General features: G+C 34.3%; 40 protein-coding genes (1 of these 40 running past the window's edge). 15 read left to right on the top strand and 25 right to left on the bottom strand.

Annotated features, from left to right (window positions below; all coding sequences use genetic code 11):
- From MY04_RS20510 to MY04_RS20465, 10 genes are all read right to left on the bottom strand, one after another.
- A protein-coding gene (locus MY04_RS20510) for an NPCBM/NEW2 domain-containing protein (protein WP_066213621.1) crosses the window boundary here: on the bottom strand, positions 1-356 show its start. Its footprint begins 3,055 nt before the window's first position; only the first 356 of its 3,411 coding nucleotides appear in the window; it begins with the start codon at positions 354-356; its stop codon lies off the left edge, out of view.
- Between the two features lie 79 nt (positions 357-435).
- The gene (locus MY04_RS20505) at positions 436-3,630 is read right to left on the bottom strand and encodes a glycoside hydrolase family 2 TIM barrel-domain containing protein (RefSeq protein ID WP_066213618.1); all 3,195 of its coding nucleotides are present in this window, start codon (positions 3,628-3,630) and stop codon (positions 436-438) included.
- Positions 3,631-3,925: 295 nt separating this feature from the next.
- A complete protein-coding gene (locus MY04_RS20500) occupies positions 3,926-4,828 on the bottom strand; it encodes a DUF1735 domain-containing protein (protein WP_158297811.1) in 903 nt (300 codons plus the stop codon).
- Positions 4,829-4,839: 11 nt separating this feature from the next.
- On the bottom strand, positions 4,840-6,537 hold the full coding sequence (locus MY04_RS20495) for a RagB/SusD family nutrient uptake outer membrane protein (RefSeq protein WP_066213612.1): 1,698 nt from the start codon (positions 6,535-6,537) through the stop codon (positions 4,840-4,842).
- Between the two features lie 14 nt (positions 6,538-6,551).
- Positions 6,552-9,395 carry a SusC/RagA family TonB-linked outer membrane protein gene (locus tag MY04_RS20490; protein WP_066213609.1) on the bottom strand — a complete coding sequence of 948 codons (2,844 nt, stop codon included), beginning with the start codon at positions 9,393-9,395 and terminating at the stop codon, positions 6,552-6,554.
- Positions 9,396-9,401: 6 nt separating this feature from the next.
- On the bottom strand, positions 9,402-11,132 hold the full coding sequence (locus tag MY04_RS20485; protein ID WP_158297810.1) for a RagB/SusD family nutrient uptake outer membrane protein: 1,731 nt from the start codon (positions 11,130-11,132) through the stop codon (positions 9,402-9,404).
- 9 nt (positions 11,133-11,141) lie between these two features.
- Entirely contained in the window at positions 11,142-14,246 is a 3,105-nt protein-coding gene (locus MY04_RS20480; protein WP_084006031.1) for a SusC/RagA family TonB-linked outer membrane protein, read from the bottom strand.
- Positions 14,247-14,536: 290 nt separating this feature from the next.
- Positions 14,537-15,964, bottom strand: coding sequence for a sulfatase (locus tag MY04_RS20475; RefSeq protein WP_158297809.1), 1,428 nt, complete (start codon positions 15,962-15,964; stop codon positions 14,537-14,539).
- Positions 15,965-15,968: 4 nt separating this feature from the next.
- Positions 15,969-17,456 (bottom strand): arylsulfatase, encoded by a 1,488-nt coding sequence (locus MY04_RS20470; RefSeq protein ID WP_066213599.1) that lies wholly within the window; start codon positions 17,454-17,456, stop codon positions 15,969-15,971.
- Positions 17,457-17,569: 113 nt separating this feature from the next.
- Complete coding sequence (locus tag MY04_RS20465; RefSeq protein ID WP_084006030.1) at positions 17,570-21,643, bottom strand: hybrid sensor histidine kinase/response regulator transcription factor; 4,074 nt, start codon at positions 21,641-21,643, stop codon at positions 17,570-17,572.
- 289 nt (positions 21,644-21,932) lie between these two features.
- On the opposite strand from MY04_RS20465, the gene MY04_RS20460 reads away from it, so the two are divergent.
- Both MY04_RS20460 and MY04_RS20455 read left to right on the top strand, forming a co-directional pair.
- Positions 21,933-23,843, top strand: coding sequence for a sulfatase family protein (locus MY04_RS20460; RefSeq protein WP_066213591.1), 1,911 nt, complete (start codon positions 21,933-21,935; stop codon positions 23,841-23,843).
- Between the two features lie 170 nt (positions 23,844-24,013).
- Positions 24,014-25,438, top strand: a complete 1,425-nt coding sequence (locus tag MY04_RS20455; RefSeq protein ID WP_158297808.1) for a T9SS type A sorting domain-containing protein — start codon at positions 24,014-24,016, stop codon at positions 25,436-25,438.
- 67 nt (positions 25,439-25,505) lie between these two features.
- Here the strand turns inward: MY04_RS20455 and MY04_RS20450 are convergent, their stop codons facing one another.
- Positions 25,506-26,528 carry a UvrB/UvrC motif-containing protein gene (locus MY04_RS20450; RefSeq protein WP_066213586.1) on the bottom strand — a complete coding sequence of 341 codons (1,023 nt, stop codon included), beginning with the start codon at positions 26,526-26,528 and terminating at the stop codon, positions 25,506-25,508.
- 204 nt (positions 26,529-26,732) lie between these two features.
- Entirely contained in the window at positions 26,733-27,521 is a 789-nt protein-coding gene (locus MY04_RS20445) for a hypothetical protein (protein WP_158297807.1), read from the bottom strand.
- A 111-nt stretch (positions 27,522-27,632) separates the two neighbouring features.
- On the opposite strand from MY04_RS20445, the gene MY04_RS20440 reads away from it, so the two are divergent.
- Both MY04_RS20440 and MY04_RS28265 read left to right on the top strand, forming a co-directional pair.
- The gene (locus MY04_RS20440) at positions 27,633-28,337 is read left to right on the top strand and encodes a CatA-like O-acetyltransferase (protein ID WP_066213574.1); all 705 of its coding nucleotides are present in this window, start codon (positions 27,633-27,635) and stop codon (positions 28,335-28,337) included.
- A 211-nt stretch (positions 28,338-28,548) separates the two neighbouring features.
- Positions 28,549-28,683, top strand: a complete 135-nt coding sequence (locus MY04_RS28265; RefSeq protein ID WP_257794099.1) for a hypothetical protein — start codon at positions 28,549-28,551, stop codon at positions 28,681-28,683.
- Between the two features lie 77 nt (positions 28,684-28,760).
- Here the strand turns inward: MY04_RS28265 and kbl are convergent, their stop codons facing one another.
- Entirely contained in the window at positions 28,761-29,951 is a 1,191-nt protein-coding gene (gene kbl, locus MY04_RS20435; RefSeq protein WP_066213571.1) for a glycine C-acetyltransferase, read from the bottom strand.
- A gap of 36 nt (positions 29,952-29,987) precedes the next feature.
- Positions 29,988-31,010, bottom strand: a complete 1,023-nt coding sequence (gene tdh, locus MY04_RS20430) for an L-threonine 3-dehydrogenase (RefSeq protein ID WP_066213570.1) — start codon at positions 31,008-31,010, stop codon at positions 29,988-29,990.
- Positions 31,011-31,320: 310 nt separating this feature from the next.
- Between tdh and MY04_RS20425 the strand changes: the two genes are divergently transcribed.
- The gene (locus tag MY04_RS20425; protein WP_066213568.1) at positions 31,321-31,770 is read left to right on the top strand and encodes a hypothetical protein; all 450 of its coding nucleotides are present in this window, start codon (positions 31,321-31,323) and stop codon (positions 31,768-31,770) included.
- A 325-nt stretch (positions 31,771-32,095) separates the two neighbouring features.
- On the top strand, positions 32,096-34,063 hold the full coding sequence (locus MY04_RS20420; RefSeq protein WP_066213566.1) for a T9SS type A sorting domain-containing protein: 1,968 nt from the start codon (positions 32,096-32,098) through the stop codon (positions 34,061-34,063).
- Between the two features lie 87 nt (positions 34,064-34,150).
- On the opposite strand, the gene MY04_RS20415 is transcribed toward MY04_RS20420, so the two are convergent.
- The 5 genes from MY04_RS20415 to MY04_RS20395 form a co-directional block, all read right to left on the bottom strand.
- The gene (locus MY04_RS20415) at positions 34,151-34,549 is read right to left on the bottom strand and encodes a YchJ family protein (RefSeq protein WP_066213564.1); all 399 of its coding nucleotides are present in this window, start codon (positions 34,547-34,549) and stop codon (positions 34,151-34,153) included.
- A gap of 1 nt (position 34,550) precedes the next feature.
- The gene (locus tag MY04_RS20410) at positions 34,551-35,741 is read right to left on the bottom strand and encodes a multidrug effflux MFS transporter (protein ID WP_066213561.1); all 1,191 of its coding nucleotides are present in this window, start codon (positions 35,739-35,741) and stop codon (positions 34,551-34,553) included.
- Between the two features lie 153 nt (positions 35,742-35,894).
- Complete coding sequence (locus tag MY04_RS20405) at positions 35,895-36,077, bottom strand: hypothetical protein (protein WP_066213559.1); 183 nt, start codon at positions 36,075-36,077, stop codon at positions 35,895-35,897.
- A gap of 106 nt (positions 36,078-36,183) precedes the next feature.
- Complete coding sequence (locus MY04_RS20400) at positions 36,184-36,690, bottom strand: GNAT family N-acetyltransferase (protein WP_066213556.1); 507 nt, start codon at positions 36,688-36,690, stop codon at positions 36,184-36,186.
- A 104-nt stretch (positions 36,691-36,794) separates the two neighbouring features.
- Positions 36,795-37,955 carry a glycoside hydrolase family 53 protein gene (locus tag MY04_RS20395; protein WP_066213553.1) on the bottom strand — a complete coding sequence of 387 codons (1,161 nt, stop codon included), beginning with the start codon at positions 37,953-37,955 and terminating at the stop codon, positions 36,795-36,797.
- Between the two features lie 218 nt (positions 37,956-38,173).
- Between MY04_RS20395 and MY04_RS20390 the strand changes: the two genes are divergently transcribed.
- Positions 38,174-39,400 (top strand): pyridoxal phosphate-dependent decarboxylase family protein, encoded by a 1,227-nt coding sequence (locus tag MY04_RS20390; protein ID WP_066213550.1) that lies wholly within the window; start codon positions 38,174-38,176, stop codon positions 39,398-39,400.
- A 539-nt stretch (positions 39,401-39,939) separates the two neighbouring features.
- Positions 39,940-41,292 (top strand): hypothetical protein, encoded by a 1,353-nt coding sequence (locus MY04_RS20385; protein ID WP_066213547.1) that lies wholly within the window; start codon positions 39,940-39,942, stop codon positions 41,290-41,292.
- A 278-nt stretch (positions 41,293-41,570) separates the two neighbouring features.
- Here the strand turns inward: MY04_RS20385 and MY04_RS20380 are convergent, their stop codons facing one another.
- A complete protein-coding gene (locus MY04_RS20380; RefSeq protein ID WP_066213545.1) occupies positions 41,571-42,863 on the bottom strand; it encodes an L-cysteine desulfidase family protein in 1,293 nt (430 codons plus the stop codon).
- A gap of 62 nt (positions 42,864-42,925) precedes the next feature.
- Positions 42,926-43,513 (bottom strand): YtfJ family protein, encoded by a 588-nt coding sequence (locus MY04_RS20375; RefSeq protein WP_066213543.1) that lies wholly within the window; start codon positions 43,511-43,513, stop codon positions 42,926-42,928.
- 422 nt (positions 43,514-43,935) lie between these two features.
- Here MY04_RS20375 and MY04_RS20370 point away from each other — a divergent pair, with 422 nt between their 5' ends.
- Complete coding sequence (locus MY04_RS20370) at positions 43,936-44,415, top strand: DUF4493 domain-containing protein (protein WP_066213540.1); 480 nt, start codon at positions 43,936-43,938, stop codon at positions 44,413-44,415.
- Between the two features lie 175 nt (positions 44,416-44,590).
- Here MY04_RS20370 and MY04_RS20365 read toward each other — a convergent pair whose 3' ends face one another.
- Together MY04_RS20365 and MY04_RS20360 are read right to left on the bottom strand one after the other, a co-directional pair.
- Positions 44,591-45,586 carry a DNA-directed RNA polymerase subunit alpha gene (locus MY04_RS20365; protein ID WP_066213537.1) on the bottom strand — a complete coding sequence of 332 codons (996 nt, stop codon included), beginning with the start codon at positions 45,584-45,586 and terminating at the stop codon, positions 44,591-44,593.
- Positions 45,587-46,130: 544 nt separating this feature from the next.
- Positions 46,131-47,291 carry a replication initiation protein gene (locus MY04_RS20360; RefSeq protein WP_066213534.1) on the bottom strand — a complete coding sequence of 387 codons (1,161 nt, stop codon included), beginning with the start codon at positions 47,289-47,291 and terminating at the stop codon, positions 46,131-46,133.
- A gap of 1,403 nt (positions 47,292-48,694) precedes the next feature.
- On the opposite strand from MY04_RS20360, the gene MY04_RS20355 reads away from it, so the two are divergent.
- Together MY04_RS20355 and MY04_RS20350 are read left to right on the top strand one after the other, a co-directional pair.
- A complete protein-coding gene (locus tag MY04_RS20355) occupies positions 48,695-49,525 on the top strand; it encodes a helix-turn-helix domain-containing protein (RefSeq protein ID WP_066213531.1) in 831 nt (276 codons plus the stop codon).
- 12 nt (positions 49,526-49,537) lie between these two features.
- Positions 49,538-50,917 (top strand): ParB N-terminal domain-containing protein, encoded by a 1,380-nt coding sequence (locus MY04_RS20350; RefSeq protein ID WP_066213528.1) that lies wholly within the window; start codon positions 49,538-49,540, stop codon positions 50,915-50,917.
- A 114-nt stretch (positions 50,918-51,031) separates the two neighbouring features.
- Here MY04_RS20350 and MY04_RS20345 read toward each other — a convergent pair whose 3' ends face one another.
- Positions 51,032-51,250, bottom strand: a complete 219-nt coding sequence (locus MY04_RS20345; protein WP_066213525.1) for a hypothetical protein — start codon at positions 51,248-51,250, stop codon at positions 51,032-51,034.
- A gap of 513 nt (positions 51,251-51,763) precedes the next feature.
- Here MY04_RS20345 and MY04_RS20340 point away from each other — a divergent pair.
- From MY04_RS20340 to MY04_RS20325, 4 genes are all read left to right on the top strand, one after another.
- On the top strand, positions 51,764-52,048 hold the full coding sequence (locus tag MY04_RS20340) for a hypothetical protein (RefSeq protein WP_066213521.1): 285 nt from the start codon (positions 51,764-51,766) through the stop codon (positions 52,046-52,048).
- A gap of 17 nt (positions 52,049-52,065) precedes the next feature.
- Positions 52,066-53,748: a glycoside hydrolase family 3 protein gene (locus MY04_RS20335; protein ID WP_066213519.1), complete on the top strand. Its 1,683-nt coding sequence runs from the start codon at positions 52,066-52,068 to the stop codon at positions 53,746-53,748.
- Positions 53,749-53,970: 222 nt separating this feature from the next.
- The gene (locus MY04_RS20330; protein WP_158297806.1) at positions 53,971-54,309 is read left to right on the top strand and encodes a hypothetical protein; all 339 of its coding nucleotides are present in this window, start codon (positions 53,971-53,973) and stop codon (positions 54,307-54,309) included.
- Between the two features lie 490 nt (positions 54,310-54,799).
- Positions 54,800-57,025 (top strand): glycoside hydrolase family 3 C-terminal domain-containing protein, encoded by a 2,226-nt coding sequence (locus tag MY04_RS20325; protein ID WP_084006029.1) that lies wholly within the window; start codon positions 54,800-54,802, stop codon positions 57,023-57,025.
- A gap of 85 nt (positions 57,026-57,110) precedes the next feature.
- On the opposite strand, the gene MY04_RS20320 is transcribed toward MY04_RS20325, so the two are convergent.
- Positions 57,111-57,575, bottom strand: a complete 465-nt coding sequence (locus MY04_RS20320) for a hypothetical protein (protein WP_066213513.1) — start codon at positions 57,573-57,575, stop codon at positions 57,111-57,113.
- Positions 57,576-57,671 lie beyond the last annotated feature (96 nt).

Genomic DNA, 57,671 nt, shown 5'->3' with positions numbered 1-57,671 from the left:
GAAATCCAACATTTATTACTGGCATCAAAAAAATCCATTTTAAAAGTATAACTACCACTATTACTAGATTTTATTTTGAAAGAGATTTCAAATTCGCTTTGCGTAAAATTACCGAAATTAATGTTCGCTTTTGCATGCCCTACTGTAGGAGGAGTCTCCATATGAAGCATACCATCTTTAAAGTAGATATCGCCACCGTTCACATTGCCAGAAGTATTCAAACTAATGTATGATGGAAGATTCTCCATATCGGTATCTTCTTCAAAATTGTCATCAATAAGCGTATTACATTCCTGCGCTTGAAGACCGACGATGCTAAACAGAAATAACAGAAGATAAATAGTAATGTTTTTCATTTGTCGATGTTTATTTTTTAATTCATTTCATTTTGTAGCGGCATGTTTTTGATACACACCGCTACCAATATTTCATCTATTACAATTGAGATTTCTCCTCTTTTGATTTTGGAGAGATAAAAAATTGGAATTGGTAAGGTTGAGATGCTACTCTGTATTGTTCCGAAGGCATTCCCACTTCGTTCCAAGAGTTGTTACCACCCACTCCCATTTGTTTATGATCTATGTTCACTGTTAAATTATCAGTGGTTTTTAATTCGTTGGTATGTTGTGCCTCCTCGATGTTTTTGTCTGTGTAAGGATACACACTAAACTCAAACGGCTGATTACTTGAGAATTGCACACCCTCTTTCTTCGGATTTGTTAAACTAAAGTTTCTAACTTCAGTACGGTTAGCATACGCTTGAGGCATGGCATAACTTAAAGCAAACTCATTCAATGGAAGAGCATAAATACCCATCATTGCTCCAACATTTCTGTCGTTATAGTTTTCTTCAGGACCTTTACCATACCACTCAATATTTGATAAAGTGTTAGGTACTTCCATTTGTAAACCTACTTTCATCATGTCCACAAGCGGAGCATGAGGCACATAAGAAGCAGCTACTTTTACAGTACCATCTTTCTTTAAAGTATAAGCTGTCGTCCAAGAAGCTTTTTTCTCTGGCAATTCATATTCTAAACGAATGTCTAATTCACCATCAATTTCATTTACTGATTTTGATACCAATTTCAGACCTGCATTCGCCTTTTTCCAATATTTTTTTGTCTTATTTACTCCAGATGCTCTTAAATCATTATCTGTTGTAGGTCTCCAAAAGTTTGGCGTTGGCATTTTTGTTATTAATGCTTTATTCTGATAGTTGATCTTCTCGATCGACTGACCATCTGCACTCATTACTACTTCGAAGTCGTTGTAAGCAACTTTGTTGTTTTCTTTTTTCCACTCCCCACTATTTGATGCAAACGAAGGAGTAAACAATCCACCCTGAGGTAGTAAATACTGGTCTTGTGCAACCAAATGACCTTTTGATGCATACGCTCTATCTTCTTTCAAAGCTGCTTTGATTGTAATGAAATACTCATTGGCAACATCAAATTGTTGCTTTTTAACTGGTAGTTGCACCTTTTCATTTTGTCCTGCTTTGATTTCTGGACAAGTAAACGCCCCTTGTTCAATCACTTTTCCATTTTCAATAATTTCAAAACTGAAATCATAAATAGAAGTCGACTCAAAGAAATGACGATTCTCTACTTTCACTTTAAAGTTTTTGAAATCGGTTACTTCAAAATGTAAAGGTTGGAAGGCATGCTTAATCTCGTACATTGCTGCTTTCGGTTGTCCGTCTGATGTAATTACACCGTTTAGACAGAAGTTATTGGCATGAATATCTTCACCAAAATCGCCGCCGTAAGCAAAGAACTTCTCACCGTTTTTATCGGTCACTTCAATACCTTGATCTCTCCAATCCCAAATGTAACCTCCTACTAGACGGTCTACTCTGCGGATTAACGTCCAGTAATCTTCGAAATTACCTGTACTGTTACCCATAGCGTGTGCGTATTCTGTTAGAATTACAGGACGGCCTGAAGGATCTTTTTCGGCTACTTCTTCCAAGCTTTCTAACAACGGATAGAATCTACCTAACATGTCTAGGTAAGCAGGGTCTGTACCGTTAGAGGTAATCTTGTTCGCCGCTAATTTCTCTTTGAACTCTTTAGAAGTAAAGTTTAAATATTCTGGATGTGTCGGATCGCCTTGACCACCTTCGTAGTGAATTAAACGAGTTGGATCGAAATCTTTTGTCCAGCTTGCCATAGCCGCGTGGTTAAAACCTGTACCCGACTCATTACCCAACGACCAGAAAATAATCGATGGATGGTTTTTATCTCTTTCTACCATACGCACCATACGATCTAAAAACTGACCAGACCATATACTGTTGTTAGTTAAATCACCTGTAATACCATGAGTTTCTAAATTAGCCTCATCCATTACATATATACCGTATTCATCGCATAGTTCGTAGAATCTTGGATCGTTAGGATAATGTGATGTTCTTACCGAGTTGAAATTGAACTTTTTAAGTAATTCGATTTCATGTCTCATGTCCGCTTCAGAAACCACTTTACCAGTTAGGTGATGATGATCGTGACGGTTTACACCATAAATCAAAATCTCTTTACCGTTTACTAAGAACTGTCCTTTGTCGTTTGACTCAATCGTTCTAAAACCAACTTTTGATGTTCGTACCTCAACAACTTTTCCAAGTGGATCAAGTAATTCGATGTACAATTGATATAAATTTGGTTGCTCGGCTGACCATTTCTTTACATTTTCAATTTTGCTTTGAATGTGTGCAAAAGGTAAATCATCACGTTGTGGACGCTTTTTGATGACTCTTTTTACAGACACTTCCGATTGAGCTACTTCAGTATCACCATCTTTTAACGTCGTTCTGATTGTATAATTCTTCCAAACTTCGCGTGCATAGTGGTTGTTCACTTCGAAGTGTACTTGTAAATCACCATTGGTGTATTGATCCGTTAAACCCGCACGGATATGAAAATCGTTGATTCGTAATTTATTTTCTTTGATCAACTTTACTTCTCTATGAATACCCGACAAGCGCCAGTGGTCTTGATCTTCTAGGTAAGCACCATCAGAATATCTGTATACTTTTAAGGCTACAGTATTCTTTCCTTTCTTTACATATGGAGTAATATCAAATTCTGAGGGCAAACGGTCGTCTTGACTATAGCCTAACATTTTTCCGTTGATGTACACTTCAAAAGCAGAAGTTACACCACCAAAGTAAAGTACAATATCGTGTTCAGTCCAGTCTTTAGCTAAGTTGAATTCTTTTTGATACAATCCTACTTCCTGCTTGTTATGAGGAATAAAAGGAGGATTGTCTACTCCCCAAGGGTATTTTGTGTTGGTGTAAATTCTTCTACCATAATCTAACATTTCCCAGTTGGATGGCACTTGAATCTTATCCCAACTTTTTACATTTTCTTTAGCTAAGTTGATTTCTCCTTTGTAGTTGCCCACGTATTTAAAAGACCACTCTCCGTTTAAAGAGATAATGTTCTTTTGAAGGTCTTGGTTTGCTTCTTGAATACTATTATAAGGAATAGAGGTGGCTCTACCCTGCATTTTATTTAACTGATAAATGGTAGGGTCTTCCCATTTAAGATGTTGTGCAGATAAGTTAGAAGTCAGTATCACACAAAACAATATCAGTAAGTTTTTAATTGTCTTATTTTTCATCGCTTAGAATTAAATTCTTCCATCATACTTTTGACATTACAATTTTAAGAGTAATTGGAAAAAATAAGAGTTGACAAAATATGATTAAGGGGGGGATTATTTCGTAAATAGCTGTTTTTATGCTTAAAAAGGGCTTTTCCTTACGATTTTTATCCGATGAATAAATGATTTTTGAGATCAATAATGATAGCTAAAGGCTTGAGGTTGGTCTTCAAAATAATAACATAGCAAAAGAGACTGTCTTAATAATAACCTATTGATAAGACAGCCTCCATTGTATTTTAATTAGAAGGAATTAATCCCAAAGCTCTAACGATAACTCTTTGTTTCTAAAAGTAAGCGTATCTGTTACGATATGAGTTAGGTTATCTGCTGTATACTTATACTTTAAATATACTTTTAGATCATCACTCACATAACGAGAAGAGATGTTCTCTACATTCTGAATTTCAGAATCTGATGTGCTCTTTAAGTCAATTGCACCATCTTCGAAGTTCATGTCCATTTCTAATCTCGAAGTATTCTTGATTCCAGACAAACCATTACTGATTACTTTAGTTGCTCCTACTGTAGATAAATTCCAGGTAGAGTTGTTGATCAAATCTTCTGTGCTGTTTACAATTACTTCTTCCAAGTCTCCGCTAGCATTAAATGCAGAATCTACACCATGATGATACCAAATCGCATCCAATGTATGAATGTATTTGATTACCGGAATCATATAATCCATTGGAGCGATACCTTTCAATTCATCTCCTGTTAGCACCGAATCGGTTGTTGCAGAGATAATTCTTACAGGCAAGGCATAGTGTCTTGTCAAAGAGTTGGGATCCGAAAGGAAGTTCACAGAATCCATTACTACATCAATCAAACCTTGGAATTCACCTTCCTGAATCCACATTTCGTTATCATTACTCAATGTATAATATTCAGACGGAAGTAACTCAAAAGGAGTATCTCTTAACAGGGTAGTATCGATTTCGAATTTTACTACTTCTGTTTTTGTATTCTCTCTCTTTCCTCCTAGTACTACACCCATTTTAAACTGTAATCCTTCGCCAGCAATTACAGTTCTTACTGGTTTTTGATAAGGAAAATAAGTAGTTGAGTAATCGTAATCTGTTAAATAATCGTTGTAGTTATCGCAACCTGTTAGGAACAGCGTTGCGATAAATAATAAGTTTAGTAATTTCTTCATAATAATTTCATTTACCATCCTATGTTCTGAATAATAGCATCACCTTTTAGGACTTCACGGTATGGTATTGGACCATAGATCATGTAGTCTTGGTAATTTCTATCTTCGACATGGACCTTTTGATAGGAAGTTGTTTGTGTGTCTTGATTTACATTTATCTCTATTCCATTTACTGGTGAATTTAATTCATTCAAATCGTAATTCCAGCGACAAACATCATAAAAACGGTGATTTTCGAAAGCCAATTCTATACGTCTCTCATTATGAATAAATTCTCTGAAACCATCACGGCCAGTAATTGTATTTAAGTAAGCATCAGAATCAATTTTTGCTCTAGAACGAATCACTTGGATCGCTTCTTTTGCTGTCAATCTTCCAAAAGGAGGCACGGTGTTAGGACCAACCAATTCGTTTGCCGCCTCCGCATAGTTTAGATAAGCTTCCACTTTTCTAAATAATGCGGTGTAATGTCTACCTGTAGTTGTTGTACCTGGAGTAATACTCACATTAGGGTTAACAAACTTCTTTAGGTAATACCCTGTTCTTGTAGCGTACTCATTTACATCAGTATGGTCTTCACCTCCTACATATGTATTGATTGTTCCTTCTTTATAATTCATCCCATTATGGATGACTGTAGCATAGAATCTCGTTTCTCTTCCTTCATAAGGATTTTCCGGATCATAACCAGAATCTGGATGATCGATTGGAAAACCATTTGCCATTGGGAAAGCATCGATTAACTCCTGTGAAGGGTTAGTGAATCCTTGACCGTTTAACGATGGAGGGAAGTTTTTCTTTTCGATATCATTGTTGTTCGAGTATCTACGCATGATCGGTTCACCTACTCTATCGTCAAAATAAATATCGTCGCTCCAAGAAGGTAAACCACCCATAATATCAATCAACTTTTGGCTTTCGTAGACTGCTCTACCCCAAGCTTCATCTGTAGTGATATCATCATTTTTATCATCAAATGCTGGACTTGCCGCATACAATGTCACTACCGAACGAAGTGCCTGAGCTGCCATTTTTGATGCTCTACCTACATTCGATTCACCAAAATCAACATTATCACCTGTATATTCAAGTGGTAACAATTCGATGGCTACATCTGTATCAGCTAAAATTTGAGCGACAACTTCCTCGTAAGTATTTCTTGGCAATGTTTCGTTGATGGATACTTCATTTGTAATAATTGGAATCCCCAATACCTGACCATTTTCTGCCAAACCACCGTGCCTTCTCAAGACGTTAAAGTGATAATATGCTCTTAGGAAATGTGCTTCTCCTTTTAGTCTTCTTTTATAATTCTCGTTTCTAAGAGAGTCTGCGATGAAATAATCTACATCAAATCCTTTCATTAGAAAGTCGTTCATGTTTCTGATGATTTCATAAGAACCTGACCAATCACCAATCGGATTCGACGATGGGTTCCAACCTCCGGCTGCCATTCTTCTTACTGTCGAATTGATTTGTCTTGTTACGCCATTATCCGTAGCACAATCCAAGATATCGTTTCCGTAAGTGGTGTAGAAGTTGGGCAATCCTTGATATCCCGAAAGTAAAACCCCTTCTGCCGTTACTGGATGCGACCAAATTTCGTCTTCTGTTCTATTATTGTCTCTCTCTAATTCTAGAAAGTTGCTACAAGCTGATGTCGATAATCCAATCACCAAGCTTAATACTATGTATTTAAGATTCTTCATATCAATTACATCATTTAGAATTTAAAATGAGCACCTAAAGTGACACTTCTCATAATTGGGAAATTGGTAACGCCAGTGTTTGGTCGTTCAGGATCAAGGTTTTTGTTTTTGATGGATGTAAACTCAAACAAGTTGTTCCCTCTAAGCGTGAATGTTGACTCAATCCCTGCCATTTTCTTCACGATTTTCTTCGGCATTGTATAGCTTAACTCAACACTTTTGATTCTGAAGAAATTGCCTTTCTCCAACCAGAAGTCAGAATTTTGGAAGTTGTTTGTCGATTGACCTGTCGTTAACGCTGGATAAGTCGCCTCGTTTGCTGTAGCTTCTGTCCATGCCCCTCTAGCAATTTCAGAGTAGTTCATCAACCCATCAAATTGATAATACATACTAGAATTGTTTAAGTAATGACCTGCCAAACCTGTACCGTGAACAAATAAGTTGAAGTTTTTATAACCGATGTTTAACTGAATACCGAAAGTCATTGTTGGATCTGTCGTTCCTAAGAATTCCTTATCGTCTTCATCAATTACTCCGTCGTTATTTAGATCTCTATATTTTATATCTCCCGGACGCAAAGGACCAAATGTTTGGTGAGTAGAAGATTCCACATCCTGAGCATTTTGGAAGAAACCTAAGTTTCTATATCCGTAAATATTACCAATAGGCATCCCTTTTTGACTCAAGTAGTTTTCATCGTATTTAAATTCCAATACATCGTCCCATTTTGTTTGCTGGTACATAAAATTACCCGATACTCCAAGGTGCCAATGTCCTAATTGCTTCATGTAAGAAACCATCACTTCCAATCCGTTACTTAAAGTAGAATTGTAGTTCATCATCATTTGGTTGCCCCCCATATAATCTGGGTAGAAATCGTTCATGTATACCGGCATATCTTTACGAGCATTTCTAAATACATTGGCTTCCATGTAGATGTTTCTGAACAATGCCAACTCAGTACCTAAGTTTAACTCAACCGACTTTTCGTACTCCAAATCTTCGTTTCCGTAGGCTTGAGGTACCCAAACAGGATATCTGTTATTGTTTGTTGGACCGAAACGAGCATCACCACTCTCTCCGTAACGAAGTATTTCGCTATAGTAATTCAAAGAGTTGTTGTGTGCCAATACACCTGCAGAACCTTTTAATTTTAAGTAAGTCAACACATCATTATTTTTTAAAAAGTTCTCTTTGGAAACGATCCATCCAAGACCGCCTGCGTACGTCCACATCGATTGATTGTGGTTCTGCAGTGTATTTGAGGCTACGATCACCGAAGATCCTTCTACAACATACTTGTTATTCAACATGTAGTTGGCTGTTAAACCAGAGTGCAAGTGTTTGTGTACTTGGAAACTCTGACTATCCGAAGTAGATTGTACATAACCTACACCCGTTACCAATAGCTGATGAATTTCGTTGAATGTTCTATCGTAGTTTATCGAACCGTAAAAAGCGTTGCTGTAATAATCACTAGATGCTTTTCTCACTTGGTCGTCTGATTTTAAACCAGAGTTTACCAATTGGTACTTGTAATCATCACCTTGAGGCATTACTACTGCGTAGCTATTATAACCTTCATTCTTACCATATCTAAACATAGAGTTGTAGTCCATAGAAGCGTATACATCTGCAGACAAACCCTTTACATAATCGTCGAAATCGAACTCAAATCCCATACGAGTTTGAATGTTCTTATCGTTCTGAATATCGTAACCTCCATAATTTAATTCACCATAAATGTTTTTTGGATGATTTAAACTACCCCCTAAAATGGTGTTTTCACGGTTTGTACCTTCTTGGATGAAGATAGGATATTCGTTCGCTCTAGTAGCGGATAAATCTGTATAAAAATCAGCCGTTGATATGGCTGGCTTATTTCTAAATTCCGCTCTACCTGCCACGTCAGTTTTTAATGTAGCCCACTTCGATAATTCGATGTCTACATTGGCTCTCATATTAAAACGCTCATAAGTAGTTTGGTAACCTAATGCTTCCAAACCGCCATCACCTGTATACCCTAAGTGTGCAAAGAACTTTGTCTTTTGTGTACCACCTTGGAAGTTCAAGTAACCTTTTTGATACGTTGCCGATTCCTTCAAAGCAAAAGATCTATAATCGTTATTTGGATGAAGCAACGGATCTGAACCATTTCTATAAGCACTGATTTGTTGATCACTATAGTAAGTCGGTAAACCATCGTTTAATCGTGCCTGATTATAATATTGTGCATATTCGTCGGCCCCTAAAAATTCTGGAGTACTTGTTGGTGTTTTCATACCAAACTCAAAACCACCAGAAATATGTAAACCTGTTGATGCGTTACCTCTTTTTGTCGTAATTAAAACCACACCATTTGCCGCTCTTGAACCATACAAAATCTTAGCCGTTGCATCTCTTAATACAACTACCTGATCAATTTCTTCGGGGTTCAAATCTTGCCAAGGTCTATCGATTCCATCCACTAAAAATAGAGGAGAATTGGAATCGTTTCTATCTTTACCTCTAACATATATAGATGCTCCACCTCCGCCAGGAGTGTTCGCATTTGTTATTACCTGCAAACCTAAGATTCTACCTTGCAAGGTATTCGATAAGTTCATTTCGTTAGCAGTTGATAAATCATCTCCATGAATGCCATTTGCCACTCCAACAAACCTATCTTTTGATACCTTTCTAAAAGTATTATCAATTTCGCCGGTTACACCTGAATTGATTGTTTTCTTAAATCGTTCAGTAGCATTCGACGTTTCCCTAACAGGAATTTCGATCTCGTCCTGTGCATTCACATTCCCCACCATGAAGGTAAATAAGGAAGCCAATGCTATAGTATATATTTTTTTATTGTACTTCATAATTTATTACCATCCTGGATTTTGAGTGAAATTTTCATTTTTACTTACTTCCTCCAATGGGATAGGATACCAATAGTTTCTCTCTGCGAAGTTCCTTGCATTAGGAATCTCAGGATACTCGTAGGTAGCATCATCTCCGTTTTTGGTAATGACTACTTTACGCACTGTTCTGTAATCTTGAACAGCCGTTTTCCATCTTCTAGAATCGAACCAACGGTGTCCTTCGAAACAAAGTTCTACCGCTCTCTCGTTTCTAATTCTATCTCTAAAAGCTTCTTTGCTTGATGTATATTTTGCATTTACATCTGGCATTCCCACTCTATTTCTAATGATGTTGATGGCTTGCACTGCTGAAATACCTGTTTCGGGAGCAGCTGCAGTAGGACCATAGACCTCATTGGCTGCTTCTGCAAAATCCAAGTACACTTGTGCATATCTGATATAAACCCATGGCATGAAATGCATACCGTATCTGTTTTCCCAACGGTTACTTCCTTCAGGCCAGTATTTCTTTACGAAATAGCCGGTCAACGATCTTTGGTTGATTGGTAATTTATCTTCTCTACCACCAGTATATGTTTCGATATACAATTGTGTATCTCCATTCATTCCCCAAGGGGCACCATCATAAAGTATATTGTTGTAGAAACGTGGGTCTCTATTCTCGTAAGGCTTACTTGGATCATAACCAGAATCTGGATCTGAAATCGGCAAACCACTAATCATTTCATAACGATCCACAGTATTTTGCGTAGGACCTGTTGTGGCATTACCTCCACCATAGGATTGTGGAATAAAGTGGTTTTTCAAGTCTTGTGCACTACGAACACCTGTGTGTCTCCAGAAAATGTATTCTGAATTGGCAGGTTCGAATTCACTGTAAAAAATGTCTCTGTAATTATCTCCATTCAATAATGCAATTCCATATTCTCCAGCATTTCTAAACAAATCACCTTGTGTTTTCATGGCTGCTTTCAACAACTCATGATTGTAAGTGGCACTATTGCCAGAATGCTGTTGCATTAAAGGAGAGGCCATGTACAATTGAATCATTTCCTTCAATCCCAAAGCACTTCCTTTTGTCACACGACCCAATTGATTCAATTCCCATCTTGTTGGTAATAGTTCAAAAGCCATATCCAAATCGTTCAAGCAATCTTCTGCACTTTCTACAAAGTTTCTTCTAGGAAGATTAAAATCGGTATCAGGAGTAAAAGATGCACTCATTTCCGGCATACCACCCCAACGAATTAGGATTTGGAAATAGTGCCATGCTCTCATAAAGTAAGCTTGTCCTAATAACTCATCGATCTGTTGTTGAGTAGCATCCTCCAACATTTCGATTCTTTCGATACTAATGTTTGCCGCACGAATAGCTTGGAAACCGTTCGCAATTACAGGGGAACGAGAACCAATACCATGACTACTCATTTCCCAACCGATCTCATGTTGTTGTGCATTTCCTGGCTTCGAATAGAAACCACCTGCATTCATATCGTTCTGAACGGTCCAGTTCGAATTGTTTTCTGTTTCATCACTAAAACTACCCGAATCAAAACGACGTCTCCAATCGAAGTAATCGTCCAAGTAAGCGTATAACTGATCGTTAAATGCTCTGTATGATTCGTAGTTTGTAAATACTTCAGATTCTGTTACTCCTTGATCTGGTGAACGATCTAAAAACCTTTCACATGAAAAAAGACCAAGTCCTAATAGTAATATGATTAATTTTTTCATTTTCATTTCTTATAATCCAAATCGTAAACCAAGGTTAAATCTTCTTACAAGTGGATAGGCAGCATTTGAATTTGCTGGATCTAGTCTACTATCAAAACTTGTAAATGTAAACAGGTTGTTCCCCGAAGCATACACATAAATGTTTCTGTAGAAGTCCGATTTCTTGCCTTTGATGTTGTAACCCATCTCCAAGTTTTTCAATCTCCAATACGAAGCATTTTGCCATCTATATTCTGTAGAATTGTTGTTGTGCTGCATGTTTTGGAAGTGTAATGTTGGATTGGCATTCGCATCTCTTGTGTATGGATTCCAAGTGTTTGTGTGTACTTCGTCCAATACATAGAATCCTTTTGCAAATCCCCACATCATATCGTCAGAAATGTTGGCATAGTTACCGTTCACACCATAGAATAAGGCAGACACTGTAAAGCCTTTATAATTTAATGATAGGTTCAGACCATACGTTTTCGTTGGAACATCCAATCCTTTTAAGGCCGTTTGATCGTTAATATCTACACTACCATCACCATTGAAATCAATGTATTTGATATCGCCAGGAATAGGGTTACCACCTAAATTAGTATTTGGAGAGTTGTAGATATCGTCCCAATCTTTATATAAACCATCAGTTACATATCCTTTTTTCCATCCGATAGGCTTTCCAGCATCTTTCTGAGAATCTGGTAATAAGTGTGGATCATCTCTGTTGATGATTCTACTTTCGTTCACCGAGAAGTTAGGTGCAATACCAATTTGTAAATGCTCTCCGATATTAAAGTCATAACTTAATGTTACTTCAAAACCTCTTGATTTTACCTCACCAATGTTGGCATATGGATTCTCTGGGAAACCTGACCATGCTGGAATATTTCTTCTTTCCATCAAGATATCGTAGCGGTACTCGTCGAAAAGATCCAAAGTGAATCTCCAGTTTTTGAATACTGTAGCTTCGAAACCTAAGTTTTGTTTCACTGCTTTTTCCCAAGTCGCACTTTCGTTAGGTATTCTTCCTTCAAAGTAGTGCGGTGCCCAGTTGGTAGGGTCCTGACCTAATCGCCAGTTAATATTGCCATCTTGGTAATACTGTCCAAAATATAAGTGACGCGTATTGTTATTGATGTGTGATCTACCTACTGTACCATATGAATATCTTACTTTAGCACTATTCAGCCAATCGGCATTTCTAAAGATGTTTTCCTCAGATATCACCCAACCCAATGCAAACGATGGAAAAACACCAAATCTTTGTCCTGGAGCAAAGTTATCCGAGCCGTTTACACCAACATTTACTTCAGCAAGATATTTCATTTTGTAATCGTAAGTAACTCTACCTGCCCAGTTTTCTTCATAGAATGGGAAAGAAACTTCTGGTGAATTTATTCTTCTTGAGAAGAGTAATAAACCTGTTACCGAGTGGTCACCAAATGTTCTATTATATCTTGTAGAGAATTCGTATAGCATTGTTTTTCTGAACCATCCATAATCCCAGTTATTTATTGTTACCGGCTGTTCTACGAAGTTTGCGTCTGGGTAACGTACTCTATTTTCTGATTCTGGAGTAGGATAATGGAACATTACACGGTCTTTGCTAATTGTTTTATTAAACTGCGTGTAAGTATCAAATGCTACTTTGGCTCTGAAAGTTAGTCCTTTAGTAATGAAGTCTAGTTTCTGATCCAATTGTAAGTTGGTAAACAATTCAGATCTTCTTGTTTGTCCACTTCCTGATTCATTTAAAATGGACATCGGGTTATCACCACCATTAGGATCAATACCACCATACGATCCATCTTCGAATCTTACAGGGTATAAGTAAGACGGCGTTCTGTAGATCTTTTTAAAGAATTCTTCTTTTTGATAATTACTTGTTCTTACCTCTGCCGGACTTGAATATCTTTTCTGATTACCAGAGATACCAAAATCGACACTTGTTGTTTTCGTAACGTTGAATTTTAAATTGGTTCTGAAGTTCAAACGGTCATTAGAGAAACTTGGATCGTAATCTTGTTGAGGATTCGACTTCAAAATATCTGTCTCTTTCAAATAACCCACTGATGTGAAATACTTAATTTTTTTCGTTCCACCTGAGATGTTAAAGTTAGTTTTTGATTGATAGCCAGTACCTACTACCTCATCCCACCAATCTACTTCTGGATACTTTTCCATGTCTCTATTCGGATTCTCCCAGTTTCTGATATAGCTTTCTGGAATCATTTGGTCCCATAAACCATCATTGGCTAATGCTTGATTGGCTAATCTGAAAGTGGAAGGCATATCCAAACGAGAAGAAGTATTCATAGGTGTTTTCATACCTACTTCTTGTGAGATATTAATTCTTGTTTTTTCCTCCGAACCTTGTTTTGATGTCACCAAGATAACGCCGTTGGCACCTTTTACACCAAATACAGCTGTAGCAGAGGCATCTTTCAGCACTGAGATCGACTCTACTTCGTTGGGGTCAATATCATTAAAACTTCTTTCTACTCCATCTACCAATACCAATGGAGAGTTATCGTTCCAAGAAGAACGACCTCTAATTAAGATTTGTGCTTCGTTTTGACCCGGCTCTCCACTCGATTCAATAACAGTCATACCTGCTACTCTACCTGTTAAAGCACTGGTCATGTTAGTTGCACCACCCGATTCTAAAAGTTCTTTTGTTGGAGTAGTTTCTATGGCACCTACAATACTTTGTTTCTTTTGTACACCATAACCTACTACCACTACCTCGTCTAATAATTCTTCATCAAGGTTCATTTTTACATCCAAGACCGTTTGTATACCAACAACCTCTTCGTGATTTAAATAACCTATGAATGAGTAAACCAAAACATCTTTTGGTTGAACAGAAAGTTTGTAAGATCCATCAAAACTTGTAATTGTTCCTTTAGTAGTTCCTTTAATAAGGATAGACACACCTGGCAATGGCTCTCCCATTTCATCGGTGACTACTCCAGAAACGATCATGTTGTCTTGAAGGTCTGTTGAAGGACTTTCATAAGCATTAGCATTTGCTAAAGTTGATAAACTAAACAATAGCGAAAATGTCAGATAAAAAATACTTAATTTACCAATGCTATGAGTTACCCTAAAATGAGTAAACTTCTTTTGCATAATTAAAAAAATATTAAAGTGTTCTTATTGAGAATAGAACCTATTCTATTTCATTTCATTACAAAACAACATCTTTAAAGGGAGTTAGAGCCCCTAATTTTTCATTAAAAAAGGGGGAAAAACTAATAAAAATCTGCGTTTAGACGTATTTATGGACAGTTTTAAAAAAATTAGTAGTCTTTATTTACTTATTTAAAAAATATCAAAAAAAGGATATTCTTGTAACGTAAATTTACAAAAATATCCTTTAATAATCGTCTCTCTTAATCTCAAAAATCTCAGTGGAGATGTTAATTAGAATGTTTCTTTTTATGATCTCCTCTTTTATAGACCGGTCGATAGTTTTCCGGTGTTTTTTTCATGGCTAAAGGAGCATTGGTTTTCTTCATCCATTTCTTTAAATCCTTTAGCATTTCATCTCTTTTTTTAATCTCTACCAACGATAGATCTTTCGATTCTGAAGGGTCTTCCTTAAGGTTATAAAGTTCTACCATATGGTTGGAATCCATATTTTTCTCACCACCATCAAGGACATATTCCTCATGGAAGAATAATAATTTCCAGTCACCATTGATTGCCACAGTGGTCGGTCGGTTTCTGAAATATTGATCTCTCGCCCCTCTTGCATTTTTACCATCTAGGTAAATAGGATAGTGATAATAAATCGTAGATCGCGATAAACTTTCCTTTTTCTGAGTCAGAAGAGGCACAAAACTTTCTCCATCCAACACTTTATCTTTCGCTTTTTTTATCCCTGCCAACTCTAAGAAAGTAGGGTAAAAATCAATATTGATAATTGGTGCTGTTGAAGTTGCTGGAGAAATGCCTAAAGGCCACCTAACGACTAAAGGAACACGAATACCACCTTCATACAACATTCCTTTTGCTCCTCTTAGTGGAGTTTGCTTTACACGACCAATCGCTCCGTTATCAGAAGTGAAAATGACAATGGTGTTATCATCAATTCCCAAATCCTTTAACTTCTTCATAATAATCCCCATACTTTCGTCTGTATGTTTTACCATGGCAGCGTATTGAGCATTTTTATGAATTTCGCCTTTTGGTTTCCCTTCAAAATAATCGATCATCGGCTGACGAGCTTCCCACTTTGTATGTACGGTGTGATGCGACAAGAATAAGAAGAAAGGTTGATCTTTTTGATCTTCCAAAAACTGACAAGCCTTTTCGGTTAAACTGTAGATATCCTTTGGATCGTCAGTTTCTTTAAAATTGATCTCACTTGCATCCGTTTCTCCATCCACATCAAATCCTTGTTCTGATGCAGTACCTTGAATATGCCATTTACCAAAAATACCCGTTTTATAACCTCCGTCTCTCAGAGCTTCAGCTAAAGTATAATTCTCTAAAGGCAATCCCTGATCAGGTACAGGTTCCAAACGCATTTGCTCTTCAGGCCCTCTTTTCGAATTCCAAACCGCCACTTTACCATGTCTTGGAGAATATTGACCGGACATTAAACTTGCTCTTGAGGGAGCACAATTTGGTCCAGCTGAATAAGCATTATGAAAGACAAATCCTTCTGATGCCATTTGATCCAAGTTAGGGGTTTCGTGATAATCTGATCCCATAAAAGCAGGATCCTTCCAGCCCATATCGTCTACAAAAAATAGAACGATATTAGGCTTTTTATCTTGAGAATAACTATTTGATATCATCAATAAAGAGATACAAATAGTCATTAAGCTTTTTAATTTCATGCAATTACATGTTTTCTCCATGGAATGGGAAAGTTGCAGAAGTAGTTCTAGCAGTATTGAAGATCTCCTGTGCTTTCTTCACTAATTCAGGTTTCTGCTTTGCTAAGTTTTTACTTTCTGAAGGATCGTTAGAAAGATCGTAAATTTCGATTTTCTTTCCTTTCTTCAAGTTATATTGCACCGCTTTCCAGTTTCCCATTCTTACTGCTCTTCTTCCACCTTTTTCATGGAATTCCCAATACAAGTAATCGTGTTTCACTTGATTATCTTTTTCACCGACTAAAGTAGGTAAGAAAGAAATACCATCGATATCATTTTTGTTAGGTAGCTCAACATCTAAAATATCAGCTACTGTCGGTAAAACATCCCAGAATGCTGATGGGTGATCAGATACTTGATTTTTGGCAATAGTGTTAGGCCAAGAAACAATCATTGGTACACGGATACCACCTTCGTATAAATCACGTTTCACGCCTTTAAAAGGACCAAACGATTGGAAGTAATAAGGATCGGCTCCACCTTCTTTATGTGGACCGTTATCAGAACTGAAAATCACAATCGTATTATCATCCAAACCATGTTCTTTTAGTTTCGCCATTACATCACCCACAGAATTATCTAAGTAGTGCATCATGGTAGCAAATGCTGCTCTTGGATATTCCTGATCGCCATAAGCTCCTTTGTAGAAACGATCTTCGTGAGATAAATTAGGATCGTGATTGGCCTTATTTACATACGGTTTTCCTTGAGGATATTTCTCTTTATACATTTGGAAAAGAGAATCTTGAGGGACTACCATTTCTGCATGCGGAATTGTGTAAGGCAAGTATAAGAAGAACGGCTTATCTTTATTTTGATCTATGAACGACAACGCTTGCTCGTGAATCATATCATGAGTATACGTCATGTGACCATCTGTATTTTTTGGAAGAGGCACTTTAGTACCATTGTGTCTTAAATACAATGGGTAATAAGTATGTGCCAATCGTTGACAGTTATACCCATAAAACTCATCAAAACCTTGAGCATTTGGAGCACCTTCGGATTGAGGGTAACCTAATCCCCATTTACCAAACATACCTGTTACATAACCTTCTTTCTTCAACATTTTAGGTAAGCTGTAAGTATCAGCAGGAATGGGTACCTGACCTTCCGGCAATACTTCTTTATTACCACGAATAGGTGTATGCCCTGTATGCATACCTGTTAAAAGCGTTGATCTCGAAGGAGCACAAACACTGCTACCTGCATAGTGATCTGTAAAACGAATACCACTTTCTGCAAGGGCATCAATATTTGGAGTGGTAAACTTCTCCTGACCATAACAACTAAAATCACCCCATCCTGCATCGTCTGCTAGTATGTAAATAATATTAGGCTGTTTGATGTTTTTGTTTGCTGTTTTTTTGTGTGGAGTCGCACATGAACTAATCCCATAAAGTGCTAATATATATAAGGCTACTTTTATAAGACGATGTTGTAATACATTCATTTGATACTAATCATTTATTCTTTAATCGATAACCAAATTTAAAGGAGTCGTTTCTATTACTTAGGGGTGATATTCATCAAAAACGACCTAAATTTTAATTATTGAGGAGGGTACTAATTAGTAATCTCCTCTTGTTCAGTAATTTTACTCATTTGTTTGATGTACTCTGAGGCCGACATTCCATAGTGGTCTTTAAAGCATTTTCTAAAATACTTCACATCGTTGAAACCAATCTCATAGGCAATCTCAAAGATCTTTAAGTTAGACGATAACAGTAATTCTCCTGCCTTACGCATACGCACATCTTTAATAAACTCTACCAAAGATTTACCCGTTACATCTTTCATTTTCTTGTATAAAGCCGATTGAGACATGGCCATTTCATCTACTAAAAGCTGTACATTCAGGTTAGGATCAGATAGATTCTTCTCTACGATTTCGATGGTTTTTTCTAAGAAATCGTCCTCCATCTCTTTGGAATATTTGCTCAATGGTTTTTGCAATTGCATCACTCCTTGATACATCTGCATCACATGTTCCTTATTCTTCAAGACGTTAATGACTTTCTGCTTAAGAATACTAGGTTTGAAAGGCTTGGTAATGTAATCGTCTGCTCCAGTTTCCAAACCTTCCAATTGATGTATCAACGATGTTTTAGCGGTCAATAAATAGATTGGAACATGCCACAATTGTTCGTTGGTCTTTATATGATGACACAATTCTGTGCCATTCATCTCCGGCATCATCACATCGCTAACGACCAAAGAAATGTTCTTATCTGTATGTAAAATATCCAACGCTTCTTTACCATTTTCCGCTTTCTTGATCTTACATGTATCTTTCAAAAGATTGGCCAAGTACTGAAGAATCTCTTCGTTATCCTCTACAAGAAGTACCGTCTGATTTTCGAAAGTTACCCCATCTACTTCTTCAATATCCACATCATTCTGCACATAATAACTTTGCGGCATCACTTCTTTACTCTCTACATCTTTTAAAGGTAAATCGATGATGAAACTTGTTCCTTTTCCTTTTTCACTTTCTACATGAATATCACCTTCATGGGCTTCAATCACACTCTTGGCAATTGACAGCCCCAACCCAGTGCCTTTGATGTTGATAGAGTTGGCATTTTTTGTCTGATAAAAGCGATCGAAAATCTTATCCAAAGCATTTTCGTCAATACCCAGTCCGTTATCAATTACTTTTAAGATTAACTTTTTATTGGCTTCGTCGACTAAAACATTTAGGGTAATTGTCCCTTTGGTTTCTGTAAACTTGAAGGCATTGGAAAGTAAGTTATAAATAACAGACTCTATCTTTTCTGCATCATAATGTACTTTTATTGGGTTTTCCGGTACCTGCAGTTTGAAATCAATTCCTTTATCCTTGGCTTTCAGTTTAAACGAATTGAAGATGTTTTCTATAAAGTGGATGAACTCGAAAGTAGTGTTATTCAACTCCAATGTTTTATCAAACTTTCTGAAATCCATTAACTCGTTGACCAAACGCAATAGCTTATTGGTTTGCTGGTAACTCAACGATATTTTTTCCCTTACATCAGGCGATATTGATTTGTTTTGCACCACCTCATCCAAAGGACCTTGCATTAAAGTTAATGGTGTTCTAAGATCGTGGCCTACATTGGTAAAGAACTCTAATTTCTGTTCAATCAACTCCTCATCTTTCTCTCTTTGATTCTGAGCAAATACCAATTGTGTTTTTAATTTATGCTGTTGAATGTAATTATAGTTTATCAAAAGAATAACGAGTACTACTATACAAACAAAAGAAGCTATCGAGTACCATCTCTGCCACCAAGGTTTTTCGATTTTAAACGAAATTGTTTTTATATCGGACCAGGGGCCATTATGCAATTTACCTCTTACCTTAAAGGTATATCGGCCGCTTGAAAGATTGGAGTAGTAAGCCGAGTTGTTTGCATTAGAAGTCATCGTTTCAATCCAATCCTCGTCGTACCCTTCCAATAAATATTGATATTCTATCTTATTGACTTCGCTAGGACTGTTGCCGATAAATGATATGGAGATGTCTTTTTCATTAGGGTAAAGCAAATAGCTTTTCTTTTCTCTTAACTGACTATCCAAAAGAACTCTTCCGTTATATTCCTCATCAAAAACTAACTTTTGATGATTGATCTCCAAACCACTGATGTCCAATCGAATTTTTTGTGTTTCTTTTTTCCAGTTATTGATATCAATTAGTGTCAAGCCATCCACTCCTCCAAAGAACATTACACCATGATTGTCTTTAAAATCGGTATTTACTTTAAAGCCATTTTCAGCATGAATACCATCAGATTTACCATATCTAGTAAATGTTTTACTTTCTTTATCGAAACTTGTAATTGTAGTTCCTGCTATCCAAATATTGCCATTTGTATTATCTACTAATAGACCTTCGATATCATCTTCAAACAACCCGTTCGAGTGATTGTAACGTTGGAAAATACCTCGTTCTTCATCAATTAAACAGTTAAGTCCTCCACCAATAGTCCCTGCCCAAATTTGGTTATCCTTATCTCTTACGATAGAAAAAACAAAATTACTACTTAAGGTATTTTCATCACCAATAGAGTGCATGTATTGTTTTGAACTAACTAACTCATCTTTCTGAAGCTGTAATTTTATTAAGCCTTTATTTCTTGTTCCAACCCATAATAAATCTTTATCTGCCTCATAAAACATAGAGTTAATGATAGATAGTGAAATGTTTTTTACACGATCTATATGCTTTACTTTTTTTGTATGAATATTATAGCAGTAAATACCACCGTCGTTGGTTGCTATCCAGATATTATCATATTTATCTGTAGTTACTTTTCGAATATGAAAACGTTTGGGGTGTTCTAATTCTTTTGGAAACTTTATTTGATGAAAACTAATATTTTCTACTTTATCAAAAGGTTGGTTTGAAATGTATAAACCATACCCCGCTGTTCCTAGAATTACATATTTAGATTCTGATACTGTTATGGTGTTGACTGAACATTGTAAATCACTCTTTAACTTGGCATGTTTTACATCCTTTTTAAAATCCTTAGTCACAAAATGAACTCCATTACTAGATCCTAAAATGTAATAATCATCAATTTCTGACATACTTTTTGAGTAGGTGAAATCGAAATTATTATAGTTGGTGATATCAATATGTTTAAAATTCGATTCCTTTAAATCTACATAACGTACCCCAATAGAGTTACAACCTATCCACACTGTATTTGATTTATCTTCGAATAAACTAACCACATTGGAACTTAGATTATTATCCTCTAAATAATAAAATTGAAGGTTCTCTTCTTTATTCATGGTCAAAATCCCTTCTGTTGTACCTATCCAAATTGAATTATCGGATGCTTTAAGTAGGCTGTTTATTCTTCTAACAGGGAATTGAGGTTGAATCTTTTTGATTGTTTGCTTATACAATGACACTTTGAATAATCCATTATATGCACCAATAAGATAGTTTCCTCCATTTAATTTTAAGATGGATCTTACTCCTTTTAGTTTACTTTCCGATCCCTTAAACTTTTTGAAGTTGGCATTATTTCTCTTCTTAAAAAATAAGCCGTTACGTTTACCAATCCAGATTGTACCTTGATCGTCGGAATGAATAGATCGAACAAAATTTTCTGTTTGAGAAGGTAAATTGAAAGGAATCTCTTGTATGTTCTTAATATTACCGTCTTTCTTTATTGGTAGTTTATAAACTTTACTGTTCGTAGCTACAGCATACAAGCAATTGCCCTCCTTGTTCATTGTCATAAATTTTAAAGACAAATTTTGGATATCAAAAAGCTCACTTCCGTCTTTATTATTGACTAACTGATGATACTGTACTTTATGTGTTAGTGGATGAAAGGAAGATATTCCTGATTCTTCAGATAATAACCATAAGTAGCCAAATTTATCTTTTTTCATTTCCACCAAACGGTTTGATTTTAACCCCTTGGATTTATCAAAAACTTCAATTTTTTCGCCATCAAAATAGTTTAGACCTTTTAAGGTGGCGATCCAAATATATCCATAATCGTCTTGACAGATTGCTCGAACATCAGAATGTGATAACCCTTTTTCCACGGTGATTTTTTGTAAATCCAATGGAACAGAAGCGTAGATGTTTAGTGACAATAAACAGACAATGTAAAAAAGTATAATTCTTATCATTTCAATTTAAGCTGCTAGTTAAGGTGATGATCAAAAAGTTATTTAGTTCTAATATGTGGACATTCAATCGTTAATATGATCATCAAAAAATAGAGTCATTTTCTCTACCGATAAAATTACAACTAATCGATAAATATCCTATACAAACATAGTGTTTGATACTATTAATAAAGGTGAAAAATTCATATTCAATAGGCTAAAAATTGATATTTACGCCTCCTATAAGAGTATTTAGGCCATTTTTGAAGATTTAGGTGTGAAATTCGTGATGAACTAAAAAAAGAAAGAAATGAAACGATTATACTTCCTCATCACCTTATTTATAAGCGTTCAGCTACAGGCTCAACAGAAGGATCAACCGAATATTTTGTGGATTACTTTTGAAGATACCTCTCCACATTTAATCTATGATAACCCTTCTTCAAACACGCCCAATATGGATCGCTTAGAACAAGAAGGAGTGCGTTTCAATGCCATGTTTTCGACAGCCACAATTTGTTCGCCTTCGAGATCGGCAATTATCACCGGACTGCATGCAACATCGATTGGAACAGGAAACCATAGAAGTAGTATTCCTTTTCCAGATCAAATTAAAGGCTTTCCTTATTATTTAAAGCAACAGGGCTACCACACGTCTAACAATGTTAAAACCGACTATAATGTCTTTGACCAAAAGAAGTTTATTAACGAATGTTGGACGGAGTCGAGCAAAACAGCCCATTGGAGAAACCGCAAGGACGGTCAGGCTTTCTTTTCAGTCTTTAATTTAAATGAGTCGCATGCCTCAAGAACTTTTGTTTGGAAAGAAGAGAAATATAAAAGAGAGATTTTATCCCATCTTCCAGAAAAGTTAAGAACCAAGGAAGAAACTTTAATCCTACCTCCATTTTATAGAGATAGTCCAGAAATGAGACATCATATGGCGAGGATATATAATTGTATTAATTATACAGATTATAGAATTGGTCAGATTCTATCTCAGTTAAAAGAAGATGGATTGGAAGAAGAAACTATCATTTTTGTTTTTGCAGATCATGGGGAAGCCATGCCTAGAGGAAAAGGAAATGGTATTAACCTTGGTCATAGAGTGCCGATGTATGTGTATGTACCAGAAAAGTACAAACATCTGTCGGGTTTAACGATGGGTAATAAAACAGATAGAGTAGGCAGTTTCGAAGACTTAGCAGCAACGATCTTAACTTTGGCGGACATCAAAAAGCCGGCTTATTTTGAGGGTACCAACCTTTTGGCTGAGAACTATAGTAAAACACATTTTTACGGTCATAAAGACGGTGCAGACGATGCGAGAGACATCACTAGAGAGGTTTCTGATGGTCGTTTTATGTACTCAAGAGTGTACAATACATCACTTCCTGAAATGCAATTTAAGCACTATACAGGGATTGCTGATATTTACACAACGATGAAAACGGATTTGAAGAATGATCTTTTGAACGACGATCAAAAGAATATCTTTATTAAAAATCGTGATAAGGAAATGTTATTTGATTTGGAAAACGATCCATGGGAATTAAATAACTTGGCGAACGATCCTAAGTATGCTAAGCACCTGAAGAAGTTTAGAAAAATCTGTCAGGAAGAAATCTTAAAGACGAGAGATTTACAATTCATTCCGTATGGTGAAATGATGCGTATGTCGGAGGAAACAGGATTGGCTCCCTATGACTTCAAGTCAGACGAATCGGTATATCCTCTTAAATCAATGATGTCGATGATTAACCTTTCTGGAGAAGGAAGTAAAGCAATTAGTAAACAAATGAAAGGGTTAAAATCGGAACATGGATTGGTACGTTATTGGGCGGCATATGGACTGAGAAACCAAAATTACTTAACGGCCAATGAATATCAGATAATCGAAGACGTGTTGGAAGTGGAGAAAGAAACCTATGTACAAATTGAGTTAGCCACTATTTTATGTATCCATAATCCGAAACATTCCTCTTTCAGTTTACTTCAAAAATATGCTACCGGAAGTAATTATTTCGATCAGTGGCATGCCCTAAGAAATGTATTTGATTATTTACCAAATCAAGGTGATTTCCAAGATTTATATCAAACGGTCTTAGATAATTTACCTAATAAAAAGAAGGTGAAGAAACTACATAAGAATATCTACTTTGATGTCTTTGAGACGGCGAAAAGTGGTATTTATGTTTATCAATTTAATAGCATCGAGTAATAAAAATAATAATATATAGATTAGAATCGATAAAACACGAACTCTTTGGGTTGGTGTTTTTTTTGTAATTAATCCAACAACATTTTACACCTTATCAATAATTTGATGAGGTATGAAACTTAAACATTGAGAAGTATTGTAATTGTTATGAGACAGAATATACCCAAACTATGAATTCGATATACACTAATTACTATTGCTGCTTATTTTTGATACTACTATCTACTTTTTCTTTTCAAGTTAATGCTCAAACTGTATCACTTAACCCGAAGGATCTTTCTGAAGCTCCTAATTCTACCATCGATAACGATACGCTAACTATTTCCTCTAATCTTATTGTATCAGATCATTATGTTACTTCTCAAAGAGTGACATATGTATCGGGCCGAGTACGAATAAAGAAAAATAGCTCACTCACTATTAACAGTGGAGATACTTTGGTCATCTCTGGAAGCTTAACTCTTAAAAATAAGGCTACTTTAATTAATAACGGAAATATTGTTGTAAAGAAAAACTTGAAATTGGGTCTCAAAGAAAACCATGAAGATATCGCTTTTTCTAACAATGATGGTGCAAGTATTACCATTGGTCAGAACATGTGGGGACCTATGCCTAGAAAATCTAGCTTTGGAGGAACTATAGCTGTAAATGAGGAAGTGAGAGTGAATTTTGATGGGAATTTATTTCCCCCCAATCGTAAAATTTATTATGGGTCTCAAAATACCAACCGATTCTCTGATGACACCCCAAATGAAAGTGAAATGACTATTTCCAACTATTTTGATACAGATACACATCATCAGATACACGAAAATCAGAATGTAAATAATAGATCAGAAGAGTATATCAATGCAATAAAGAATGATAATCAAAAAAAGCGTTACCTCCCTTTGGTTGGAGGTGTTCCCAATGATGAAGCTGCAGGTATGCTCGTTCGTTTCTTGGTAGATGTAGACCTAGAAGATACTGATTTACCTGTAGAGCTTACCTATTTTAATGTTGTTTCTAAAAATGGTGAAGTAATGACCTATTGGGAAACCGCCTCTGAAATAAATAATAGTCATTTTATGTTAGAACGATCCACAGACGGTCGAAACTACAAGGTACTTTATGATAAAATCCATGGAGCAGGAAATTCTAATGTTTCCATCAACTATGAAGCTGAAGACAAAGATCCTCTCGAAGGAAAAATATATTATCGACTTACTCAAGTCGATTTTGATGGCAAACAAGAATCTTGGGTAGAGGTGATCTATCATGGAGAAAAAGTACAGGGAGAAGTATTAAACATCTATCCTAACCCAGCCCAATTCCAATTGAATGTAGCCATGCATTTATTGGACGACGAAAAACCTACATTCGAATTCATCAATCCTTCAACTGGACATCAAGTACCCTTGCCGGAAATGAGTTTGACCAATTCCAAAGCTTCTTTTGATATTTCAGATTTTAATGCCGGTACGTATGTAATGGTCGTTAAATTAAATGGAAGGGTAAGTCATCGTAGTCAGGTTGTGATTTTAGGAACGGGTAACCGCTCGAAGGAAGAAGACAAGGAACTGAAAAAGAAAGAGAAAAAACAGAAGAAGAAATAACAAAAAAGCAGTATCAATAACTACTCATTATTATCGATACTGCTTTTTTATTTGAAACCTTATTAGATTACTCCAACGCTACCTCATCTCCAAACTTCTCTTTCCATGTTTTTTGAAGCTCCCCTGCCTTAATATAATCTTTTGCGTTCACCGCTTCAGAAATTTGTTTTAGGATACCAATTTCTTCTTTTAACAGTGCCGCTTTACTGTAATCTTCAGCAGAAACTGCTTTGTCCATTTCAGCTTTTAACAACTGTATTCTTTCGTTTTCTGATACCGTTCCATTATCTGTACCACCTGCAACAACAGCATCTGTAGCCGATTGTTGGGCTGGAAGGTATTTTGCAATTTTATTTTGATAGGTCGATGGCAATTGAATTGAAGTGGCATCAATTGGATATTTTTCACCATCTATGACCAAATTGGTAGGCTTAATCAACATCAAATGATTGATTCCGTAGCAGTGGAATACCTGACTTTTCATAGGAAGATTATCGTGTGCCTGTGATTCTTGTGTAACCACTTGATCAGGATAATACATCTCATATTCAAAAGAAATATTTGATGCCGTAGTCAGCTTACTTGCTACTACTTCGAAATCTACTCCGTCATACAATTTTACATCTCCTAGTTTAGTGGTAGTAATTGTAATCGGATTTTTTTGGTTAATTGAATCGATTAGAATAAAGCCATCTTGCAGGGCTTTTGTTATTTCTGTTGTTCTAGAAAACTTATGAATCTTAATTTGTGAAAGGTCAAAATCAGTAAATGATGTCAAACCGTTGGTATTGATCACCAATTGTTTCATCGTTTCTCCTTTCGCTATAACAAGGTCATACACTTCTTCTCCCACTCTTTTCTCCCCTCCAAAGTTAGCGTGAATTGTTAGCACACCAGTAATGTATATGTCTTGATCAGAATTATTGTTGATGTTAAAGAAGTGGTAGCTTCTATTAATTTCATCGGCATATCTTTCCCAAGTAAATTCGAATTCTACATCTTCTTTAGAAGAGTTTTCTTGAGCAAATAATGAAGTGGAAATGGTTAAAAATAATAGAAGTACAATGCGAGAAGTAAGGGAGTTGTTCATATTATCGAGTTAGATTGTTTTTGTAGATTATAGCTACAAGATATCAAAATTTCTTTAACTAAGATGAATAACGGCAGTTCTATTTTTTTGTTAAGAAAAAATAAATTGAAATTATACGATTTACCAAAATAATTTGATTTTCCTTCATTTCAATAATATGGTAACACTTCCTGAGCGTTGAATATTTATGTTAATACAATTAGATTAATCATTCAATCGGAAATCGATGTGATAATGGTCCTCATGCATTCTATTTACGGCATCAGGTAGTTTGGTGGCAAACGGTATACCTCTAGCCAAAACTTTCTTTCCAGAAGGTGTCGCAAACAGTTTTTTCTTTAATTCAATCATCAAAATGACTTTAGAAATACGAATACCATTTTTCTTGCAAGCATCATCTAAAGCCAAAATATGTTGTGCCATCGTTTCAAAATCAATCTCTACTTCTGGATCGAGGTAATTACTGACTGATTTACCTATTTGTGGATGGATAAAATCGGTATATGGATATTTCTTTTGAAGTTTACCTTCGGTATCAAACTCTAAAACATAATGGAACAGTCCCCAATTGTCGAGATCTTTATATACTTTTCCATTTTTGATTTTAGGTGACATAAAATCAATACTTGTTCCGTTTCTATGTGTTTTATGAAACCAAACCGGCCCTCCATTTTTATCACTACATTCCATGATGGTGAAATGCTTTTCGGGTTGAGACTTTTCCAAGGCTGCATAACTATCCACTACCGCATGATATACCTTGTGGTGCACATATCCGTTTTCCATCAAAAAGTAACTGATATAGCTAAAATAATTGAAGTTTTTTCCTGAATAGGGAATCAGCCAACCGTTCTCTAAACTGCCGTTGGCACGTGTTCCACGGGAAACACTTTGCCCTTTATTTTTGGTAAAGACCTGATTTACACTCATCACTCCAACGATGACAATGGGTGATATTATCAAAAAAACTAAAAATTTGTATCTCTTTTTCAATCTGCTTTATGTTTGTTTGCTTAGTTAAAGAACAAATATATGAAAATCGATTATTAGTTATTTAAGTATTCCTATACCTTTGTTTTCTCATACTAACCTGAATAATTCACAATGGAAATTCAAGAGCTATTAGATAGATTTGGAGGGAAAAAAATTGATAAAGCATCGTTGAGTTCATACGAACAATGGTCGGTTGATTTCTTCCATCAAAAAGATATTGTAAGAGAACCTAACTTACAAATGACCCTGCAATTGGATATTACAGAAGGGTATACATATTACCAAGACCAACTTAAAGAAAAGGATGGAGCATCGTTTACAGCCTATCTGATGTGGTGTTTGGTAAAAACAATGGATAAGCATCCTTATTTTAGGTATAGAAAGTTGGGTAACGAGTGGTACATCTTTGATAACCTACCTACATTTAGCCCAATAGCCGTAGGTGGCGACAAACGTTTTTCTGAAATAATGGTAGAAGATCCTATAAACTCTACAATAGAAGAATACTTTGTAAATTATCGTAGAGGTGTAGATAAAGCATTTAGCACGGATGGAGATTTTGAGCCACTTCCTCCTTTGGTATGGGCGTCTGCTCACTTTATTGGGAACTTACCAAACCTACAATTCACAAGTTTCCAGTTACATCAGTCGGCCTTAGATTCTGCTAGACCTTACTTCTATTTTGGAAAGCGTTATCAAAAACATACTCAAATGTTGATACCAATTTCCATCACTTTTGATCATTCCAACCTAGATCCTTTTGTATTATCTGCCTTTATGGAAGATTTTGATAAAGCGATGATCAATCAGTTATAAATTCTTCTAATTCAACTATAATGAAGTAAATAGATAATTGGTAACAGTGTTAAGTTATCTTAGTTTTTAGAGACAATACATATAAAAGTTTAAATAAAGACCATTTTGGAAGTTATTGACACTTTATAGGTAACCCGTTATTTTTTCTCGCCGTTTGGTAAATTAATAGCAATTAAATCTAAAACTATAAACTACATCAATAACATTATCTATGAAATTACTATTTACGTTGCTTGCTCCAATGATCGCAATATTTGGATTTGTAAAAGCGAATAAGGAAGATGAAGAAGTACCATTAGATTACTTCGCACAGTCATTATTAGAAGACGATAATTTTAAATCATAAAATAAAAAAAGCGTTAGTATCGAGAAGATGCTAACGCTTTTTCATATTATAAATTACATCGAGTAGTTTAAAGTGTGTTATTTGATAACGCCTAGCTCTTTTCCTACTTCAGTAAATGCTTTCACTGCTTTTTCTAAATGTGCTCTTGTATGTGCAGCAGACAACTGAACTCTAATTCTAGCTTGTTCTTTAGGAACTACAGGGAAATAGAATCCAATAACGTAGATGCCTTTCTCTAAAAGCTTCTCAGCAAAACGTTGAGACAATTCAGCATCGTACAACATCACTGCACATATAGCCGACTCAGTAGGTTTGATATCGAAACCTGCTGATAACATTTCTTTTTTAAAGAAAGCGGTATTCTCATGCAATTTAGTCGATAACTCATCCGTAGAATCCATCATATCGAACATTTCGATACCTGCTGCTGCAATTGATGGAGGAATAGAGTTAGAGAACAAGTAAGGACGCGAACGTTGACGAAGCATATCAATTACTTCTTTTTTACCTGTAGTAAAACCACCGATAGCACCACCGAAAGCTTTACCCAAAGTACCTGTAATAATATCTACTTTTCCACGAATATCGAAGTGTTCCGTCACACCTCTACCTGTTTTACCTACTACACCTGCTGAGTGACACTCATCTACCATAACTAGAGCATCGTATTTGTCAGCTAGTGCAACGATCTCGTCCATTGGAGCCACGTGACCGTCCATAGAGAATACACCGTCTGTAACGATAATTCTGTAACGTTGTTCTTGGGCTGCTTGCAATTGCTTCTCAAGATCCGCCATATCTGCAGTGGCATAACGGTATCTCTTTGCTTTACATAGACGAACACCGTCGATAATAGAAGCGTGGTTTAATGTATCTGAAATGATAGCGTCTTCAGCAGTTAAAAGCGGTTCGAAAACACCTCCGTTAGCATCGAAACATGCTGCATAAAGGATCGTATCTTCTGCACCGAAGAAGTCCGCAATCTTTTGTTCTAATTTTTTATGAAGGTCAGTTGCTCCACAAATAAAACGAACCGATGACATACCAAAACCATGTGTATCCATAGCATCTTTCGCTGCTTGAATCAATCTAGGATGGTTAGACAGTCCTAAATAGTTGTTTGCACAGAAGTTTAATACTGTCTGACCTGTATTTAAGGTAATCTCAGCATCTTGAGGGCTTACAATAATTCTTTCGTTTTTGTATAAGCCATCTGCTTCAATTTGTTTTAAGTCTTCTTTAAGACTATCATATATTTTTTTACTCATTTTATTCAAGATTAATGTTTGATAGATTGATTGATGTTAGTCCCAGTTAAGGATCACTTTACCACAGTTACCCGATTCCATAATATCGAAACCTTTTTGGAAATCGTCAATGCCAAAACGGTGAGTGATAATAGGTGCAATATCCAAACCTGAAAGAAGCATTTGTTCCATCTGATACCACGTTTCGTACATCTCACGACCGTAGATTCCTTTAAGCGTTAAGCCTCTGAAGATAATTTTATTCCAATCAACTTGAGCCGAATTCGGTAAGATACCCAATAATGATACTTTACCAGAGTTGTACATGTGCTCAATCATCTGATTAAAAGCGATAGGAGAACCAGAACATTCCAAACCGATATCAAAACCTGTCATTTTTAATTCTGTCATCACATCTTCTAATCTTTCATGCTTAGGATTTACAACTCTAGTTGCTCCCATTTTCTTTGCCAATTCTGCACGGTATTCGTTCATCTCTGTAGCGACGATATTACGTGCACCGGCGAATTTAGCCACCTGAATAGCCATACTTCCAATTAATCCAGAACCTGTAATCAATACATCTTCTGCAATTAGAGGAAAAGAAAGTGCGGTGTGTGTTGCATTTCCTAGAGGGTCCATAATAGAAACTACCTCGTCTGGAATTGCTTCATTAATTTTCATCACATTAGAAGCCGGTACTTTAACATACTCAGCGAAAGAGCCGTCTGTATTGACACCAATACCAATAGTTTTTTCACAAATATGCTGACGACCTCTTCTACAGTTACGACAACGACCACAAGCAATGTGACCTTCACCAGTAACTCTATCACCTTCTTTAAAAGATTTTACCTCACTACCATAAGCCGCAACATGACCTACGTATTCGTGACCAATAGTTTGTCCTACTCGAACAGTTTTACTTGCCCATTCATCCCATAAATAAATGTGTAAGTCAGTACCACAGATTGATGATTTAGAAACTTTAATCAAAACATCGTTAGGGCCTACCTCTGGAATGGCAACATCCTCCATCCATAAGCCTTTCTCGGCTTTAGATTTAACTAATGCTTTCATGTGCTTTGTAGTATGTGATTATATGTATTTAATATGTTTTATTATTTATCCACAAACATAAGTTAGAATCTTGAAAAAGTGTAGTTTTTAATATTAATATATTAGAATTTTATTCTGTATGTGACAAATATCAATGTTGTTATCAAACTATATTTCGAATTAAGTCGATCAACTTATCTTTTATTTTGAATTTGTTGTATTATTTTAATCTCAAAACATAAGTGATCCTATAGGGTATGGAATATTCGTAAAAAGAGTATTTATTTTGTGAAACATTGCCCTTATAAATTTATAAATACTAATATTTCTCATGGAACACACTAATAATATTAACATTGACATTCAATTTGAAACTAATTTTTGGACTGTAAATAAAATCGAGAACTTCTACTTTATACAATGGGAAAATAAAGCAGGTAGAGAAATGACCGATGAAGAGTTCAAAGAGCACATCAATTCGTTAGCTAAACTCATAAGCACTCAAGGGGTCGCAAATAATATTAATGCTTTCATGGTAGATACAAGGCTGTATCATTATACAATGAACCTTGATCTACAAACATGGCATGACAATGAGATTATTCCGGGTTATATCAAAAATGGTATCAAGAGGATTGCTTTTATATTAAGTGGAAATCTTATCCAAGATTTATCTATTGAACAAACTTTTGATGAAGAAAAGGCACAATCAGGACCTTTAGAAGTAAAATATTTTACAGATTCTAGAACCGCTCGATCGTGGGTAGAGAAAACCCTATAAAGTGTAAACAAAACATTTAATAGATAATTTTTTACTATTAAAGGAATAATCTGATTTAGTGACTTAAAATTGTACTTTATCGTATTTATCATGCATTTAATCAATCTTTAAAATACTATAAATCAATACATTTTAGACACGCAGAACTACATTACAAAAAGGGTAAAATAATAGTTTTGGACAGGTTTCAACTTTACACCTGTTCTGAACTTAATGAATTATACTACTTCATTCTACAAAAAGAATTAGACAAATTTACCTTATACTTCAATCTAGAATGTAAAGATATAAGAGCAGGTGTTGTTCATTTATTAACAACACAAGTATGAAAAAAATTCTAACAACTTTATTATTACTTTTATCCTTTAGCTTTGTTTTGACTGCACAAAACACGGTGTACGAAAACACTTTTGATGGCTACACTACTGGCGATGATATCGTCACTCAAGGGGATTATTTTTTAGACATTTATCAAAATCCAGATCAACCAAGAACATTGGTTATTGAAGAAGAAGACGGCAACAAATACATGTCTTATGACACACCAAATGTAGATCCAAATTCAGCTTCTAGTGCCATGGTAAAAGGTAGTAATGCTTTTGCCGTTAAAGCTGGTGTAACTTATAATTTTACTGCTAAAACAAGGGGACCATTTAAACGTGGTTTACGGGTTATTAATACAGTAACAAACTCAGCAATAGCAATTGATACTGATTACAATGCTGAGAATAATCCTGATTTAATCGTTTTATGGCATGAACATTCTTTATCGTTCACTCCTGATTCTGATATGAATGTAATTGTTGGAGTTCTAAGACATTGGAATAGCAAATTAGACATCGACGACCTTAAAGTAGAAGATGACCTTCCTACTGAAGGTCCTGCACCAGCAACGCCATATGAGATGTATAAAAATGACTTCTCTACTTACACTGAAGGAGAAGATCAAAACGAAAAAGATTTTGGTTTTGATGCTTACCAAGAGACTGATCTTCCAAGATCTTTAACAATTACTCATGAAAACGATGAAGAATTCTTAAGATATAATAATGATGCAACAAACGCATCAGCGAATACAATGATTCGTCTAAACGAAGAGTTTCTATTTAAAGCTGGAGTTGATTATGTAGTATCAGTAGATACAAGAGGTAAGTTTAAGCGTTCACTTAAAGTAATCGATGTAGCTGAAGGTACTGCTTCTTATTCTTCTGAAGTATACAATGCTATGAATGATGATGCTTTAGCAGCAGATTGGTACAACCTTAAGGTAAGCTTTACTCCTGATGCTGACTTTACAGGTAGATTAGGTATCCTAAGAGAATGGAACGGTCTTTTAGATTTGGATAACATTATGATCATGTCTTCTGAAGAAAATACAGAAGAAGAAGAAACTCCTGAAGAGCCAACAGACCCTGAAACAGGTTATGATGTTTACTTTAACGACTTCCAAGCTTACTCTGAAAATCAAGACTTAGAAGATACTGATTTTGTTATCTCAACTTTTGATGGTCAACAACCTGATCTAGAAAGAACACTTACTGTCATCAAAGAAGGAGAAGACCAAGCATTGAGATTAACTATTGAGGCAACAAATCAATCAGCGAATACATTGGTAAGTGTTAGCCAAGAATTTACACTTAAAGGTGGTGTAGAGTATATCTTAAAAGGTAAAACTCGTGGTAAATTTACTCGTTCACTTCGTTTAGTAGATGTTGCTACAGGAGAACCTGCATTTAATGCGGGTGAATATAACGCCATGAATGATGATGCATTAGCCGCTGTATGGCATCAACACGAAGGTACGTTTACTCCTGCTGCAGATGTTACTGTTACGATTTCTGTTTTGAGAAACTGGAATGGCAACCTTGATATTGACGACATTCAATTGAGATCTACAGTAGATGAGGAAACGCCAGGTGAGGAGGAAGAAACACCGGGTGAAGAAGAGGAAACTCCAGGTGAGGAAGAAGAGACACCGGGTGAAGAGGAAGAAACACCAGGAGAAGAAGAAGGTGACATCACTAACATAGATGACCTAGAAAGTTTAGGAGTTAAAATGTATCCTTCTCCTACTTCATCAAATGTTACTATCCAAGTAGCTAATGCTAATGTAGCTGCTGCTACAGTATTGGTTCAAAATATTCAAGGGCAGGTAGTACAAACTATCCATCCTTCATTCTCAGGCGATCAAACAACCATTCGTTTAAGTGATAATTTACAAAACGGTGTTTATATCATCCGTTTGATTACTGCAGATAAAAATCTTTCGCAACGTATCATTTTAATCCGATAGATATAAAATTGAAATAAGACAAGAGACGACTAAAAAAGGAGATGTAATTTACCATTACATCTCCTTTTCTATTTAGAGTAATCTAAACTATAAAGCGGTATCATAGACCCAATGTCCATTCTCTTTTATAAAAGTAGATTTTTCATGTATCACCTGTAAGCCTCCAGAATCCCTGAAATAAGCTTTAAACTCTACAACGCCTTCTGCATCGTCTTCACTCCCTTTAATGGCTTGTAGCACCTCTAAATGATCCCATTTTACAGACTTGGCCCATTTCACCAAATCTCTACGCTCTCTCCTACCTTGAGGCCTAGTTTTACTATGATGACTTAAATTTAAATACTCTCCGTTAGCTAAAGTAAAAGCAGAGTATCTAGAACGCATTAATTGCTCAGCGGTTTTAACTTGGTGAATATCATTATGGGCAATTCCACAACATTCTTTGTATGATTTTTTAGAACCACAAGGGCACGGATTGTTTTCCATTTTATATACTTTTTCTTTCTAGATCAAAATTCTTAAGAGTAATGTATAAAGCTATTCCCAATAAAGAACAGGCAAACATTACTGCGAATGCTGGAACTAATGTTCCGTTATTCAACTTGCTTGCAGTTGCTCCTGCCAATGCTCCAAAAGCAATACCAACAACTCTCATTTGTGAGTTGGCTAAACCGGCAAACTTTTTTTCGTATTTTTCTAATGCAATAGAAGTAGCATTACCCGACAACAAACCTAAAGAACTTAAGTGTAAAGTAAGTAATGGAAGCACAATATATATCTGTGGTGTAAAGAATAATATACTCAGCAATATCAAGGATAAAGTAGATAAGTGAATACATAACCCAATATGCAGTAATTTTCTTGGTGAATGCTTTTGAACTAAAACAGAGTTGATTTTATTCATGATAATCAATCCACCACCATTAAGACCAAAAATAATGGCAAAATGAGACTCTGATAATTTAAAGAACTCTTGATAGACAAAAGGAGCAGTCGTTAAATAAGTATACAAGGCACCCGAAGGTATGGCCATCACACACATATAAGCTAAAGCTGGTTTGTTTGAATATACTGTTTTCAAACCTCTCAAAAAGCTAATATTATCCGATGGGTCTGGTACTTTATTTTTCATTTTCATAAAGAAAGGCACTAAAACGATTATACTATAAATGCCGATAAATATGAAGATAGAATGCCATGTAAAAAACTTAAGGAGTGTTGCCCCTATAGTTGGTGCGACAAGTGGAGCGCCCATAGCAATCATTGTCACTAATGACATCACACTAGCGGCATCTTTACCCGTAAAGTTATCTCTTACTATTGCCGCTATAGAGACGCCTACAAAACCACCTCCTAGGGCTTGTACAGCTCTGCCTATATAGAATGTATTTAAACCATTAGAGAAGGAAAGCAATACAGAAGCAATTAAACTTATAATTAAGCCAGAAACGACAATCACTTTTCTTCCTTTTCTATCTGAATAATATCCTCCCAATAATTGTCCTACACCAAAAAAGAGGAAGAACAAACTCATGCTAATTTCTACATCACTGAAAGGAACACCAAAGTCTTTTGATATATGTGATAATGCCGGTAAACATGTGTCGATATTAAGCGGACCAATCATGGCCAAAGACCCTAATAAAAACACAAATAGGTTCTGTTTATTTTTATCCATTATGAGATTATATTTTATGCTAGTACCACAAAGGTAGAATTTTCTATAATGTTAAAATCATTCATAAAGAATTGTTTGAGTTAGATGAAAATAAAAAAGGACAGAATGGGGATTCTGTCCTTTGCAAGTTTCTTTAGTAATTCAAGTTTTCAATTAGCTGTTCGCATTTTGAAATTTCAGTTCATTCAATTGACAACGGCAACGTCTGATTTTCACTTTAAGGTGTTGCGTGTCATAAGATGACGATCCGTTACTGATCATCATGTCAATTCTTTTTTGTGTATCTGCCACCTCTTTTTCTAGAGTGTTAATAGCAGACATAAGCGTCTTTTCCATTTTCGTTTTTGACCATTTATATTAACCGATAAACACACTACTATTTACGGTTATTTCGTTAAATCCTTTTAAAGAATTAAGATTTATTTAGTCAAAAAACAAAAATTTAACTTTGTTGTAATACTTCTACTTCTTCTACCTGCAAATCCTTTTTCAATAATAACATATCATTAAGTACTAAACCGTTTTCAACAATTTCTTTTTTATAGTTATCAGTAAAAAAATCCTTCAAAACTTTATGGAATCTGAAACCCATTTTCTGATAAATATACAACTGTTGGAAAGCCGCATTACTTGTTCCTATCATCAAATTCTTAAAGCCTCTTTTGGTAGCATTTGATATAGCATGAGATAATAACTTCTGTCCGATACCTTCTCCTTGATATTCTTCTGAAACTGCTATATTTTTTATTTCTAATGATTCTCCATCCAACAACTGACAGGCATAAATCCCTATTGTTTTTTGATCTCTTTCATAAATATAGATTTCTGAATCATGAATGTATTTATCAATAGCTTCTATGGTTTCATCTGCAAGTAATAATAAATGGTATGGAAGTTCTTGATCAGCTTTGAATAATTTTATTCTATCTTTTTTTTGCGTTAAATTCATTGTTAATCCCGTTAGTATTTTCGAAAACAAATATACAATTTTAAGTATCAAAGTTTTTATTTTTCAATAAAAAAGACCTTTCTATCTTATTACTAAATGTACTCCTATTTTAAATAGTCAAAAACAATTGTAGATTTATTTTCATAATCAAAATAAGTGCAATTCTCCCAAGACGATCCTGTTCCCCATAAAGTTTTTATTGGATATGCAATCCAACCCGCTTCCCAATAGACCACTCCTATTACACCCACTTCTTTCATTTCTTTTGTCAAGTCTCTCATGTAATTGAGTTGTCCTTCTGCTGTGAAAGGATAATTAGGCAATGGCGTTTGGTCTCCAAATAAATTAGGCATATCATCATTCCCTTCTCTTGTCCATGGATAAGCCGTCTCTAGAATCATGACCTCTTTATTAAATTTTGTTCCGATTGATTTTAAATGTTGAGGTAAATTGTTGAACGAAATTGCGGTGTGCCATAAAGGATAATAAGACACTCCAATAATATCATAATCGACCGAATAATTTGATAACTCTCCAAACCACCAATCCAAATATTGCGGATCGGCAACATGTAATATCTTTTTGATGTCCACCTCATATTTCTTTTCTATTGCAGTTACAGCTTCTACTCCTGCCTGAAAAATTGTTGCTGCATTCTCCCAATTTTTATCATTACAAACTTCACAGCTTGGGAAATTTTCTGGACGATCAGAATAAAACAAACCACAATTTGTTTCATTGCCTAACTGAATTAAATCGGGTAAAGCATCTGACTCTCCAAGTAAATCTAAAGTCGAAAAGGTATAATTATAGACACTATCGCGAAGTACATTAATATCTGTAATTTGCTCCCATGCTTTAGGTACATATTGTTTCTCTGGGTCGGCCCAAGTATCTGAGTAATGAAAATCCAATAAGGTTTTCATATTATTTTTCTTAGATTGAATAATGCTTTTTTGAATATCATCAAAATCATTATACATTTTTGTTCCTTCATCTCCGTACAATTCCTTTGTCCAAATCGGGTGATGCCACAACCTTAACCGAACTAAATCATTCCCTTTTTCAGAAAATATTTGGTATATATCTTTTTCATTATCTCCTTCAAAATAACGCCCTCCCCTTTCTTGAATTTGATTGACATATGACAAATCAACTCCATTTATAAAATTGTTTTCAGGTGATATCGGCTCATTTTTTTTAGTATTCGAGCAAGAATAAATAAGTAATAGGAATGGGATAAACCATTGAATTTTTATGTTCATTTTTCAATATCAATGTAAAGGTAAAATGGATATTTTCGATTTTGGCAAATTTGCCAAAATGGGAAAATCCTGTTTTGGCAAACATAAAATTACACTATTAAAGACACTTATCAATAGAGAAGTAGTGGTAATTAATTCTATAAGATTTAATAAAAAAACGAGACAATAACTATTGCTTAATTATATTTGTAGGACACATACAAAACCATTTTTACGTAATGCACATTTGGAAAAAGAAAAGTAGAGAAGAAATAAAGGAATGTATTTTTAAAGCATTAAACGAAAATACAACATACTTTGGAGACCATAGTCTTGGAGTTCCAGGGTCACATTTAGATAGTAAAGTATTCCCAGAAGATGCACCTTTTTTAAATGATGCTCCATTTATTACCACTCTTCTTCATAACCCTAATCACATAGGCTGCCATACACAAGGTGTATCAGAAAGCTTTTTTAAAGGCACTCAAAGTATCGAAAGGGAACTGTTAGAAGTTTGTGCAGTTGACATTCTTAAAGGAGAAAAAAATAGTGTAGACGGTTATGTTGCCTCTGGCGGAACAGAAGCAAACATGCAAGCGATCTGGATATATAGAAATTATTATCAAGAAGAATTCGGAGCTAAAAATTCTGAGATTGCCATTATCTCTTCTGAAGATTCTCATTACTCAATGGCGAAGGCAAGTAATATTTTATCGCTTTCATATTACCGAGTAGCTGTAGATTTTGATAGTCGATTAATCAATAAATCAAATATCCAATCTTGTATTGATAAGGCCACAGCTGATGGTAAAAAATACTTTGTGGTGATCAGTAATATGATGACAACAATGTTTGGATCTGTCGACCCTATTGAATTATACACATCCACTTTTGAAGAAAATAATTTAGAATATAAGATGCATATTGATGGTGCTTATGGTGGATTCTTTTTCCCATTTGCTCACAAAAAACATGCGCTAGATTTTAGAAATCCTAAAGTAACATCAGTAACATTAGATGCTCATAAAATGTTACAGGCTCCTTACGGAACGGGTATTTTTCTGATTCGAAAAGAATGGATGAAATATGCCAATACTAAAGCTGACTATGTTGAAGGTGATGACTTCACTATGATAGGCAGCCGATCGGGTGCAAATGCGATAGCTATTTGGATGATATTAATGACTTATGGTCCTTATGGTATGAATGAGAAAATTTTCATCTTAAGTAAACGTGGTGATTGGTTCACTCACAAACTAGATGAATTAGGTATTAAGTATTACCGTAGTGAAGCCTCCAATATTATTACTATGAAAGCGGACGCCATAGATGCAAACATTGCTAAAAAATATGGATTGGTTCCTGATGTACATGATCAGCCGAAGTGGTATAAAGTAGTAATCATGGAACATGTTACTATTGAGAAATTAGAACCACTAATTACAGATATCAAAAATTCCTTATAACATATAGAGGCCGTAACAAATAGTTATGGCCTTTTTCTTTAATGATTATAAGTATTAGCATTTGATTAAAAAAAAGCTCAGATAAATTTTACCTGAGCTTTAAAAAATAATTTTAGAATGATTTGCATACTACATAGACCATTCTAATCGCATATTTTTCTTGATATGATCAATAAGTGTTTTTTAGAAAACGCTTATAATTCTATGCTGAATGAAGCACAAAATTAATGATTGTCTTTCAACCGTACATTGACGGTAGGTTACTAAACAATTACAATTAAAACGTCATATATTACAACAAGATTAATTCTTTCTGTAAACTACACTAATCTTGTATATACATGAATAATTAGCTGATTAATGGGACCTAATAAAGAATTGCTAATATTATTACAATATGGTGTAGTGTTTCTTATCGTTGTATTGTAAATTCAGCTATGCCATAAGGAGTACATTTTTTCAAAATATAACCTCCTAACATATTATTGCTATTCTCTAAAAACATTTCTACGACAAGACTTATTACATAAATTCACTAAATGATGAAATATGATTTTTACCCCAATCTTTATCAAATAATTAACCAACAAAAGAATGTTTATAACCACAAAAAACTCATCGTATATAATGATGATGTTTTTGATTATAAGGATGCATTGAGTAAAGTTGATCAGATCATTAATTATTTGCTTCAATTAAAAGGAAAATCTACCTACGTAAAAATTCAGTTAGATCATCCCTTTGATATTGGAATTGCTGCGTGTGCCTGTGCTAGTGCTGGAGTTGCTTTTAGTTTTGAAAAAGAATTAAATAATATACAAGACAAATCCCTTTTACTTTTAGATCAGGATTTATATAGAGATGTACTTCGTTTACCACCTAAAATCAATCAAGATTTAAAAATTGAGAAAAAAATAGATCCCGATAGTCCATTTATGTATACCAATAATAACATGGTAACGTACAAGGATTTTTTAAATCATATTTTTGGAAAGGTCAACAGAAAGGAAAATGTACCTTCTGCATTTTATTTTGATCATGACAATTCTGTCAGCTATTACTTATTTATTCAATATTTGATACATGCTTTATTTACCCGCAGTTCCTTCGAGGTGGTAAATAAAAGATTAGATTACAACCTAGAGATACAAAGCATCAATACTATTTCTGAAAATAAAAAGAATATATTATTCTTTAAACCCACAAATAATTACAAAACCACTTATATGCACTTGTGGAAATGTCTAGAATCAAATTATAATATTTACTACCTGAATTATACAACCAATGATATTTTTAATGATGAATTCTATAAAAGCATTCAATTAAAAATTAAGCATTGTGATATACATTTTGATGCATATATTGCTTACGATCTTAGTGGGATTGTTGCCTATAATGTTTTTGATGATGCAACTTCATCAAAGTTTCTTTTAATGATTGATACGCCAGTTATACATCATGAACATGAAGAGGAAAATGATTTATTAAAAGCATGGACAGACATCAGTAAAAATACAAAGGCAGCTAACTCTATTTGGGAACATGCAAGTAAATATTATCACAAACTCACCCACAAAGAAAGCCTGTTTAAAAATCAATATAAATCACTCATCAATCCTTTAAATATTCCCAATCTGAGAAAGAAGACTATACCTATGGGTGTATTTTGTTCTAACGGATCAAATTCATTAGAACAGGAAATTTATACGTCTTTTAATTGGGAATCTATGAATGAATTGTTGGAGTTTAAAATTAAGATAGACTGTAATCATTCTGACATTCTTAACCTGAACAATAGTATCATGATTAGTGAACGCTTGATGCTTCAATTAGGTGATTACTCAGAATACAATAAACACAAAGAAAATTTACTCAAGGCTTTTAAATAAGTGATTTTCCACGCTTAAAACATAAACAACTGATTACTAATTAGTTACACTTTAATTTAATTATTTTATACAAATTATATCGATTACTGTTAATTCTTAAAGAATAATTAAACTATTCATTAAATTAATAGATATGTAATAAAATAAAGAATCACCCTTGTCTAGAATGATCCACGTGGAACATTATTGTATTTTTCTAAGAACATATAAAAATGGGTTGGTAAATCAGGATATAAATCCGTTTACCAACCCATTTAAATTTTCTATACATCAAGACTTTATTTAGTCATGATTTCCAATATCGTCTTATCTGTGGTTTTCATACCTTCCTGAGCTAATGTTCCTACATTTTGTATGGTATCTTCGACTCCATCTCCAATAATTCCATCATCACAAGAAAGTACACTCCCCATTTGTGCTAACATTGCTCCATCGAAAGCTGAATATATACCAGATGCAATTTTAGTTGCACAAGATGCTTTAGCTCCATCACAAATAACTCCAGATACATTTCCCAAAGTATTTGTGATTGCATTCTGAATATCTTTCACGTTTCCGCCTTCTAAATAGACCAAGGTGCCACTTACTGCCGCTGAGGCTGTCATTGCTCCACAATACGCAGAAAGTCTCCCTACGTTAGTTTTAACGTGTACTGTCGTTAAATGAGACATGAATAATGCTCTGTATAACTTTTCATCGGATATACCTTGATCTAAACAATATCTTATTATAGGTAATGAGGCCGTCATTCCTTGATTACCGCTTCCGCTTGTGGTCATTACAGGCATAGCACTACCTCCCATACGAGCATCGCTTCCTGCAGCTGTAAAAGAGGCTGATCTATTTCTTTGATCATCCCCATAGATTCCTCTACTAATGTTCTTTTGAATAGCTGCACCTATATTCACTCCATACTTTTGATTTAAACCTTCCTCTGCTATTCTTTTGTTGTAGTCAACTACTTTACTAAAAACAGGAGCAATTTTCTCAATATCTATAATATTGGCATAATGAAAGATCTTTTCTACGGATAGAATACTTCTATCAGTTAATGAAGAATTGAAATCGCTATCATTACACGGTTGATCAATAAGAGTCTTACCGTCTTTAATCACTTTAGTCACATTGGTGTGTGTATGTTTGATTTCTACACTTGCATTATGATTATTTCCCTCTACTTCCATATTGATATAAAGGGCCATCGCATTTTCGGCCACGTTAATCTCTACAGTATTATTTTGAAGAAAATGAGTAACAATTTCCATGTCATCAGCATTAACATTACTAATGACCATTAAATCTGCTTCAGCATCGCCAAATAATGCTCCCATAGCCGCAGCGACTTTAATACCTACTTTACCTTCCGAATTAGGAACAACAACGCTCATGGCGTTTTTAAGGATATTACCAGAAACATTAATCACTAATTTTTGAGGCTTCTCCCCAAGGTATTTAGTAGCTAATGCAGCAGCATAGGCAATGGCAATTGGTTCCGTACACCCTTCTGCAGGTACTATTTCTTCCTCCATTATCTTGAGGAATAACATTTCTTCTTCTTTGTTGACAGACATGGTTAGTAAATTAAAATTAGTGTTTATATAAAAAAGTGAAATTCGAAGAGTTAATCCCTTGTTTAAAGCTCCATTTCTTTCAGTTCTTCTTCTGTAAGCTTTCTTGCTTCTGGTAATCTCTTTCTAAGTTCATTGATAACAAATTCAGTTTCTTCTTCTGTAATTTTTCCTGCTTTAAAGAAGATTACTTCTCCTGTATTGTCCACTACTAATACTGTAATATGGTTATTACAATCACCTGTATTCCATTCGGATTGTACAACTCCCTTTGGATCGGTTAATATTAAAGCATTTGCTTCCCTCTTAGACCTTTTCCTTAGCATTCTAATCATAAATCGTATAATACCATTAGGGTAAGGTGTATCTTTTAAATTCACTATACCATAAGCATGAAATTTATCTAAAGGAAATTTCCACTCTTTGGTTTTTTCAACGAAGTAATCGTTTTCTTTTGGATTATCAGGATCAGGATAGAAAATCAATAATACTTTCTCTCCAATACTTGGCGTAGTAAATGGATTATTTTTTAAATCCCTTACCTCTATAGGATGAATCTTATCACCTGCTTTTAAATATTCTTCTGATGAGGTGTTCTGACTAAATACCCCAAAATAAAAACATAGAAAAAATATTGTAAGAAGAGTTTTCATTAATATTAATAGTACTGTTGATTATCGAATGGTAAATATAAATAAGTAATGCGTAGTACTAACTATTGTTTAAATTATGTTTGATAATTAAGCGAATAACTATCGACGTCAAAGTGAGTTAATGTGTATTTTTTCATCACCCTTAGTTTTCAGGATCAACAAAAAAGGATAAATAGTGAATAAGTAGTTGATTACAACCCAATGTAAGTATTCTCAGTAAAGCATATGTTTCTGATCAAAAACGGAGTTTACATCAAAAAAATGAAAGATTAATCTTAAAATAGTTCAAGTTAGTTCTATTGTAAGTGTATAAAAATCGTTATTCATCAACAGAAATTATTCAAATTTAGTACAATTCCCCACAAAACATTTTCTATGACATTAACCGTATAGGAGGGAAACAAAGTTTTAACTGCTGTATCATGAAACGTAACATTTTCCCCATAACTGCTTTAACTATTGTCCCCTTACTTTACTTTTTATTATTTCAAGATGCATCTACTAATGATATAGGAGAAGTAAGCATAAAACTTGAATTAGAGGAGCTCCTTTCTAAGGAAATTTCAAATGAGAATAACGTTGCACATTTTTCTGTAAAAATAGTTCATAAAACGTCTAAGCAGGAAATATACTTTTATAAAGAGTACAACGATATTCCTCGTTTAGTGAAGTTACAACAAGGTGAATACGAAATCTTAGCCTTAGGCAAATTGAAAGAAAATAAATTTTACGAAGGTAAAGCATCACTAACTGTATTAGGAGGTAATCATAGTATAGTAGATATAAAATGTAGTAATAGGAGAGCTACCGAGTTATTGGTAGATCAAAATTTCAACCATACATTATTTCCTTCTGTAAGAATTTGGTCAACTACTGGCTCTATATGGAGCAACATTTTTTAAATCGAAAATTCATAAAGTATTATCATGAAATTTATCTAAAGACTAAAATGCAAGAAAGCCGAATACCATAGTATTAATTTACCCTTCCGTTTATAACAGAAGGGTATTTTTTTGGTATAAAAAAAGGTTGTTTCCGTAATGGAAACAACCTTTTAATATCTTATTATCTTATAGATTAATCTTCACCTAAACGGTATTTAGATACATCCATACCGAAAGTTAAATCACGGTCAGATAACATTTCTTCTAGCTCAGTAAGTGTTTTCTTACCGAAGTTACGGAATTTCATTAGGTCACGTACTTCAAGTGATACTAACTCACCTAAAGTTTTCACCTCACCTGCTTTCAATGAGTTGTAAGCACGAACTGATAATTCAAGTTCTGAGATTGGTGTTTCTAACATAGCACGCTTCTTAATTTCTTCTGGAGTCCACTTAGGCTCAGCAGAACGAGGTGTCATGTCGATTGTGATTTCTTTGTCTGTGATCTGCGCAAAGTGTTGGATCAAGATGTTCGCAGCTCCTTGTAAAGCTACTTCAGGAAGAATAGTTCCATCAGTTTCGATCTCGATTAACAGTTTTTCGTAGTCAGTACGTTGCTCTACACGAGTGTTCTCTACGTGGTAATCAACATTTTTGATTGGAGTAAATGTTGTATCCATAGAGATGTAACCGCTATCGCCTTCTGCGTTGATAGCTTGGTTCTCTGCAAGAACATAACCTCTACCTAAGCTAATAGTTAACTCAAATTGAGGAATTGAAGTACCGTCTAAAGTAGCGATTACTAAATCAGGATTCATTACTTCGAATTGCTGACTGCAGAATTCTTTAATATCACCCGCTCTGAATTCAGTTTTTCCATTTAAATCTACAATGATTTTTTCTACTGGCTCTTCAATCATTGGTTTTAAACGAACTTGCTTCAGATTCAAAAGCACTTCTGGTAATTCTTCATTGATACCAGCTACTTTAGAAGAATCTTGAACAGTATTCAAAAACTTGATACCGACAATCGCATATCCTTCTAGCGCAGATAATAACGTTCTTTTGAAGGCATTACCAATCGTAGCACCGTAACCTCTTTCTAAAGGTTTGAACTCAAATAGACCTTTGTAATCACCGGCCTTGTCCATTACTACTCTCTCCGGCTTTTGGAATGATAATATTGACATATTTATTCTTATATAATTATTTTTCTTTCGAACATGGTATCTTATTCAACGACAAATCATTTTACACCTTAGGTTAGGAACCTAAAATGAAACTGTATTCATCTTTAAATATGATCAACCCGCAAATTTAACAAAAAAATATTATTGTAACAGTTTACATCAAAGAATATGATAGAAAGTTGGATAAAAAAATTACTTTTTTTCTGTGTATTGAAATACATATTAGATTTTATCCATTAAATACTTTGAGTTTCTAAAGAAGATTTTGAATGTAACTCACTCATTATAAAGTAGAAAAAGTATTTTCAAATATCATGATCATCACTTTAGACTCATTAAATAACTGTAAAGTGATTTTATACGAAAAATTACTAATGATTCTAAACTCAAAAAAATAATCGAAAAAAAATATGATTTCTAAAAACAATTTAGATCACACTAAGTTAGGTTGTTAGCATTAGATAATATAATTAAAGATAACTTTTAGGATAATATCAATATCAGTTTAAAATAAAAGCTCAGCATTTTGTGCTGAGCTTTTTTTTTATGATAAGATCCACTTCTTAAGTGTATGTATATTCGGGAAATTTTGTTTGTCTCTCATCGCCATTTTCACATCATTTATTTCTTTCCAAATCTTCCAATTGGGGTTTTGTTGATATTTAGAAACAGCTATCTGAATAACATCTTGTGGTAAACCGAGTTCACCTAATCGAACAGGCAGTTTATTAAGTTTACCTTGAAATTCGAAATCAAGTGATGCTTGAACAGGAGGTGGTTCGTTCACTACTTCTGGAGTGACTTCAATTGTTTCCTCTACTTCATTCACTACATCTGTTTTTAATAACTCTCTCAGGATTTCTTCTCTACTAAACCCTAATGACTGAAGCATACTCATCTTTTTCTGTAAAGGATTTTCTCCTGGTGCTTCTCCGTTCGTCTGTGTTGGGGCTGCTTGTGCTGGATTCTGCATATTGGTATGCATGATCTGCTTCTGCCCTTCTGCTTGCTTCTTATTGAAGAAGAATTCCAAATGTGTACATCTTCTTCCGGTTTTAATTAATTCTAAGGTGACTTCAAGGTCTGTATTTTCATTAATATCTTTAATACATTTTTGAAGAATTGAGCGATTAAATGCAGCGAAATTCTTATATGATTTAGATTCTGATAAACCTAATATAGATTTTAATTCTTCTACAGAAATCTTTCTCGAATTATACTTACCTACACCTTGCGATAATAAGTCATACATTCTAACAGCATGAGGAGATCTCATGTGTCTTACGCTCGAATACAGATATTGTGTATAATTTGATGTAGGTGATAATAAATTTTTAAAGTTTCCATTAAACTGGAATACAATTGATGTTTTATCTAGTTTAATTTTTGAGAATAAAGGAATATACTCTCTTTCAAATTTATTGGTGTCGTTGTGTTCCCCCTCTCCTAATGTGATTTTGGCACTTGCTAATGCATCACAACCAAAATCTAATTGCTTTAAATCTTTACCTCCTGGATGTCTGCCTAGGAATTCAGATACCTTAAATACAATCTCATCTTCTGCAGTTAAATCATTTAATGTAAAAGCAAATAATAATAGCTTTTGAGAAACCAAGGGAAGAGGTTTCTTTTGTTTTGCCTTAATAAAACGATTGTGTCGTTTTACTTTATTACTACTCGTACGTATTTTGTTTAAAATATCCATTATCTAACTTTATCGGGAAACAATCAAAAAATGGTAATATGTATAGCTTTACCGTATTTATGAGTCACAACTTCGGTATATCAATACATAAAAGCAAATATTTGGTCGGGTAATTCATACATAATTACATTTTCATACGGTATATCTATACATACTTTAGAATTATGTTACACTTTATTGCTCTATTATACTCTTCTTTTCTCCAGTAGAAATAGAATTTTCATACTGAAAATGCATTAAAAGGCCTGATATATGAATAAAAGCATCAAATATGCGGTATATCTATACATAATTAAAGGTTTCAATACACAAAATGCGAATACTGTTATGTATTACTGTATGTATATGTGTATGATAATTCTTAAATAGATGATATTTATCCAAAACATACGGTACATCTATACATAATAGTTAATTATACTACATTTTAAGGCCGGATTTATTGAAAATAAGCTTCATTTATACGGTAACTCTATACATTTAATAAAAATAGTATACTTAATTAGTGGTACATCTATACATAAAAGAATAGTAATAATCCATATATCATGTACATAAAAGCATAAATCATCTGGCTGAATACATAAAATGGAACTCTATTTCGGAAAATGAATATAAATTCTACTAGATATACGGTAATTCTATACATTTAATGACTTACTCACACATATAAACGATAATAAATGCGGTATAACAATACATAGTAGTTGCTTTTGATGCATAAATAATTAAATGTCCTATTTGCTATAACTATAAAATTGATCAATTATGTATCTCATTTCTGATAATGTATGGTACATCTATACATAAAAGCACGGTAATTCTATACATTTCAATTAAAACCATTACACTATTACTACTATTTGATACATTAAGGGAATTATTATACATAGTTTAATGGGTAATCTATACATATAGATATGGTAAATCTATACATCTTAATACGGGTAATCTATCACTTAAATCGTTTGTTTTAATCTGTTTATCAAGCAGTTACGTACACCTACAATAAACAATTAAATACAATATTAAATAAACCTTCCAATAAATATTCTTTTATTTTTAATTCTTTTATCAAATACTCAAACCTAACAGGATTTATGGTAAACCTATACATCAATTATAAAAAATTTATTCCGCTTGCGGTATATCTATACATAAAAAGGTATTTTTATGACTATTAATACGGTATATCAATACATTTTATAAAGTATACATACATATTGGGAAATTAATATGTATTAAAATTAATCATTATGTATAGATGTACCGTACATTTTCTGGAATTTTGATACATAAATAAGAATTTTAATTATCTTAAAGTATAATTCTTTAAATAAACTTGACCGTAAATTAGAAAGTTTATAGCTTTGTAACTATACAATAATATAACTAAAAGGACAATGATCGGAGATAACATCGTAAAACTTCGCAAAAAGAATAATATGCAACAGAAAGAGTTGGCTCAACTTATAGAGATTTCTGTGCAAGGTCTGATCAAATGGGAAAAAGGAAAAGTAGAGATTCCTTATTCAGGTTTATCAAAAATCGCCGATATTTTCAAAGTTCCACTAGATTTTATTGTAAAAGGGGAGCCAGCACATGTTATTTCATTTATCAATTCGAAAGGTGGTAATACTAAATCTTCTCTTTTAAGACAGATTGCAATTGGAATCATCAACCAGAAACCCGATTGTAAAGTATTATGTGTGGATACTGATCCACAGCAAACCCTAGTGATGTACGCTGATAATGGTACACATGAGAATATAGATGTAATTGCTTTCGATTCTAATTCAATTGCAGTATCTGAGAAGTACCGTAAACTTATTGAGGATACACATTACGATTACGATTATATTTTAGTTGACACTGCTGGTTATGTAGCAGTAACAGATCTTTTAACAAGTATAATAGCTAATTCTGATGTTATTGTTCCTATTACTTTAAATGAAACGGCATTAGGACCAACAATTTCTAGTATTAGTAACATCGCCGATGTAAGAGATTCTTTGGATCTTCCTACTAAAATTATAGGGGTGAGAAACCGAGTAAATAGAACCGTAAAAGAATCGAAAATGCCATTTGAGTTAGATGGATACTTGGGATTGAAGCTATTAGATGGTTTTATTCCAGATTCGATTCAATATCAAAGAGACACTAACTTTAATGTTGTTAATCCTACTAGAGAGGTGAAATCATTAGTAAAAGAACTTTTGCCTGTAATAGACTAATCTTTAATACCCATGCTGAATCTAGATAAATTCAAGAAGAAAGAAGAAGAAAAACATAGAGAGGGGAAAACATCTTTAAGAGAAAAAGAATCTTCTGAGAAATTAACTCAAGTAGATTTTAAATCTCCAGGTGCATTTCATATCGAACCTGAATATCGTGAGTTAATTAGAAAACAAACTCCGGATGAGGCAAGAAACTTCGAAAAATCAATAAAAGAAGAAGGTGTAAGAGAACCAATTTTATACTGGACGCATACACTAAGAGAAGATAACGGTGCTGCACGTTTAGTTCACACTGTAGTCGACGGTCACCATAGATGTGAAGCGGCAGTAAAGCTAGGTTTGGCTTATATACCTTGTAAAGAGCTTAAATTCAATTCTCATAACGATGTGAGGATTTGGATGCTTAGAAACCAATTAGGTAGAAGAAATATTGGTGATGCAGAAAAAATCACTATTGCTCTTCAGCTAACGGAGTTTTTAGGGGTGGAGGCCAAAGAAAGAAAGAAAAAACAAGTTGAATCCTTCAATAAAAAGGAAACGGTACAAAAAGAAGCTGCCAAAGAAATTCAACCTGTTGAGAAAAGTGAAGACGAATTAGAGTTAGATCAATTTAAAGATACACTTAACCTTGATGCTAGCGGTAGAATTAACCGTGCGGAAGAAGCGGCTAAAATTGCCGGTGTTTCTACAAAGAATGTGACCAAAATGAAGAAGGTCATAGAGAAAGGTGGAGAGGATATCGTGAAGTCTGTAATCAATGGAGACCTTTCTATTCATAAAGCTTGGTCGGATATTAGAGCTGTCGAAAAGCAAGAAAAGGAAAAAGCCAAAGGAGAGGCAAAACCTAAAAAGGTGAATCTAACTCCAAAAGTGATACAATCTTTATTGCATAATAAAGAATTGGTGAATGGTATTGCTAAAGTAGGCTATGCTTTTAGAAACCCTAAAGAGAAATTTGATAATATCACTTTAGATCAAGTGAAAGTAAATCATATTAATGATTTTGCACTTAGATTCTTTGAAGAAGGTAAAGAAGTAAAGCAAGCCAAGAATATTGATGTTGTTCAATTTATTAAATTGTCAGAATCTGATCTGTTCCCATTAATTGTGGGGTATCAGATAGTTTCTACTTTAGATGATCTAGAATACATCGACTCTTTGAGCACTTATACGGCTTATACACATAAAATGTATATTGTGGTAAAAGATAAGCTGACTAAAAGTGCTATCAAGAAAATTGAAAAAGATAAATTAAAGATAGGAGTGATTTCAGTTTCAGAAACACAGGAATTGAATGTAGATCATGAAAGTCATTATTTAGCGCTTTCAATGGAAAACGAATTCCATATGTTGAGAGAATCTGTTTTACATTCAGTTTCCTCTTTATAATAAACGGTTTTGGCAATTTTGCCAAAATGGATAAAATGAGAAGAGCCACATAAAATATGCGGCTCTTTTTGTTTATACACACTTATACACAAATATATATTTTTAATTGAGTTGCTATTCACTCAATAATTTTTCTATTCTTTCCTCGGCAACTTCTAAACTACCATATGATTCATTCTTCTTCACTAAATTTCCTTGCAGGTTTTTTAGCTCAAATTTCGAATATTGTAAGTAACAAGGATAGTCCAGTGCAATTGATCCTTTTAAAGATGTATAGATTACCCGATCACCAAAGGCATTACTTTGATATGATTTCTGGATCTTGTTGTTCATTTTATTAATGATTTGTTACAATAGTTTATACGATTTAGTTAGAGGTTTATACAAGGGTGTTTAAGATTGTTATAAGATTTTACAAACAAAAAACCACGGCGTTATAAACTCCGTGGTTTTCCTCTTAATAAACTAAACTAACAAACAAACTTCCAACTAATTTATCTTTAAATCACTGATTGTGATTGTTTTATCATTTTTGATACTTCTAAGTAACAACAACCGATTGCGATTTTCAACTTTTAGCAACTTTAAAGTTCATGTTGTTAAATAGTTGATATAATAAAATTCAAATATTACAATTCTTTTTAGTGTACAGTGTTATGTGAGGTTGTTTTTTGACTTTTTATCCAAATTTCGATTTTGGCAAATTTACCAAAACCGAAACTGATTAAGGGAATATTCATTTTAGCACTTAGTGTTTGATGTTGTATTATCACTTAATGTGATTTTAGATTATTAATTCTTTATAGATTCAATTAAATTTAAACCACCACATTAATAGGATTCGATATGTTAAAGAAGAAAGTAGTAACAAAGAACAATAAAGCTTTAAATAAATCTGGAATTAAGTCGAAAATTAGCGTTGCTCAAAAACAACGAAAATTAGTTGAACAGAAATTCGAGCGTTTAAAAAAGACCAAGCCGGAACTAAAGCTGAATGAAAAGTTTGTGGAGGAGGTGAGGACCTACATGTCGAAAAGAAGGAAAAGTGGATTAGGAGTTGAAGAACGATCACTTAAAAGTTATATGTTCACTATTAAAGATAAGTTGATCAAAAATATTCTTGAGGACTAATTAAATTGACTTATCAGATGAACAACAAAAACAATATTGCTTTTCTTAATGAAATAAATTCCGATTGGGTCATCGAGACATTTCATCAAATGACTTTGGATGAGAAGATCGGCCAACTATTTCAAGTCGCTGCTTTTTCAAATAGAGATGATGAACATTTTAAAGAGATTACCCAATTAATCGAAAAATATCATTTAGGTGGTCTTACTTTCTTTCAGGGAACAATTGATAAACAAGTTGAGTTAACGAATACCTATCAGAAATTATCGAAAGTACCTCTTTTTATTAATATGGATGCAGAGTGGGGTTTGGGTATGCGACTAAAAGATGGACTATCTTTTCCTTATCAGATGACCCTTGGAGCAATTCAAGACAATCAATTGATTTATCAGTTTGGTGAGTACATAGGAAAAGAATGTCGTAAGATGGGAGTGTCATCGCCTTTGGCTCCAGTAGTCGATATCAACAATAATTCTAAAAACCCTGTAATCAACTATCGTTCTTTTGGGGGTGATATTGAGAACGTGGCCAATAAAGGGATTGCTTATATTAAAGGATTGCAATCTCAACATGTATTGGATAATGCAAAACATTTTCCAGGTCATGGAGATACTGCTGTTGATTCACATTTGGATATGCCTGTTTTAAATCATTCTGATGAACATTTAAGAGAGGTTGAACTTTATCCTTTTAAAAAGCTAATTGATGAAGGTTTGAGTAGTGTCATGTCGGCACACCTTCAGATAGAAGCATGGGAATCTAAAGAAAACACACCATCTACTTTATCTTCTAAAGTATTAAACGGTATTTTAAAAGAGGAACTTGGTTTTGACGGATTAGTAATTACCGATGCTATGGACATGCAGGGAATTACCAAATACTATAAAAACGGAACAGCCGATGCCTTGGCTATTCTTGCTGGTAATCATGTTATCACCAATAGTAAGGATGTAGGAGAAGGAGTGGCTAAAATCAAAGAATTTTTAAAAGAAGGGAAACTCACAGAAAAAATACTGGATGAGGCTGTTTTAAAAATCTTGGCCATGAAAAAATGGGTAGGACTGCATCACCATAAAACAATAACATATTCTTCTGAGGCACATAAAAATGACGGGGAATCTATACATCTTTTACAAAAGTTGTCCGATAAGGCGGTTACTTCTTTAAAAGGAGAAATTCAAAAGTTAGATGTAAACTCGAAAAATGTGTTTCTTCAATTGCATATTAAGAATGAAACAAAAAGTATTCGAGATGAAGTGGCACATCATTTAAAAGATGTTGATGTTTCTACCCAAAGTCCATTATGTGATTATTTTAAACATCATCAAGTACCCACTTACAGTTGGTCTGATCAGAATAAAGCTACCGAACTATTTGATGTGATAGAAAAGTCAAATCAATGCGATAGAATCTTTGTGAGTATTTTCGGAATCAATAAAAAGCCTCTAAACAATTTTGATTTGCCAAAAGAATTGAGCGATGAATTATTTAAGCGATTAGATAATGATAAAGTCACTTATATACATCTAGGAAACGCATTTGCTTTGGATGAACTTCATGAATGTCAAAAATCGAAGGAAATACTTCTTACCTATCAAGATCTAGAAGCTCTACAAAGGAGTGTCACCAAAGTTTTTGATGCCCATTTAATCCCCGATGGGAAATTAGCAGTAGAACTAAAAAATTATAAGCAGCTTTAAGCTGCTTTTTTTGTTTATAAAATTGACAAAAATAAAAACATTATGACTATCTGTATGGTGTTATGTGTCGGTAAATACTGAACATTAGTGATTTAATTGAAAAATAATGTCAAAATATTAACCAAATTATTTGTTTAAATAATAAACATGGTTTAAATTTGAGTCATCAAGTTGATCGAGGATATAGGTCAATTATTATTTGATCAGAAAGATAGAATTACCATGAAAAATTTACTTATTTCAATCTTTGTATTGATGTTTACATGTTTATCAACATCAATTGGTTTAGCAGTAACAGACAAGAATCAGCCAACTGAAAAAGCAAAGGAAGAGCACACAACACATAAGGAGACTTTTAACCACTCTCATACATTAACTGTAAATAGTTATGTAGTGAATGTAGGTAGAGGAGCCACTTATTTTGGAATATCTAAGAAACTAGCCAAAATTTCTGGAACAGATTGGTCTTGGGATTTGGTAGACAGAGTCGAATTGAGTCATCAGTTGAAATATCAAGGAGAAATATTAAAGCCCAAACAGAAGTTCTCCGTAAACCTCTAAATTGTTTATTTACTTTACTTAAAAAGTAACCCAAAAACAAAAGCAAATTTATACATCGTCATATAACAGTTTTAATCAATAAGTAGTTAGTCATTACGTTTTAATTGTCGGCTTTCGCAAGCCCTAGATATTTGTGTAAAATTTATTCTTCGGAATGAATTAAGAAAGGCCTCAAATTTTTTTTGAGGTTTTTTTCTATTTATAGGGTGACATTTTTTAGATGCCGATATAACCTAGTGTAAAGATTAAAATAGTAATTGATTAGGTAGTAAAGATATGAGATAGTTGAAAAGAAAGGGACATATTGTTCCTTTCTTTTTTTTATGTCCTCTTGTTAAATCTCGCTTTTAAGGGTGTTATCGACTAAAAATGACTAGACATAAACTTTACAGAACTAAAAAGTACGCTTTCTTCCCCTGTTCACCCATCAAAATGTTTTTAATTTCAATAATTAAGAAATGAATTATGTGAGATTACAATCTTTATTCTGATGAAAACAAACTTTTTAAATCAATTAAAAAAGCATCAATACTTATTTTGGCTTATCTTTTTGATGCATTCTTTATCCGTTTCTGGGCAAGAATCTGATGTTGATTTTTCATTTTACAATACGTCTTTAAGTATTTCGGAGCGATCAGAAATTTTGGTGAGTCAGATGACTATTGATGAAAAAATCCATCAGTTAGTCAATTCTGCACCGGCGATTCCTAGGTTAAATGTTCCGTCCTACGATTGGTGGAATGAAGCTTTACATGGAGTAGCAAGAAATGGTAAAGCCACAATATTTCCTCAAAGTATTGCACTTGCAGCTACTTTTGATGACGCCTTAGCTTTAAAGGTAGCCGATGCGATTTCTTCAGAAGCATTAGCGAAATATCATATCTCTCAATCTGTAGGTAACCATTCTAAATATGCAGGATTAACCTTTTGGACACCCAACGTAAATATTTTTAGAGATCCGAGATGGGGTAGAGGACAGGAAACTTATGGAGAAGATCCGTATTTGACTTCTATTATGGGAGTAGCTTTCGTAAAAGGCTTACAAGGAAGTGACCCTAATTATTTAAAGACAGCAGCTTGTGCTAAACATTTCGCAGTGCATTCTGGTCCTGAGTCTTTAAGGCATGAATTTGATGCTACACCCTCACAAAAGGATTTATACGAGACCTATTTACCAGCCTTCGAAGCCTTAGTGGTTGATGCAAAGGTAGAAGGTGTTATGGGAGCCTATAATGCTGTATTTGGAAAACCGTCGACAGCAAGTCCTTTTTTATTGCAGACCCTACTTCGTGAGCAATGGGGATTTGATGGGTACGTTACTTCCGACTGTGGTGCTATCTACAGTATATCGTCCAAGTTTAAATTTGCCGATAGTCCAGCAGCTGGTGCAGCGGTGGCTTTAAAAGCAGGTACTGACTTAAATTGTGGGAAAACCTATTTACAACTATCTGCAGCCCTTGAGCAAAACTTAATTACCGAGGAGGTGATTCACGAACGCACTGTTCAACTTTTTAAAACTAGGTTCCGATTAGGAATGTTCGATGGAGATAAAAAGCACATCTATTCGGAAATGTCGCCCGAGATGATCCATAGCGACGAACATGTTGCCTTGGCTAGAGAAGTGGCTCAGAAGTCGATTGTATTACTAAAGAATAAAGACAATATACTGCCATTATCAGAAGATATTAAAGTGCCTTATGTTACCGGCCCATTCGCCAATTCAGTAGATATGCTGATGGGTAGTTACTATGGCATTAGCCCCAATATGGTCACTATTCTAGAAGGAATTGCCGATGCTGTTCCTTTGGGAACCTCCTTAAATTACAGAAGTGGTGCCTTGCCGTTTCATGATAACATCAACTCAAAAAACTGGGCCCCATTTGTCTCTGGAGAGTCGGATGTGACTATTTGTGTTGTGGGTATTACTGCAGATATGGAAGGAGAGGAAGTGGATGCTATAGCCTCTCAAGATACTGGAGATAGAGTAGAGTTGGCATTACCACAGAATCAGATCAATTATGTGAAAGAGTTGGCTAAACATAAAAAAGGTCCATTGGTATTAATTGTCGCTTCAGGTTCCCCTGTAACATTAGAAGAAGTAGAAGAGCATTGCGATGCTATTTTACATATTTGGTATCCTGGCGAACAAGGTGGAAATGCAGTGGCAGATATTCTATTTGGTAAAGTATCACCTTCAGGAAAACTACCTATCACCTTCCCAAAAAATGTAGATCAATTACCTCCTTTCGAGGATTATTCGATGAAAGGAAGAACGTATAAATTCATGGAGGAAGATCCACAGTATCCTTTTGGTTTTGGTTTATCTTATGCTTCTTTCAATTATCATCATCTGAATTTATCAAAGACCAAATTGAAAAAAGAGGAAGATATAGAGGTTTCTTTACAGATAACAAATCAAAGTGATATAGCCTCTGATGATGTCGTTCAACTGTATTTAATTCCTCAAGATATTTCATTACCTGATACACCGAAATATATTTTAAAACGCTTTAAGAGAGTAGCTGTAGCACCTCATGAAACTGTCGATATATCTTTTAATTTATCATCAGAAGACTTTAAATTATTTGATGAAAAAGGTAAGAAAGTGAGAGTGAAAGGCAATTATAAAGTAGTGGTAGGAAATGCATTGCCCTCTTCTCGAAGTGTAGCTTTAGGGGCTTCTGAATTTGTAGAATCCGTAGTTACATTAAAATAGAGAATAACATACCAATTCATGATAAACAAAAAAGTCTGTCTAAGTGTATGTTTAGCAGACTTTTTATTTAAAATCTATCTTCATTTTATTTCAAACGTTTCACATCTTCATCCGTTATCACCAAGTTCCATTTATCGGAGTTTTTATCTTTTTCGTACGTTCTAATATCTAACGTTTCTCCACTACTATTGTAATAGACCCCTTGCAACTTCAGTTTATCATTAATAATAAAATAGACGTTGGTTAACTCTCTAGTGATTTCATAATTCATCACTTCCATAGTCTTAAAATTATTGTCCAGATATAACTCAATCTCGCCCGTATGGTAATTATAAAGGTAATCTGTTTTACCTTCCTTGTTGTATCCCATAAACTTTTCTAAAATAGCGATCGACTTATCATAATCGTACTTTTGACCTGTTAAGCTTTCAAGTTTCTTTTGAGAAATATCCTTCTTTTTTACTGCTTTCTGCTCATGATCAAAAACACCGATTTGTGCAAATATTGAAGTAGATAGAAATAGAATAAAGAGGGTAAGAATGGTTTTCATAGTTTATTTCTTTGACCTATAACCAATATACATAATTTAAATGAGCTTTTTACATAAAAAAAACATCCCACGGTAATGGAATGTTTTGTTCTCTCT

This window comes from Flammeovirga sp. MY04 (assembly GCF_001682195.2).
GTDB lineage: Bacteria > Bacteroidota > Bacteroidia > Cytophagales > Flammeovirgaceae > Flammeovirga > Flammeovirga yaeyamensis.
The sequence above is the reverse complement of the archived record's forward strand: the minus strand, read 5'-3'. Positions and strand labels throughout refer to the sequence as shown.

What these genes read in the sequence shown, in the direction of transcription:
- MY04_RS20505 (WP_066213618.1), bottom strand. Translation starts at nt 3,630, where the DNA reads ATGAAAAATAAGACAATTAAAAACTTACTGATATTGTTTTGTGTGATA.
- MY04_RS20500 (WP_158297811.1), bottom strand. Translation starts at nt 4,828, where the DNA reads ATGAAGAAATTACTAAACTTATTATTTATCGCAACGCTGTTCCTAACA.
- MY04_RS20495 (WP_066213612.1), bottom strand. Translation starts at nt 6,537, where the DNA reads ATGAAGAATCTTAAATACATAGTATTAAGCTTGGTGATTGGATTATCG.
- MY04_RS20490 (WP_066213609.1), bottom strand. Translation starts at nt 9,395, where the DNA reads ATGAAGTACAATAAAAAAATATATACTATAGCATTGGCTTCCTTATTT.
- MY04_RS20485 (WP_158297810.1), bottom strand. Translation starts at nt 11,132, where the DNA reads ATGAAAAAATTAATCATATTACTATTAGGACTTGGTCTTTTTTCATGT.
- MY04_RS20480 (WP_084006031.1), bottom strand. Translation starts at nt 14,246, where the DNA reads ATGCAAAAGAAGTTTACTCATTTTAGGGTAACTCATAGCATTGGTAAA.
- MY04_RS20475 (WP_158297809.1), bottom strand. Translation starts at nt 15,964, where the DNA reads ATGAAATTAAAAAGCTTAATGACTATTTGTATCTCTTTATTGATGATA.
- MY04_RS20470 (WP_066213599.1), bottom strand. Translation starts at nt 17,456, where the DNA reads ATGAATGTATTACAACATCGTCTTATAAAAGTAGCCTTATATATATTA.
- MY04_RS20465 (WP_084006030.1), bottom strand. Translation starts at nt 21,643, where the DNA reads ATGATAAGAATTATACTTTTTTACATTGTCTGTTTATTGTCACTAAAC.
- MY04_RS20460 (WP_066213591.1), top strand. Translation starts at nt 21,933, where the DNA reads ATGAAACGATTATACTTCCTCATCACCTTATTTATAAGCGTTCAGCTA.
- MY04_RS20455 (WP_158297808.1), top strand. Translation starts at nt 24,014, where the DNA reads ATGAATTCGATATACACTAATTACTATTGCTGCTTATTTTTGATACTA.
- MY04_RS20450 (WP_066213586.1), bottom strand. Translation starts at nt 26,528, where the DNA reads ATGAACAACTCCCTTACTTCTCGCATTGTACTTCTATTATTTTTAACC.
- MY04_RS20440 (WP_066213574.1), top strand. Translation starts at nt 27,633, where the DNA reads ATGGAAATTCAAGAGCTATTAGATAGATTTGGAGGGAAAAAAATTGAT.
- MY04_RS28265 (WP_257794099.1), top strand. Translation starts at nt 28,549, where the DNA reads ATGAAATTACTATTTACGTTGCTTGCTCCAATGATCGCAATATTTGGA.
- kbl (WP_066213571.1), bottom strand. Translation starts at nt 29,951, where the DNA reads ATGAGTAAAAAAATATATGATAGTCTTAAAGAAGACTTAAAACAAATT.
- tdh (WP_066213570.1), bottom strand. Translation starts at nt 31,010, where the DNA reads ATGAAAGCATTAGTTAAATCTAAAGCCGAGAAAGGCTTATGGATGGAG.
- MY04_RS20425 (WP_066213568.1), top strand. Translation starts at nt 31,321, where the DNA reads ATGGAACACACTAATAATATTAACATTGACATTCAATTTGAAACTAAT.
- MY04_RS20420 (WP_066213566.1), top strand. Translation starts at nt 32,096, where the DNA reads ATGAAAAAAATTCTAACAACTTTATTATTACTTTTATCCTTTAGCTTT.
- MY04_RS20415 (WP_066213564.1), bottom strand. Translation starts at nt 34,549, where the DNA reads ATGGAAAACAATCCGTGCCCTTGTGGTTCTAAAAAATCATACAAAGAA.
- MY04_RS20410 (WP_066213561.1), bottom strand. Translation starts at nt 35,741, where the DNA reads ATGGATAAAAATAAACAGAACCTATTTGTGTTTTTATTAGGGTCTTTG.
- MY04_RS20405 (WP_066213559.1), bottom strand. Translation starts at nt 36,077, where the DNA reads ATGGAAAAGACGCTTATGTCTGCTATTAACACTCTAGAAAAAGAGGTG.
- MY04_RS20400 (WP_066213556.1), bottom strand. Translation starts at nt 36,690, where the DNA reads ATGAATTTAACGCAAAAAAAAGATAGAATAAAATTATTCAAAGCTGAT.
- MY04_RS20395 (WP_066213553.1), bottom strand. Translation starts at nt 37,955, where the DNA reads ATGAACATAAAAATTCAATGGTTTATCCCATTCCTATTACTTATTTAT.
- MY04_RS20390 (WP_066213550.1), top strand. Translation starts at nt 38,174, where the DNA reads ATGCACATTTGGAAAAAGAAAAGTAGAGAAGAAATAAAGGAATGTATT.
- MY04_RS20385 (WP_066213547.1), top strand. Translation starts at nt 39,940, where the DNA reads ATGATGAAATATGATTTTTACCCCAATCTTTATCAAATAATTAACCAA.
- MY04_RS20380 (WP_066213545.1), bottom strand. Translation starts at nt 42,863, where the DNA reads ATGTCTGTCAACAAAGAAGAAGAAATGTTATTCCTCAAGATAATGGAG.
- MY04_RS20375 (WP_066213543.1), bottom strand. Translation starts at nt 43,513, where the DNA reads ATGAAAACTCTTCTTACAATATTTTTTCTATGTTTTTATTTTGGGGTA.
- MY04_RS20370 (WP_066213540.1), top strand. Translation starts at nt 43,936, where the DNA reads ATGAAACGTAACATTTTCCCCATAACTGCTTTAACTATTGTCCCCTTA.
- MY04_RS20365 (WP_066213537.1), bottom strand. Translation starts at nt 45,586, where the DNA reads ATGTCAATATTATCATTCCAAAAGCCGGAGAGAGTAGTAATGGACAAG.
- MY04_RS20360 (WP_066213534.1), bottom strand. Translation starts at nt 47,291, where the DNA reads ATGGATATTTTAAACAAAATACGTACGAGTAGTAATAAAGTAAAACGA.
- MY04_RS20355 (WP_066213531.1), top strand. Translation starts at nt 48,695, where the DNA reads ATGATCGGAGATAACATCGTAAAACTTCGCAAAAAGAATAATATGCAA.
- MY04_RS20350 (WP_066213528.1), top strand. Translation starts at nt 49,538, where the DNA reads ATGCTGAATCTAGATAAATTCAAGAAGAAAGAAGAAGAAAAACATAGA.
- MY04_RS20345 (WP_066213525.1), bottom strand. Translation starts at nt 51,250, where the DNA reads ATGAACAACAAGATCCAGAAATCATATCAAAGTAATGCCTTTGGTGAT.
- MY04_RS20340 (WP_066213521.1), top strand. Translation starts at nt 51,764, where the DNA reads ATGTTAAAGAAGAAAGTAGTAACAAAGAACAATAAAGCTTTAAATAAA.
- MY04_RS20335 (WP_066213519.1), top strand. Translation starts at nt 52,066, where the DNA reads ATGAACAACAAAAACAATATTGCTTTTCTTAATGAAATAAATTCCGAT.
- MY04_RS20330 (WP_158297806.1), top strand. Translation starts at nt 53,971, where the DNA reads ATGAAAAATTTACTTATTTCAATCTTTGTATTGATGTTTACATGTTTA.
- MY04_RS20325 (WP_084006029.1), top strand. Translation starts at nt 54,800, where the DNA reads ATGAAAACAAACTTTTTAAATCAATTAAAAAAGCATCAATACTTATTT.
- MY04_RS20320 (WP_066213513.1), bottom strand. Translation starts at nt 57,575, where the DNA reads ATGAAAACCATTCTTACCCTCTTTATTCTATTTCTATCTACTTCAATA.